At 56.7% G+C, this 56,717-nt stretch carries 59 protein-coding genes (1 of these 59 running past the window's edge); 41 read left to right on the top strand and 18 right to left on the bottom strand.

What is annotated here, in order from left to right:
- Both B5F17_RS12140 and B5F17_RS12135 read left to right on the top strand, forming a co-directional pair.
- On the top strand, positions 1 to 16 hold the 3' end of the coding sequence (locus B5F17_RS12140; RefSeq protein ID WP_087374202.1) for a putative immunity protein. Its footprint begins 506 nt before the window's first position; 16 of the gene's 522 nt are visible here — the last part of the coding sequence; the start codon falls outside the window, past its left edge; it ends in the stop codon at positions 14 to 16.
- Positions 17 to 26: 10 nt separating this feature from the next.
- A complete protein-coding gene (locus B5F17_RS12135) occupies positions 27 to 860 on the top strand; it encodes a GIY-YIG nuclease family protein (RefSeq protein ID WP_087374200.1) in 834 nt (277 codons plus the stop codon).
- A gap of 291 nt (positions 861 to 1,151) precedes the next feature.
- On the opposite strand, the gene B5F17_RS12130 is transcribed toward B5F17_RS12135, so the two are convergent.
- From B5F17_RS12130 to B5F17_RS12115, 4 genes are all read right to left on the bottom strand, one after another.
- Positions 1,152 to 1,379: a hypothetical protein gene (locus tag B5F17_RS12130; protein ID WP_087374199.1), complete on the bottom strand. Its 228-nt coding sequence runs from the start codon at positions 1,377 to 1,379 to the stop codon at positions 1,152 to 1,154.
- Between the two features lies 1 nt (position 1,380).
- Positions 1,381 to 1,617, bottom strand: coding sequence for a preprotein translocase subunit SecG (gene secG / locus B5F17_RS12125; protein WP_016147742.1), 237 nt, complete (start codon positions 1,615 to 1,617; stop codon positions 1,381 to 1,383).
- A gap of 133 nt (positions 1,618 to 1,750) precedes the next feature.
- Positions 1,751 to 2,284 (bottom strand): DUF8052 family protein, encoded by a 534-nt coding sequence (locus tag B5F17_RS12120; protein ID WP_087374197.1) that lies wholly within the window; start codon positions 2,282 to 2,284, stop codon positions 1,751 to 1,753.
- Positions 2,285 to 2,290: 6 nt separating this feature from the next.
- A complete protein-coding gene (locus B5F17_RS12115) occupies positions 2,291 to 3,202 on the bottom strand; it encodes a nucleotidyltransferase family protein (RefSeq protein ID WP_087374195.1) in 912 nt (303 codons plus the stop codon).
- Between the two features lie 291 nt (positions 3,203 to 3,493).
- On the opposite strand from B5F17_RS12115, the gene pyk reads away from it, so the two are divergent.
- Complete coding sequence (gene pyk, locus B5F17_RS12110; protein WP_087374194.1) at positions 3,494 to 4,966, top strand: pyruvate kinase; 1,473 nt, start codon at positions 3,494 to 3,496, stop codon at positions 4,964 to 4,966.
- Position 4,967: 1 nt separating this feature from the next.
- The gene (locus B5F17_RS12105) at positions 4,968 to 5,939 is read left to right on the top strand and encodes an LCP family protein (protein ID WP_087374192.1); all 972 of its coding nucleotides are present in this window, start codon (positions 4,968 to 4,970) and stop codon (positions 5,937 to 5,939) included.
- Positions 5,940 to 6,211: 272 nt separating this feature from the next.
- Here B5F17_RS12105 and B5F17_RS12100 read toward each other — a convergent pair whose 3' ends face one another.
- Together B5F17_RS12100 and B5F17_RS12095 are read right to left on the bottom strand one after the other, a co-directional pair.
- Positions 6,212 to 6,610, bottom strand: coding sequence for a helix-turn-helix domain-containing protein (locus tag B5F17_RS12100; protein ID WP_016147737.1), 399 nt, complete (start codon positions 6,608 to 6,610; stop codon positions 6,212 to 6,214).
- Between the two features lie 128 nt (positions 6,611 to 6,738).
- Positions 6,739 to 7,512, bottom strand: a complete 774-nt coding sequence (locus B5F17_RS12095) for a glycosyltransferase family 2 protein (protein ID WP_078689089.1) — start codon at positions 7,510 to 7,512, stop codon at positions 6,739 to 6,741.
- A gap of 266 nt (positions 7,513 to 7,778) precedes the next feature.
- On the opposite strand from B5F17_RS12095, the gene B5F17_RS12090 reads away from it, so the two are divergent.
- Positions 7,779 to 8,036, top strand: a complete 258-nt coding sequence (locus tag B5F17_RS12090) for an HPr family phosphocarrier protein (protein ID WP_016147735.1) — start codon at positions 7,779 to 7,781, stop codon at positions 8,034 to 8,036.
- 116 nt (positions 8,037 to 8,152) lie between these two features.
- Here the strand turns inward: B5F17_RS12090 and B5F17_RS12085 are convergent, their stop codons facing one another.
- Positions 8,153 to 8,518 carry a LytTR family DNA-binding domain-containing protein gene (locus B5F17_RS12085; RefSeq protein ID WP_016147734.1) on the bottom strand — a complete coding sequence of 122 codons (366 nt, stop codon included), beginning with the start codon at positions 8,516 to 8,518 and terminating at the stop codon, positions 8,153 to 8,155.
- Positions 8,519 to 8,847: 329 nt separating this feature from the next.
- On the opposite strand from B5F17_RS12085, the gene B5F17_RS12080 reads away from it, so the two are divergent.
- From B5F17_RS12080 to xdh, 5 genes are all read left to right on the top strand, one after another.
- Entirely contained in the window at positions 8,848 to 9,441 is a 594-nt protein-coding gene (locus tag B5F17_RS12080) for a TetR/AcrR family transcriptional regulator (protein WP_016147733.1), read from the top strand.
- A 108-nt stretch (positions 9,442 to 9,549) separates the two neighbouring features.
- Positions 9,550 to 10,881 carry a putative aminohydrolase SsnA gene (gene ssnA, locus B5F17_RS12075; protein WP_087374190.1) on the top strand — a complete coding sequence of 444 codons (1,332 nt, stop codon included), beginning with the start codon at positions 9,550 to 9,552 and terminating at the stop codon, positions 10,879 to 10,881.
- A gap of 74 nt (positions 10,882 to 10,955) precedes the next feature.
- Positions 10,956 to 12,566 carry a hypothetical protein gene (locus B5F17_RS12070; RefSeq protein ID WP_087374189.1) on the top strand — a complete coding sequence of 537 codons (1,611 nt, stop codon included), beginning with the start codon at positions 10,956 to 10,958 and terminating at the stop codon, positions 12,564 to 12,566.
- A 15-nt stretch (positions 12,567 to 12,581) separates the two neighbouring features.
- On the top strand, positions 12,582 to 13,946 hold the full coding sequence (hydA, locus tag B5F17_RS12065) for a dihydropyrimidinase (RefSeq protein WP_087374187.1): 1,365 nt from the start codon (positions 12,582 to 12,584) through the stop codon (positions 13,944 to 13,946).
- Between the two features lie 5 nt (positions 13,947 to 13,951).
- The gene (xdh, locus tag B5F17_RS12060) at positions 13,952 to 16,513 is read left to right on the top strand and encodes a selenium-dependent xanthine dehydrogenase (RefSeq protein ID WP_087374185.1); all 2,562 of its coding nucleotides are present in this window, start codon (positions 13,952 to 13,954) and stop codon (positions 16,511 to 16,513) included.
- A 116-nt stretch (positions 16,514 to 16,629) separates the two neighbouring features.
- On the opposite strand, the gene B5F17_RS12055 is transcribed toward xdh, so the two are convergent.
- A complete protein-coding gene (locus tag B5F17_RS12055; RefSeq protein ID WP_087374183.1) occupies positions 16,630 to 17,952 on the bottom strand; it encodes a uracil-xanthine permease family protein in 1,323 nt (440 codons plus the stop codon).
- A gap of 354 nt (positions 17,953 to 18,306) precedes the next feature.
- Between B5F17_RS12055 and B5F17_RS12050 the strand changes: the two genes are divergently transcribed.
- The 12 genes from B5F17_RS12050 to B5F17_RS11995 all read left to right on the top strand — a co-directional run bounded on the left by B5F17_RS12050 (position 18,307) and on the right by B5F17_RS11995 (position 29,975).
- The gene (locus B5F17_RS12050) at positions 18,307 to 21,018 is read left to right on the top strand and encodes an SEL1-like repeat protein (protein ID WP_087374181.1); all 2,712 of its coding nucleotides are present in this window, start codon (positions 18,307 to 18,309) and stop codon (positions 21,016 to 21,018) included.
- 163 nt (positions 21,019 to 21,181) lie between these two features.
- The gene (locus tag B5F17_RS12045; RefSeq protein WP_087374179.1) at positions 21,182 to 22,204 is read left to right on the top strand and encodes a molybdopterin-binding protein; all 1,023 of its coding nucleotides are present in this window, start codon (positions 21,182 to 21,184) and stop codon (positions 22,202 to 22,204) included.
- A gap of 21 nt (positions 22,205 to 22,225) precedes the next feature.
- Complete coding sequence (moaA, locus tag B5F17_RS12040) at positions 22,226 to 23,185, top strand: GTP 3',8-cyclase MoaA (RefSeq protein WP_087374177.1); 960 nt, start codon at positions 22,226 to 22,228, stop codon at positions 23,183 to 23,185.
- A gap of 1 nt (position 23,186) precedes the next feature.
- The gene (locus B5F17_RS12035; protein WP_087374175.1) at positions 23,187 to 24,098 is read left to right on the top strand and encodes an MOSC domain-containing protein; all 912 of its coding nucleotides are present in this window, start codon (positions 23,187 to 23,189) and stop codon (positions 24,096 to 24,098) included.
- An 18-nt stretch (positions 24,099 to 24,116) separates the two neighbouring features.
- On the top strand, positions 24,117 to 24,464 hold the full coding sequence (locus B5F17_RS12030; protein WP_087374173.1) for a winged helix-turn-helix domain-containing protein: 348 nt from the start codon (positions 24,117 to 24,119) through the stop codon (positions 24,462 to 24,464).
- A gap of 4 nt (positions 24,465 to 24,468) precedes the next feature.
- Positions 24,469 to 25,491 carry a selenide, water dikinase SelD gene (gene selD, locus B5F17_RS12025; RefSeq protein ID WP_087374171.1) on the top strand — a complete coding sequence of 341 codons (1,023 nt, stop codon included), beginning with the start codon at positions 24,469 to 24,471 and terminating at the stop codon, positions 25,489 to 25,491.
- Positions 25,492 to 25,536: 45 nt separating this feature from the next.
- Positions 25,537 to 26,184, top strand: a complete 648-nt coding sequence (gene yedF / locus B5F17_RS12020; RefSeq protein WP_087374169.1) for a sulfurtransferase-like selenium metabolism protein YedF — start codon at positions 25,537 to 25,539, stop codon at positions 26,182 to 26,184.
- Positions 26,181 to 27,023, top strand: a complete 843-nt coding sequence (gene yqeB, locus B5F17_RS12015) for a selenium-dependent molybdenum cofactor biosynthesis protein YqeB (protein WP_087374167.1) — start codon at positions 26,181 to 26,183, stop codon at positions 27,021 to 27,023. The genes yedF and yqeB overlap by 4 nt, the downstream gene beginning before the upstream one ends.
- The gene (locus B5F17_RS12010; protein ID WP_087374166.1) at positions 27,010 to 28,146 is read left to right on the top strand and encodes an aminotransferase class V-fold PLP-dependent enzyme; all 1,137 of its coding nucleotides are present in this window, start codon (positions 27,010 to 27,012) and stop codon (positions 28,144 to 28,146) included. The genes yqeB and B5F17_RS12010 overlap by 14 nt, the downstream gene beginning before the upstream one ends.
- Before the next feature lie 12 nt (positions 28,147 to 28,158).
- Positions 28,159 to 28,398, top strand: a complete 240-nt coding sequence (locus tag B5F17_RS12005; RefSeq protein ID WP_087374164.1) for a putative Se/S carrier protein — start codon at positions 28,159 to 28,161, stop codon at positions 28,396 to 28,398.
- A gap of 12 nt (positions 28,399 to 28,410) precedes the next feature.
- Entirely contained in the window at positions 28,411 to 29,412 is a 1,002-nt protein-coding gene (locus B5F17_RS12000) for an XdhC family protein (protein WP_087374162.1), read from the top strand.
- On the top strand, positions 29,409 to 29,975 hold the full coding sequence (locus B5F17_RS11995; protein ID WP_087374160.1) for a nucleotidyltransferase family protein: 567 nt from the start codon (positions 29,409 to 29,411) through the stop codon (positions 29,973 to 29,975). The genes B5F17_RS12000 and B5F17_RS11995 overlap by 4 nt, the downstream gene beginning before the upstream one ends.
- A gap of 215 nt (positions 29,976 to 30,190) precedes the next feature.
- On the opposite strand, the gene yqeC is transcribed toward B5F17_RS11995, so the two are convergent.
- Entirely contained in the window at positions 30,191 to 30,901 is a 711-nt protein-coding gene (gene yqeC / locus B5F17_RS11990) for a selenium cofactor biosynthesis protein YqeC (RefSeq protein ID WP_162608175.1), read from the bottom strand.
- A gap of 172 nt (positions 30,902 to 31,073) precedes the next feature.
- On the opposite strand from yqeC, the gene B5F17_RS11985 reads away from it, so the two are divergent.
- Both B5F17_RS11985 and B5F17_RS11980 read left to right on the top strand, forming a co-directional pair.
- Entirely contained in the window at positions 31,074 to 31,781 is a 708-nt protein-coding gene (locus B5F17_RS11985) for a hypothetical protein (RefSeq protein WP_162608174.1), read from the top strand.
- 28 nt (positions 31,782 to 31,809) lie between these two features.
- On the top strand, positions 31,810 to 32,757 hold the full coding sequence (locus B5F17_RS11980; RefSeq protein ID WP_087374154.1) for a DMT family transporter: 948 nt from the start codon (positions 31,810 to 31,812) through the stop codon (positions 32,755 to 32,757).
- Between the two features lie 38 nt (positions 32,758 to 32,795).
- On the opposite strand, the gene B5F17_RS11975 is transcribed toward B5F17_RS11980, so the two are convergent.
- From B5F17_RS11975 to B5F17_RS11965, 3 genes are all read right to left on the bottom strand, one after another.
- Positions 32,796 to 33,134 (bottom strand): hypothetical protein, encoded by a 339-nt coding sequence (locus B5F17_RS11975; RefSeq protein WP_016147712.1) that lies wholly within the window; start codon positions 33,132 to 33,134, stop codon positions 32,796 to 32,798.
- Positions 33,135 to 33,274: 140 nt separating this feature from the next.
- Complete coding sequence (locus B5F17_RS11970; protein ID WP_242968762.1) at positions 33,275 to 33,478, bottom strand: zinc ribbon domain-containing protein; 204 nt, start codon at positions 33,476 to 33,478, stop codon at positions 33,275 to 33,277.
- A gap of 31 nt (positions 33,479 to 33,509) precedes the next feature.
- Complete coding sequence (locus tag B5F17_RS11965) at positions 33,510 to 33,986, bottom strand: hypothetical protein (protein ID WP_087374150.1); 477 nt, start codon at positions 33,984 to 33,986, stop codon at positions 33,510 to 33,512.
- A gap of 110 nt (positions 33,987 to 34,096) precedes the next feature.
- Here B5F17_RS11965 and B5F17_RS11960 point away from each other — a divergent pair, with 110 nt between their 5' ends.
- The gene (locus tag B5F17_RS11960) at positions 34,097 to 34,603 is read left to right on the top strand and encodes an O-acetyl-ADP-ribose deacetylase (RefSeq protein WP_087374148.1); all 507 of its coding nucleotides are present in this window, start codon (positions 34,097 to 34,099) and stop codon (positions 34,601 to 34,603) included.
- A 59-nt stretch (positions 34,604 to 34,662) separates the two neighbouring features.
- On the opposite strand, the gene B5F17_RS11955 is transcribed toward B5F17_RS11960, so the two are convergent.
- A complete protein-coding gene (locus tag B5F17_RS11955) occupies positions 34,663 to 36,264 on the bottom strand; it encodes a mannitol dehydrogenase family protein (RefSeq protein ID WP_087374146.1) in 1,602 nt (533 codons plus the stop codon).
- Between the two features lie 232 nt (positions 36,265 to 36,496).
- Here B5F17_RS11955 and B5F17_RS11950 point away from each other — a divergent pair, with 232 nt between their 5' ends.
- The gene (locus tag B5F17_RS11950; RefSeq protein ID WP_087374144.1) at positions 36,497 to 38,290 is read left to right on the top strand and encodes an ABC-F family ATP-binding cassette domain-containing protein; all 1,794 of its coding nucleotides are present in this window, start codon (positions 36,497 to 36,499) and stop codon (positions 38,288 to 38,290) included.
- Positions 38,291 to 38,313: 23 nt separating this feature from the next.
- Entirely contained in the window at positions 38,314 to 38,661 is a 348-nt protein-coding gene (locus B5F17_RS11945) for a TIGR04076 family protein (RefSeq protein ID WP_087374142.1), read from the top strand.
- A gap of 70 nt (positions 38,662 to 38,731) precedes the next feature.
- Here the strand turns inward: B5F17_RS11945 and B5F17_RS11940 are convergent, their stop codons facing one another.
- Both B5F17_RS11940 and B5F17_RS11935 read right to left on the bottom strand, forming a co-directional pair.
- Positions 38,732 to 40,219, bottom strand: coding sequence for a DUF1846 domain-containing protein (locus tag B5F17_RS11940; protein ID WP_087374140.1), 1,488 nt, complete (start codon positions 40,217 to 40,219; stop codon positions 38,732 to 38,734).
- Positions 40,220 to 40,423: 204 nt separating this feature from the next.
- Entirely contained in the window at positions 40,424 to 40,855 is a 432-nt protein-coding gene (locus tag B5F17_RS11935) for a hypothetical protein (RefSeq protein WP_087374138.1), read from the bottom strand.
- 151 nt (positions 40,856 to 41,006) lie between these two features.
- Here B5F17_RS11935 and B5F17_RS11930 point away from each other — a divergent pair, with 151 nt between their 5' ends.
- Positions 41,007 to 41,627: an NAD(P)H-hydrate epimerase gene (locus tag B5F17_RS11930; RefSeq protein ID WP_016147703.1), complete on the top strand. Its 621-nt coding sequence runs from the start codon at positions 41,007 to 41,009 to the stop codon at positions 41,625 to 41,627.
- Positions 41,628 to 41,674: 47 nt separating this feature from the next.
- Here B5F17_RS11930 and B5F17_RS11925 read toward each other — a convergent pair whose 3' ends face one another.
- The 3 genes from B5F17_RS11925 to B5F17_RS11915 form a co-directional block, all read right to left on the bottom strand.
- Positions 41,675 to 41,974, bottom strand: coding sequence for a hypothetical protein (locus tag B5F17_RS11925; protein ID WP_016147702.1), 300 nt, complete (start codon positions 41,972 to 41,974; stop codon positions 41,675 to 41,677).
- A 15-nt stretch (positions 41,975 to 41,989) separates the two neighbouring features.
- Positions 41,990 to 42,991 (bottom strand): Gfo/Idh/MocA family protein, encoded by a 1,002-nt coding sequence (locus B5F17_RS11920; protein ID WP_016147701.1) that lies wholly within the window; start codon positions 42,989 to 42,991, stop codon positions 41,990 to 41,992.
- Positions 42,992 to 43,198: 207 nt separating this feature from the next.
- The gene (locus tag B5F17_RS11915) at positions 43,199 to 44,128 is read right to left on the bottom strand and encodes a sugar phosphate isomerase/epimerase family protein (protein ID WP_087374134.1); all 930 of its coding nucleotides are present in this window, start codon (positions 44,126 to 44,128) and stop codon (positions 43,199 to 43,201) included.
- Positions 44,129 to 44,231: 103 nt separating this feature from the next.
- On the opposite strand from B5F17_RS11915, the gene B5F17_RS14730 reads away from it, so the two are divergent.
- The 13 genes from B5F17_RS14730 to B5F17_RS11855 form a co-directional block, all read left to right on the top strand.
- The gene (locus tag B5F17_RS14730) at positions 44,232 to 44,441 is read left to right on the top strand and encodes a hypothetical protein (RefSeq protein WP_143287734.1); all 210 of its coding nucleotides are present in this window, start codon (positions 44,232 to 44,234) and stop codon (positions 44,439 to 44,441) included.
- 203 nt (positions 44,442 to 44,644) lie between these two features.
- Entirely contained in the window at positions 44,645 to 45,673 is a 1,029-nt protein-coding gene (locus B5F17_RS11910; RefSeq protein ID WP_087374132.1) for a sugar ABC transporter substrate-binding protein, read from the top strand.
- Positions 45,674 to 45,895: 222 nt separating this feature from the next.
- Positions 45,896 to 47,401, top strand: a complete 1,506-nt coding sequence (locus B5F17_RS11905) for a sugar ABC transporter ATP-binding protein (RefSeq protein ID WP_087374131.1) — start codon at positions 45,896 to 45,898, stop codon at positions 47,399 to 47,401.
- The gene (locus B5F17_RS11900) at positions 47,394 to 48,392 is read left to right on the top strand and encodes an ABC transporter permease (RefSeq protein ID WP_087374129.1); all 999 of its coding nucleotides are present in this window, start codon (positions 47,394 to 47,396) and stop codon (positions 48,390 to 48,392) included. The genes B5F17_RS11905 and B5F17_RS11900 overlap by 8 nt, the downstream gene beginning before the upstream one ends.
- Before the next feature lie 387 nt (positions 48,393 to 48,779).
- Positions 48,780 to 49,679, top strand: coding sequence for a DUF6017 domain-containing protein (locus B5F17_RS11895; RefSeq protein WP_087374127.1), 900 nt, complete (start codon positions 48,780 to 48,782; stop codon positions 49,677 to 49,679).
- A gap of 6 nt (positions 49,680 to 49,685) precedes the next feature.
- A complete protein-coding gene (locus B5F17_RS11890; protein ID WP_087374125.1) occupies positions 49,686 to 50,174 on the top strand; it encodes a PcfB family protein in 489 nt (162 codons plus the stop codon).
- A complete protein-coding gene (locus tag B5F17_RS11885) occupies positions 50,171 to 52,033 on the top strand; it encodes a VirD4-like conjugal transfer protein, CD1115 family (RefSeq protein WP_087374123.1) in 1,863 nt (620 codons plus the stop codon). The genes B5F17_RS11890 and B5F17_RS11885 overlap by 4 nt, the downstream gene beginning before the upstream one ends.
- A gap of 2 nt (positions 52,034 to 52,035) precedes the next feature.
- Entirely contained in the window at positions 52,036 to 52,257 is a 222-nt protein-coding gene (locus tag B5F17_RS11880; RefSeq protein ID WP_087374121.1) for a Maff2 family mobile element protein, read from the top strand.
- A gap of 79 nt (positions 52,258 to 52,336) precedes the next feature.
- The gene (locus B5F17_RS11875; protein WP_087374118.1) at positions 52,337 to 53,191 is read left to right on the top strand and encodes a VirB6/TrbL-like conjugal transfer protein, CD1112 family; all 855 of its coding nucleotides are present in this window, start codon (positions 52,337 to 52,339) and stop codon (positions 53,189 to 53,191) included.
- A 15-nt stretch (positions 53,192 to 53,206) separates the two neighbouring features.
- Positions 53,207 to 53,593: a PrgI family protein gene (locus tag B5F17_RS11870; RefSeq protein ID WP_059004499.1), complete on the top strand. Its 387-nt coding sequence runs from the start codon at positions 53,207 to 53,209 to the stop codon at positions 53,591 to 53,593.
- Complete coding sequence (locus B5F17_RS11865; RefSeq protein ID WP_087374116.1) at positions 53,559 to 55,961, top strand: VirB4-like conjugal transfer ATPase, CD1110 family; 2,403 nt, start codon at positions 53,559 to 53,561, stop codon at positions 55,959 to 55,961. The genes B5F17_RS11870 and B5F17_RS11865 overlap by 35 nt, the downstream gene beginning before the upstream one ends.
- 4 nt (positions 55,962 to 55,965) lie before the next feature.
- Complete coding sequence (locus tag B5F17_RS11860; protein ID WP_087374114.1) at positions 55,966 to 56,289, top strand: hypothetical protein; 324 nt, start codon at positions 55,966 to 55,968, stop codon at positions 56,287 to 56,289.
- On the top strand, positions 56,282 to 56,717 hold a 436-nt coding region (locus B5F17_RS11855; protein WP_206396734.1), incomplete at its 3' end, for a DNA cytosine methyltransferase. The genes B5F17_RS11860 and B5F17_RS11855, both read left to right, overlap by 8 nt.

Genomic DNA, 56,717 nt, shown 5'->3' with positions numbered 1-56,717 from the left:
AGATTGGAATTGCTGAGGAAATACGCATGGAATACGTATATATATTAGAATGCGCAGACGGTACGCTGTACACCGGCTGGACAAATGACTTGACTGCACGCCTCGCAGCGCACAACAGTGGACGCGGTGCCAAGTACACGCGTGGACGTGCGCCGGTCAAGCTGGCGTTCAGCGAGGTGTTTGATGATCGCTCGGAGGCGCTGGGCTATGAGGCGGCGCTCAAGAAGCTGACGCGGACAGAAAAACTTAACTTGATTGCTGGACGGCGTGCGGCAGACGGCGAGTATTTGACTGTGCTGGACGCGCAGGGACGCGCGTGTGGAGATCAGCCGCGCGCAGTCGTGCATCGTCAGGGACTGCGGCACGCAGTCGTACATCTGTGGGTACTGGAAACCCAAGACGGTGTACCGGGTGTGTGGCTCCAGCGCCGGGCGCTCGACCGTCCGCTGTATCCGGGACGGTACGATCAGGCGGCGACCGGTCACATCGGTGCGGGTGAGCAGCCGTGCGAGGCGATTGTGCGGGAAGCGCGGGAGGAATGTGGTTTGGTGGTCGATCCGGATGATTTGACCATGCTGGACATGCCCTGTCACCAGCGTTACGCGCGGCCGGATGGCGGACTGGATGACGAGATGGCATATGTTTTTCTGTACGACCGCAAGCCGGGACAGGCGTTTGCACCGGGCAGCGAGGTGATCGGCATGCGCTGGGTATCGCTGGCAGCCTTTGGGCACACGCTCGAGACCGGAGAACCGCTTATTTGGCCGGATGGGGAAGCGCTGGACGTAGATGGTCTGGCGTGTTATCATCCTGCGGAGTGGAAAGCGGTCAAGCGATGGCTGACCGGACAGCGCGGATAGATTAGGGCATAAAAATACCCTGTCTGGGTTTCCGGACAGGGTATTTCAGATTGTCGAAAAGTCTTTTCGCGCCGCAGCGCGTTTGCAATGACACAAAAAGTCAGGACATGTGCCTGACTTTTTGTTCAGCAAAATGCCCGGAATCGCTCATTTATGCGCGATTTTGGGCATTCTTCGTCCAGAGTGCTATGCACGGCGGACGCTGGTTCGTCGAAAAACCGCAGTTTTTCGACGAGCTAAAAAAATACCCCGTCTGGCATGCCAGACGGGGTATTTTTTGACTCTTATTCGTTAGCGCAGGGTTGCGCCGATGGCACAGGCAGCAATCAGAAAGACAGCTGCGGCCGCTGCGCTGCACACCGCATAATGGCGGCATTTCTTAGCAGCAGGGGATTCCGTGCCGAGTTTGGCCGTTTCGCTGTTCGGGCCGGTCAGACGGCCGTACTTCATCTGGAAGAAGATGACGAGCAGGGCGCATACGGCGAACGCGGCGAAGAATACGGCAAGAAGCAGCTTCATGTCAGATACAGTTCATAACGACTGCGATGACGACGAAGATGACGCCGATGGCAGTGGTCAGACGGGACAGCGTGCGCTGCATATTGCTTGCCTTGGACTGGCCGAAGAAGGTGTCTGCGCCGCCGGCGATCGAGCCGGACAGACCCTGACGAGCACCCTGCTGGAGCAGGACGACGACGGTCAGGAATACGCAGGCAATGACTTCCACGATGGAAAGGACTAACTTCAGGGTACCCATTTTCATTCCTCCGAAACTATTGCTTTAGATTCTATCTCGAGTCAGGCCCAGGAAAGGGCGCATTTGCATATCTGTCATCATAGCACAAAAATGTATGCTTTGCAAGGGTAAACGGGGAAAAAACGGGGAAAAATCAGGGAAGAGCCGGACGCAGGAGGTTGACGAGCGGAGCGCCCAGACGGTTGGCGTGAATCTTGCCGGAAGAGGCGTCGACGACAGCCAGACGGATGGACGACCAGCCGCTCTCGGGCGCGCGGTAGTTTACCTCGCTGGCATAGCGGCGCAGACGGCGCAGTGCGGCCGGGTCACATTCACGGCAGACCAGAACAACGCTGATGAGCGTGAACAGGTGGTGCGGGTCGGCCTTGACCAGATTTTTCTGGAGGGTCAGCGCGTACTGCCACCAGTCTTCGAGCGTGTCCTTGTCCAGATGGGGGACGGAGAAGAGCAGGCGGTGTTCGTTGCTGTGCAGGGTGGATGCGCCGACCGAGATGAGGCCGAGTACCTTCTGCTCGGCGTAGCTTTCAAACCAAGCGTGCAGAGCGGTCAGGCGACCTTCGACCGATACGTTATGCACCGACTGAAAGGCATCATCCAGACCGTTTTCCATATTATCGCGCAGTTTGGTGAAGTATACGCTGAAATCGACGGGAGTGTTGGTGTTCATAGGCGTTTAGAGATCCTCCGGGTATTGTCCGGCTTCGGTCATCGCGCGCAGCGCCTGCTGTACGGTGGGCTTGTCCTCCTGATAGGTGACGCCGAACCACTTTGCGCTTGTGGTCAGCACCTTGGCAGTCGCCTTGCCCTGACGGATGAGGGTATCGACCGCAGCGGGCAGGTAGAACTCGGCCTTCATGGGATCGGTCAGCAGCTTGCCGGCGAAGAAGTCGCGCAGCTGCGCGTCCAGCTCGCGCAGGAAGGAGGGGGTGAAGCCCCAGAGGTTCATGGAAACCGGGGTGCCGGGAGCGATCTCGCCGCCCTCACCATCGGTGAAGCGGATGACACCGTCAGCTTCGCGGGCAATCTTGGTGCGCTCGATGATGTCGGACAGGAAACCGTCGGCATCGGTGGTGCATACACCGCGGGAAACCGTACCGTTTTCGGTCAGGGTGTTCTCGACGGCGTAACCAACCATGCAGTAGCGGTACTTGTCGTCGTCGGCAGCCTCGGACAGGAAGTTGTACATCTTCTGGAATGCGTCAGCGCCGTAGAAATCATCGGCGTTGATGACAGCAAAGGGAGCGTCAACCGTGTCGCGGATGCAGTAGACCGCGTGACCGGTGCCGAGCGGCTTTTCACGGCCTTCGGGAACGGTTAAATCGTCCGGAATTGCAGACAGCGTTTGATAAACGTAATCGACTTGCATCAAGCGGCGCGCCTTGCTGCCGATGGCCTGCTCAAAGGCCTCGGTCAGCTCGGGTTTGATGATGAAAACCACGCGGCGGAAGCCGGCGCGATAAGCGTCGTAGATGGAATAATCGAGAATGATCTGACCGTTCGGACCGAGCGGATCGATCTGCTTGAGGCCGCCGTAGCGCGAACCCATACCGGCAGCCATAATCACCAAAACAGGGGAGTTGGACATATTTCCGGTCTCCTTTCAGAAATTTATGTCTCAAAATGTAATCAAAAGATATCTTTATTATACCCGAATCGTGCAAAAGTGGCAAGTGCGTAAGGGGCAAAATTCACGAATCGGCCCAGCCAAAGCAGGGGAATTTTCAACAAGGTGGAAAAAATGAAAGTTTGGATGCGTGAACGCTGAGGAATACATTGCAAAGAACGCGGTAAAATGATAAAATGTGTAAGGTTAAAAAATAATTTTATTGTACGGTTTTTGTTGATTTGTTTATAACGAAGTGAGGTAGATGTTTTTATGATGCGCAGAACAAAAATTATCTGTACGCTCGGCCCTGCAACCGACGACAAGCAGGTACTCAAGGATATGATGCTGGCGGGTATGAACGTTGCCCGTATGAACTTCAGCCACGGTTCGCACGAAGAGCACAAGCAGAGAATGGATCTGGTCAAGGAGTGCCGTGCAGAGCTGGGCCTGCCCATCGGTATCATGCTCGACACCAAGGGTCCCGAGATCCGCACCAAGACTTACAAGAACGGCAAGATCGAGATTCAGGACGGCCAGACCTTTACCCTGACCACCCGTGAGGTTGAGGGCGACGAGAGCATCGTTTCCATCACCTACGAGGGTCTGCCGAGAGACGTACAACCCGGCACCCGCATCCTGATCGACGACGGTCTGATCGCGTTCGAGGTTCAGGAGATCAAGGACGGCACCGATATCGTATGTAAGGCGCTCAACGGCGGTCCGCTCTCCAACCGTAAGTCCATCAATGTTCCGGGCATCAAGCTGAACATGCCTTTCGTATCCGAGAAGGATCGCGCAGACATCATCTTCGGTCTGCAGCAGGGCATTGACTTCATCGCAGCTTCCTTCACCCGCACCAAGCAGGACATCCTTGACATCAAGGCAATCCTGAAGGAGTACGGTCAGGAGGATATCCAGATCATCGCGAAGATCGAGAACATGGAAGGCGTCAACAACATCCGTGAGATCCTGTCCGAGTGTGCAGGTCTGATGGTTGCCCGCGGCGACCTGGGTGTTGAGGTACCGTTCTACGAGCTGCCGGAGATTCAGAAGCACCTGATCAAGACCGCAATTGCAAACGGCAAGCGCGTTGTCACTGCAACCCAGATGCTGGATTCCATGTCCAAGAACCCGCGTGCAACCCGCGCCGAGGTTTCCGACGTTGCAAACGCAGTATTCGACGGCACTTCGGCTATCATGCTGTCCGGTGAGACCTCTGTCGGTAAGTATCCGGTTGAGACCGTTCGCACCATGTCCCTGATCGCGTCCAACGCTGAGGCGACCATCCACTATGACCGCCGCCGTGTTACCCGTGACGAGTTCAAGGAAATGAACATGAAGGGCGAGCGCAAGACCAATGCCATCGCACACGCAACCTGCACCACCTCCGCTGACCTGGGCGCAAAGTGCATCGTTGCTGTTACCCAGTCCGGTTCCACTGCTTACGCAGTTTCTTCCTTCCGTCCGGGCACCAGCATCGTTGGTGCAACCTACTGCGAGAAGACCTTCCACCGCATGACCATGTCCTGGGGCGTTACCCCGGTGCTGATCAAGCAGGTCAACTCCGGTACCGAGCTGTACACCCAGGCTGTTCGCGCAGCTGTTGAGGCTTGCAAGGTACAGCAGGGCGACATCATCACCGTTACCGCTGGTATGCCGGTTGGTCACGTTCACTACACCAATACGCTGCGTCTGATCGAGGTCACTCAGGCCTACATCGACATGGCTTTCGAGGATCAGTAAGATGAGTGCGCGGCGGCTGTTCCGGATTATACGACGCTGGCTGACCCTGATTGTCGTGGCCGTAGTGCTGTTTTTCGGCGTGCGGGCAGGCTTTGGGCTTTTGACCGGCATTCAATATAACCGGGACACCGAGTCGCTGCGAGGCGCTGACCTTGCAGTGGGTGACAAGGGCGACAGCAGCGTGACCAATATCGCGCTGTTCGGTGTCGACGCGGATAACGACGGCACCAGACGGTCGGACTGCATGATGGTTCTGTCACTGGACAGCAGCCGCGGCAAGGTCAAGATCACCTCGCTCATGCGCGACTCCAAGGTTGAAATCGATAGACACGGAGAGGCCAAGCTCAACCACTCGTACAGCTACGGTGGACCGGCGCTGGCCATCCGCACGATCAACCAGAACTTTGATTTGGATATTGAGCACTTTGTGCAGGTCGACTTCTCGCAGATGGCCAACCTCATCGGCGCACTGGGCGGCGTTGAGATTGACGTCAAGGAGAATGAGATCAAGGAGCTCAACAAGTTTATCGGTGAGTATTGCCGTGCAGCCGGTGTCCCTGAATGCCCGGTCGAGAAGTCCGGCAAGCAGATGCTCAACGGTATTCAGGCGATGAGCTACGGTCGTATCCGCAAGGGCGGTACGGGCGATGACTGGGCGCGTGTAGAACGTCAGGGCGTCGTACTGGAAGCCATGTTTGACCGTATCCGCGGCCTGTCCGTTCCCGAGCTCATTCAGCTCGCACCCAAAATGCTCAAATACGTAACCTCGGATTTGTCGCTGACCCGGATTACCGGCCTTGCAGTCGGTATGCTCAAACACGGTATGCCGACCATCGAGCACGGACGTGTTCCGGTGGATGGTGCATGGAGTTACGGCGGCAGTCAGGGACAGTATATCGTCTTCGACGTGGAACAGGCTGCCCAGCAGCTGGGCGATTATATCTATAACGATGTTCCGCTGACGAGCAAATAAGGATTATATTGGGTCCGGGCCTGCGGCCCGGCGCGATCCAGCCGCGCAGCCCGTAGGCCACTATCCTTATTCCCGCGCTGTGCGCGGATAAGATGAGTGTGCTGGCCGCCGTCCGCAGACGGCGGAATCCCCAATTGATTCCCGGTCTCCGACCCGGGAATCAACTAAAAGATTGCTTTTCAGACCCGAGCCTAGTGCTCGGGTCTTTTTTTATTTCTTCAACTTTCCTATAAAAACAGAACGCCGCACCAATCGGTGCGGCGTTTTTGTGTTCAGTCGTGTTCGCGGGATTCGCGCAGCCAGCGGTAGAAGGTAGACACCGAGACGTGCAGTCTCTGGGCAGCTTCTTCGGCTGAAATCTGATGCGATTCGTACAGATCACGAATTTTGGAAAAGCGCTTGTCCGAGCACTTCTTGCTCGGCCGACCCAGATTTACCCCTTGTTTCTGAGCCGCAATGCGTCCGGCGCGCTGACGGTTATACAAATCACGCTGCGCAGCGGCCTTCGCCTCTGCAAGCGTGTCTGCAATGAGATCGCAAACGAGCTGACGCAGTGTACCATCGCCGACCGGCTCCTCGAGCGCCTCAGCCGGAATCCCCAAAGCTTCCAGACGCGCTGCGAGCATGCGCTCGATCTTGTCGTGGTCAACTGTTTGATATCCTGGAATCATTGATTGTCCTCCCTTTTCGCCTCAATCAAACACGCCTGCGCGTGTAAGTCTTGAAACTTATCTTATTTTATAACAAAAACTGCCAGAGGACAAGCGGTTCGGACGAAAATTCGCAGAAAAAACAAAATTCAGTTGTCTTTTGCCGAAGCGATGAGATAGCGGTAGATCTGCGGCTTGAACTGTTCGTACAACCCAAGACCGGTATAAAGTGCTCGATAATACTCAAAAAGATTGAGTTTGGTGGTCAAAGTGCGTCCAATTGTGAGCGCACCGGTCAAACTGCCGCCGCGCTTGCGATAATAGTAGATGGGCGTTTGCAGGGCGCAGAAGGTCTGCGCGTAACGAATATACTCCAGATTGAACTGGAAGTCCTCACTCCACTGCAAAGCCTCATTGCAGCGGATATCATGCTCTAAAATGAGGTTACGCCGATAGAGCTTGTTCCACATGACGCCATAGTAAAAGCTGGCCGGTTCGTCGAGCAGATGACGAGCGAACAGACGCTGATCCATGACGCGGGTGGACTGCAAAAATCCATAGACCGAGATTTTGTCATCGACGACCCGGCAGAAGTGGGAGATGACCAGATCTGCGCCGGTCTCCTCGGCGCGTTCGACGAGCAGGCGGGTGGCGTTTGCGTCCAGCCAGTCGTCGCTGTCGACGAATTGCAGGTACTTGCCGCGCGCGCGTTCAATGGCCAGATTGCGCGTTGCGGAAACGCCGCTGTTCTCCTTGTCGATCACGCAGAACCTGGGATCGCGCTGGGCGTACATGCGGCAGATTTGCAGACTCGCGTCGCTCGAGCCGTCGTTGACCAGCAGAACTTCGATATTTTGATAGCGCTGGCGGCGCACACTCTCGATGCAGGTTGCAAGGTCGGGAGCGGCGTTGTAAACCGGGATGATAATGCTGACAAGCGGTGTATCGGTATTCAGGGGGATACATCTCCTTTATCGAATGAAATGGGGTTGAAAACTTTGTGGTACATTTTTGGTATATTTTTATTATAACATAGGATGTGATACAAAAGTTATGGTTTTTTGTAAAATTTTATCGCAGATCGCGCGGAGAAATTGCCTGTCAGCATTGACGGAATGGCCATCAGGCAGTACAATAAGAATACCCCCTAACCTTCGGGGACAGATTCTGAAAGAGAGGTACCAGGAATATGAAGGAGTTTGATTACACGATTCAGGACGCACTGGGCATCCACGCTCGTCCGGCAGGCCAGCTGGTTAAGGTTGTTAAGGGCTTTTCGAGCAAGGTTACCCTGCACAAGGACGGCAAGGCTGTTGACGCAACCCGTCTGATGAGTCTGATGGGTATGGGTGTAAAGCAGGGCGATGCACTGCACATCACCGTCGAGGGCGAGGACGAGGCAGCAGCTTGCGAGGCTCTGCAGAAGTTCTTCACCGAGAACCTGTAATCTTACAATATTACAAAATAAAAAGACAGCCAAAGGGCTGTCTTTTTTTGTGCTGCGAAAACCGGCGATTGAGAAATAGAGACGCTCCGGCCATGAAACCGGAGCCATGCCGGTTATCAGGTGATATCTGCCTTTTGCCAAAAATAATCCGCGCAGATACGCCGAACTTCGGGTCTGCTCCGGATGGAGATGGGGACAGATGCTCCGCCGTCGGTGATCAGCGCGTCCTTTTCAACCGAAGAGACATGGTCGAGGTTGACCAGAAAGCTGCGGTTGCAGCGGATGAACTGTCCGGAAGGGAGACGGTTTTGGATATCCTTGAGCGGCATGTTGGTTTCATGCTGTACGCCTGCGTTGCAATGCACAATACATTTCCAGTCAAAGACCTCGATGAAGTGGATCTCGGAGACCGGGATCTCCAGTCGGGCACGCTTGGAAATGATGCGCAGATGGGGGGGTAGGTTTTCGTTGCTCGGGAGCATATATCCTCACCGCCTTTCTTGTAGGGACAGGAGAAAAAATCCCGACCCTCTCCTTCTGAGGAGTGATATGCTCAGAATATTTTATTGTAACTCTATTCTATCATGTCTGGTACAATAAAGCTAATCTTGCAGGCCATTTTTTTGCTCTGTACCCCTGTTATTTACAAGAAGTATTATCTCTCTCCGTTCAAAATCTGGTGTATTTCCACAAAACCGGTTTTATGATTTGTGCCCCGCCGCTTGACAGAGGCTTGTCAAACAGGTATACTAAAGAAAATATAAGTTTGGTTATCTGACCAAAAATATAGCGCGCAGGGAGACTGAGGCCTATGACAGAAGGCAAATACGCCCGTGAAGAAAACACCGAAGAACGCATACTGGATGCAGCGTTCGACGTCGTGTATGAAAAGACAATCAGCGGCACACGCATGGCACTGATCGCCGAGCGAGCCGGGATGTTCCAATCCAACATCCATTATTATTTTAAATCCAAGCACGAGCTGATGCTCGCCGTGCAAAAGAAGGTCTTTGACCGCTGCGCGGAGTTGCAGGAAGCACTTCTGTCCAGCTGCGGCAGTTCTCTTCCTGAACGCATCGGCGTCTTTTGGGGACAAAAACGTGAGTTCATCGTCAACGAACAGCGATACGACTTCGCAGAGCTCGATTTCTGGGTACAGGCTCGAGTGGACGAGGCGGTCAAGGCGGCGTTTGTTGATTCGTTCCGCGTATGGCGGGGCAAAATTGCAAGTATGCTCAAAGAATTTCAGGTCCCAGATGAGCGGGCGGAAATGCTGGCGGCGGTCATGACCTCCATGATGGAGGGCGCGTCGTTCCAGTACCTGATCGATCCGGCCGCGTTCGATATTGACGCCTATTTCGATTATTGCACGCAAATGGTCATTCGAGAGATTCGAAACGGCTGATTTTTAGAGGACGCGAGCCCGGAAGGGTTTGCGTCCTTTTTGTTTTCGGTAGAAAACGCTAATAAATGGAAGAGTAATTTGTGAGAAACGGAGAAAAGAGGAGGCAATATGAAAAAGCTATTGACAAATGGCACAGTTTTGACCAGGGATGCCGCGCAGCCGATGGTGGAACAGGGTGCAGTATTGTTTGAGGATGGCGTGATTGTGGAAGTCGGTACGGCGGCTGCACTGGAGCAGGCGCATCCCGACGCAGAACGCATCGACGCCAAGGGCGGCATCATCCTGCCCGGCTTCATCAACGCGCACCATCATATCTATTCGGCTTTCGCACGCGGTCTGTCCATTCCGGGCAACTGCGCAACCGATTTCCCCGGCGTGCTTGAGGGTACCTGGTGGAACATCGACCGTCACCTGATGCGTCCCATGACCCGCATGTCCGCGTACATGACCCTCATCGAGGGCATCCGCTCGGGCGTGACCACCATTTTCGATCATCACGCTTCGTTCGGTGAGATCGAAGGCAGCCTGGACGAGATCGCCGAGGCGGCGACCACCCTGGGCGTGCGTGCCTGCCTGTGCTATGAGATTTCCGACCGCGACGGTGCGGAAAAGGCACGCCAGAGCGTTCTGGAAAATGAGCGCTTCGAGAACTACTGCAAGACCGACAAGTCCGGCCTGCTGGCGGCGATGTGCGGCATGCATGCATCGTTCACCATCTCTGAGGAGACCATGGCCTTTGCGCGCGAGCACACCAACGCAGGCTTCCACATCCACGTCTGCGAGGGCGCATACGACCGCGACCATTGCAGCGCAACCTATCACGAGACCGTTGTACATCGTCTGGCACGTCACGGCATTCTGGGCGAGCAGACCATCTGCGGTCACTGCGTCTACCTGACCGACGAAGACCGCCGCATGCTGGCCGAGACCGGCACGGCAGTCGTACACAATCCCCAGTCCAACATGGGCAACGCGGTTGGTGTCACCGATATCCTGAAGCTCTTCGGTGCAGGCGTGACCGTTGGTCTTGGCACCGACGGCTTCACCTCGGATATTTTGGAGTCGGTCAAGACCGCGAACGTACTGGTCAAGCACATGAACCAGCATCCGTCTATCGGCTTCGGCGAGGTCATGGACATGGCCTTTGTCAACAACGCCAAGCTGGCCGACCGCCACTTCGGAGATACCTGCGGTGTCATCCGTCCGGGCGCACGCGCCGACCTGATCGTGTCCGATTACCGTCCGATGACCCGTCTGGGCCCGGACAACATCAACGGTCACATCACCTTCGGCATGAACGGCCACAACGTAACAACCACCATCTGCGGCGGCCGCGTGCTGATGCAGGATCGTGAACTCGTCGGCATCGATGAGGAGAAGATCCAGCACGAATGCCGTGCACAGGCAGATGCGCTGTGGAAGTCGCTCGGCGCACACTAAATTTGTTGTTTGAATGGAAGAGAGCATAGAGAAACCATATCATTGCGATGGAGATTTGAGAAGGAGAGAAAAACATGAGTGACAAGATGAGAGCCATCCCCTTTGCGGAGCTGCTGACCACTTCGCTGCACGACTTCCGTGAGAAAAAAGAGCTGTACCACGTTCCGGTCGCAGACAGTGTACCTGATCTCGGCATAACCATGGCCGGTCGTCCGCTGTCCTGCCCGGTTGGCCCCGCTGCCGGCCCGCACACCCAGCTGGCACAGAACCTGATCGCAGGTTTCGGCGCCGGTGCGCGCGTATTCGAGCTCAAGACTGTGCAGATTCTGTACGGCGAGCAGCTGGGCATCCAGAAGCCCTGCATCTGGACGGGCGATGAGGCGTACAATATCGAGTGGAGCACCGAGCTGACCATCGAGGGCGCACGCGACGAGTATATCCGCGCTTACATTATTCTGCACCTGCTGGCACGTGAGTTTGGTCTGGACGACAAGTTCCAGTTCCACGCAAGCGTGGGCTACAACCTCGAGGGCATCCAGAGCCCGACCGTAGACGGATTCCTCAATGCAATGCGCGACGCATCGGGTACCGATGCTTGGAAGGAAGGCATCGACTGGACGCTTTCGCACCTCGACCTGTTCGAGCATGTAGACGCGGACTTTGTGCGCAGCATTGACCCGTGCGTGACCCAGTTTGTCACCCTGTCCACCATGCATGGCTGCCCGGCAGACGAGATCGAGCGCATCGCGTCCTATCTGCTGACCGAGAAGGGCTTCCATACCTATATTAAGTGCAACCCGACCCTCGTCGGCTACGAGCGCGTTAAGACCCTGCTCGAAGACCTGGGCTACGGCTATATTTCCTTCGACACCACCCACTTTGACCACGACCTCAAGCTGGACGATGCGATTGCAATGCTCGGCCGTCTGCGCGAGAAGGCTGCGGCTTGCGGCCGTGAGTTCGGCGTCAAGCTGACCAACACCTTCCCGGTTCAGATTCGCCGCGGCGAGCTGGCTGGCGATGCAATGTACATGTCGGGCAAGCCACTGTTCCCGCTGGCAATCAACGTTGCCCGCATCCTGAGCGAGGCGTTCGACGGCGAGCTGCCGATCTCTTTCTCGGGCGGTATCGACCTGCACAACATCACCGACGTGGTCGCTTGCGGCATCGCACCGGTCACCGTGGCCACCCTGCTGCTCAAGGCAGGCGGCTACAAGAACCTGACCCGTCTGGCAAAGGCAATGCCCGAGAGCGTTCCGTCCAAGGTAGACGTTGCAAAGCTGACCGCACTGTGTGACGCACTGGTTGCTGATGACTACTACCACAAGAAGGCCGACCGTCCGCGTCCGGCACGTCCGGAATCCTTCCCGGAGGCTTGCTACAAGTGCAGAAACTGCGTGGATGTCTGCCCCAACCGTGCAAACTATCCCATCCCCGAACTCAAGATGGCCATTCATATTGATGCTTACTGCAACGAGTGCGGCAACTGCGCTTGCCTGTGCCCGATCGGCATCATTCCCTATAAGGACAAATTCACCCTGTTCTCCTGCGAGGAGGATTTCAACGATTCGACCAATGACGGCTTCCTTGGCCGCGAGAAGTACCGCTGGCATGGCCAGGTCGGCACCGATTTCGCCCTGCTGCCTGAGGAACTGCGTCGTGCGATCGATGTCGTGCTTGGCTGAGGAGGCGAGCAAACCATGACGACCTGTATTCAAAACGGTACGCTGGTCACGGGCGCGGAGACGCGCCCGGGTGACCTGCTGATCGAAAACGGCATTATTCAGAAGGTAGGCGTTGGCCTGTCGGGCGATCACAACATCGACGCGACCGGCTGCCTGGTATTCCCGGGCTTTATCGACGGACATACCCACATGGATATGCCGGTCTCGGGCACGGTGACTGCCGACGACTTTAAGACCGGCTCGGAAGCTGCGCTGGTAGGCGGTACCACCATGCTTATTGACTTTGCTACCCAGGACAAGGGCGGCACGCTCAAAGACGCGCTGCGCGTATGGCACGAGCGTGCCGACGGCAAGTGTGCTTGTGACTACGGCTTCCATATGGCAGTCACCGACTGGAATGAGCAGACCCGCCGCGAGCTGCACGAGATGGCAGACGCAGGCGTGACTTCGTTCAAGGCATACTACGCTTACGATGCCCTGATGGTAGACGACCGCGAGATGTACGATCTGCTGTGCGAGATGCGCGAGATCGGCGGCATTCTGGGCGTACACTGTGAGAACGGCCCGGTGCTCGACCGCCTGCGCGAGAAGGCAGTCGCAGCCGGACACACCAGCCCGGCATGGCATCCGCGTACCCGTCCGTCCATCGTGGAGGGCGAAGCGGTTTCCCGCTTCCTGCGCATTGCCGATCTGGCAGGCGCACCGGCGTGGATTGTCCATCTGTCCACCGCCGACGGCCTGAGCGAGATTCGCGCGGCACGCGAGCGCGGCCAGCAGGTACTGGTCGAGAGCTGTCCGCAGTACTTCACCCTGACTGAAGAAGTGTACAACAAGCCCGATTTCGAGGGCGCAAAGTATGTCTGCTCGCCGCCGCTGCGTCCGCAGTCCGATCAGGATGCACTCTGGCAGGCACTGGAAAACGGCGAGATCGACATTCTGTCCACCGATCACTGTTCTTTCAACTTCAAGGGGCAGAAGGAGATGGGACGAGACGACTTCACCAAGATTCCCAACGGTATGCCCGGCATCGAGCACCGTCCGACCGTCATGTACACCGCAGCGGTCGCGTCCGGACGCATTCCGGTCACCGCACTGTGCCAGATGCTGGCCGAGAACCCGGCCAAGATGTTCGGCGTGTGGTCGCGCAAGGGCAGTCTGGACGTGGGCAAGGATGCCGACATCGTCATCTATGACCCCAAGGCCGATTTTACCATCTCGGCGGAAAATCAGCATCATAACTGTGATTATACCCCGTTTGAGGGATTCCGCACGGCGGGCTCGGTGCGCGACGTATTTTTGAGCGGCGCACACGCAGTGCAGAACGGCAAACTGGTCGAGACCGGGCGCGGACGGTACATCCCGCGTGATAAAATGAGGTGAAAATCATGTATACGCTGACAATCAACGGCAAGATTTATCAGTCCGAACAGGACAAGCGCCTGATGGATGTGCTGAGAAACGAACTCGGACTTAAGTCGGTCAAGGACGGCTGCTCGGAGGGTGCCTGCGGTACCTGCACCGTGCTCATCGACGGCAAGCCCACCAAGTGCTGTGTACAGAAGCTGTCCCGCGTGGACGGTAAGACCGTGCAGACGGTCGAGGGTCTGACCGACGAGGAAAAGGAACTGTATGTCTACGCGTTCGGCCAGGCCGGCGCGGTACAGTGCGGCTTCTGTATCCCGGGTATGGTCATCTGTGCCAAGGCGCTGCTTGACCAGAATTTGAATCCCACCCGCGACGAGATCGCCTTCGCGCTGCGCAACAACTATTGCCGCTGCACGGGCTACAAGAAGATCATCGACGCGGTAGAACTCGCAGCTGAAATCAAGCGGGGTGGCGGTAAGATTCCCGAAGTTCCGCCCATCACCGGTATCGGTGGACAGCATATCCATCGCATCGACGTGCGCGAGAAGGTACTGGGCACCGGCCTGTACACCGACGACATGGAAATTCCGGGCATGCTGTACGCTTCGGCTGTCCGTGCTGAGTATCCGCGTGCCATCGTGCGCGGCATTGACACGAGCGAAGCCGAAAAGGTACCCGGCATCGTGCGCATCGCGACCGCTGCTGACATCCCGGGCGAAAATAAGATCGGTCACATCAAGCACGACTGGGATACCCTGATTCCGATTCTGGGCTACACCCATTATCTGGGCGACGCCATCGCACTGGTTTGCGGCGAGACGCTGGAAGCAGTCGAGCAGGCCAAGAAGCTGGTCAAGGTTGACTATGAGGTCAAGGAACCGGTCTTTGACCCGCATGAGGCCATGAAGGAGGACGCACCGCTTGTGCATCGCGGCGGCAATGTGCTGGCACATGAGAAGCTCAAGAGAGGTGACCCGGACACGGCGATTGCAAATGCAAAGTACGTCGTGACCCGTCATTACGAGACCCCGTTTACCGAGCATGCGTTTATGGAGCCTGAGTGCGCGATTGCGGACTTTGACCGCAACGAGAACAAGGTGACCATCTGGTCGTCCGACCAAGGTGTGTACACCACGCAGCATGAATGTGCACTGATGCTCGGACTGCCCGCAGAGCATGTACACGTCGTCAACGCATTGGTCGGCGGCGGCTTCGGCGGCAAGGAAGATATGTCGGTACAGCATCACGCAGCGCTCATGGCTTACCTGACCGGCCGTCCGGTTAAGGTCAAGCTGACTCGCGCAGAGTCGCTGCTCATCCATCCCAAGCGTCATCCGATGTCCATTGAGTGCACGACCGCGTGCGATGAGAATGGTATTCTGGTCGGTACCCGCGTCAAGGTTGTCTCGGACACCGGTGCGTACGCATCGCTCGGCGGCCCGGTTCTGCAGCGCGCCTGCACCCATGCGGCTGGCCCGTATAACTACCAGAACATCGACATTGACGGCACGGCTGTCTATACCAATAACCCGCCCGCAGGCGCGTTCCGCGGCTTCGGCGTCACCCAGACCTGCTTTGCCACCGAGTGCAACCTCAATCTGCTGGCAGAGATGGTCGGCATTTCGCCTTGGGAGATTCGCTACCGCAACGCCATCCGTCCGGGACAGGTACTGCCCAACGGACAGATTGCCTTCGAGGGCACCGCACTGGCTGAAACGCTCGAAGCGGTCAAGGATGTCTTTGAGTCCCATCCGCGTGCCGGTATTGCCTGTGCAATGAAGAATGCCGGTGTCGGTGTCGGTCTGGCCGACTGGGGCCGCTGCCGTCTGACCGTAGAGGACGGCAAGATTCACATTCGTTCCGGTGCATCGTGCATCGGTCAGGGTCTGGGCACTGTGCTGACCCAGATTGTCTGCGAGACTACCGGCGAGCCGGCTGAGAACACGGTTTACGTGGCAGCGCAGACCAATACCGCACCCGACTCCGGCGTCACTTCGGGTTCCCGTCAGACGCTGGTTACCGGCGAGGCTTGCCGCCGTGCTTGCCAGCAGCTGGTTGAGGCACGCGGCAATGGTACGCTGGCCGATCTGGAAGGTCAGGAGTTCTATGGCGAGTACCTGGCAAAGACCGACCCGATGGGTGCAGACAAGCCCAACCCGGTTTCCCATGTCGCTTACGGCTATGCAACCCAGGTCGTACTGCTCAACGAGGACGGCACGCTGGAAAAGGTTGTCGCAGCGCATGACGTTGGCCGCGCGATTAACCCCAACGCCTGCGAAGGTCAGATCGAGGGCGGCGTTGTCATGAGTCTGGGCTATGCGCTCACCGAGCGCTTCCCGCTCAAGGACGGCAGACCGACCTTGAAGCTCGGACAACTCGGTCTGTTCCGCGCCAACAAGACCCCGGATGTCGAGGCCATTCTGGTCGAGAAGAACAAGCCTGATCTGGCTTGCGGCGCTGTCGGTATCGGTGAGATTACCTCCATCCCGACCGCTCCCGCTGTACAGGGTGCATATTATAAGCTCGATGGCAAGTTCAGAACTTCGCTGCCGCTCGAGGATACCCCGTATACGCCCAAGTAAAGAAATCGCATAAAGAAAGACCGCTCCCAAGATAGGGAGCGGTCTTTTTGCATTGTTTTTTGGGGATAAAAGAAGTCCCGCTTGTACGAAGCGGGGCTTTGAGAAATCGGTTTTATTTACTTCTTTGCTTCTTCCTTGGGAAGGATCAGGTTGAGCAGGATTGCAACGATGGTCGTAACGACAACCGGAGAGCTGCCGAATACGGTGGTAACCCAAGTCGGGAAACCGCCGAGCGAACCCTGTACCTGGGTGATGCCGACGCCGATGGCGACTGCCAGGCCGACAACAGCGCTCGAGCGCATGGAGAAACCGTCCGAGGTAATCATACGCACGCCGGTCATGGTGATGGTTGCGAAAACCGAGATGGTTGCACCACCGATGACGCACTGCGGAATGGTCGTGAGGATCGAAGAAATTTTGGGTACGAAACCTGCGACTGCCAGAACGATTGCGGCGAAGGCAAAGACTGCGCGGTTGATGACACGGTTTACCGTAACGATACCGACATTCTGGCTGTAGCTTGCAGTGGGCAGACCGCCGAAGATTGCGCCGACGATACTCATAACGCCCTGACCGATGATACCACCGGACAGCTCCTTGTCGGTGGGCATACGGTCCATACCACCCATGGTGGTCGAGCTCAGGTCGCCGATGGTCTGAACTGCGTTGACGATGTAGACAATCGCGAGCGAGACGCATGCGCTGACCTCAAAGGTGATGCCGAAGTGCATGGGAGCGGGCAGGTTGAACCAGCCAGCAGCACCGACTTCAGCGAAGGATACCATGCCCATCGCGTAAGCGACGACGTAGCCGACGATCATACCGAAGAGGATGGCGCCGAGCTTGAGGACACCCTTGCAGAAGTGGCTCAGAACGGTAACAACGAGCAGGGTAAGGATGGCGACGAACCAGTTTTGGGGCGAACCGAAGCCTTCGGTGCCCGCACCGCCTGCCATGTACTTAATTGCGGTGGGATAGAGCGACAGGCCGATGGTAAAGATAACGGTACCGGTGACGAGGGGCGGGAAGAGAACGCGGATCTGCTTGACGAAGATGCCGAACAGGATGGCGACGACGCCGCCGACGATCTCAGCGCCCAGGATGGTGGGCAGGTCGAACTGTCCGCCGATGGCCAGAAGCGTGGGGACATAGGCGAAACTGATACCCATGATGACGGGCAGACGGGAACCGATGCGCCCGAAAATCGGGAACAGCTGGAGCAGGGTAGCGAGTGCGGTGACGAGCAGGGAAACCTGAATGAGCAGGGTGCGATCTGCTCCCTCGATGCCGCAGGTGTTGGCTACCAGGATGGACGGGGTGACGATGCCGACGACAGCCGCGACAACGTGCTGAAGTCCAAGCGGAACGAGCTGATTGGCGGCGGGAATTCCCTCGTACTGGAAGATCGCCGTCGCGTCGTGCGGGGTATGTTTGTTCATAATGGACGCCTCACAATCTTTGGTTTTGACAAAAAAATATTTTTTGCACCGATTTCATTAACATTACTATACAGGAATGCAGGGAAACTTTCAAGTAAAACAAAGCTTGTGACGGCCAAATCGCAAGGCCAAAATTTATGTAAAATGCGAATAGACGAAGGAAACGTTTGAATTCACAGTCAAAAACAAGGGAAACAAATCGCTAAAATGGGAGTAAAATGCAGGAAACCATGAAAGAAAATGCAGGACGGAAAAAAGAGTCTGTGTTTTCTTGTGGAACGGGCAGGCTTGTGGTACAATGAAAGCTAGACAACCAGCGGGTGTGCGCGTCCGCTGTGAGGAGGAACGAAAAGCATGATATGGCCATTTGGTAATTCGGAAGAGAGAAAACAGAAAAAACGTGCAAAACAAGCGCGTGCGTTCTATGAGGACGCACTCGATCAGCTCGAAGCGCAGCAGTACGACAAGGCGCTCGATCTGTTAGAACAGGCCAAGGAGTTTGGTCACAGCGAGGCTGAGGCCAAGATCGCAGAAGTCCGTGCGATGTTTGAGAAGGTGGAAGAGCAGCCGGCAGAGCAGCCCCAGTCCACCCTCAAGATTCCCGAGGAAGAGGCAAACGCACTCTATGAAAAAGGTATCGCAGCACGCGACCGCGGCGATTACAGCACCGCACTGCAGGCGCTGGGCGATGCTGCAAAGGGCGGCATGCCGGCAGCTATCTTTGAGTTCGGCCAGCTGTTCTTCGCCGGTAAGGGCGTAGAGCGCTCGCTCCAGCGCAGCTTTGACTGCGCCATGGCAGCAGCTAAGCTGGGCTATCCGCGCGCCATGCTGTTTATCGGTACGCTGTACGTCAAGGGCCTGGGCTTTGAGCCCAACGGCGAGAAGGCAGTCGAGTGGCTGGGCAAGGCGGCCGATCTGGGCGACGCTTCGGCACAGTTCAACCTTGCACTGCTGTACAGCAAGGGCGATCTGGTAGACCGCAACTTTGATAAGGCCATCCCGCTGGCCAAGGCTGCTGCGGCACAGGGTCACGAGAAGGCACAGCAGCTGCTGGACAACCTGCAGGAGAGCGAGCGCGACGAGTGGATGCGCCAGGGCGTCGAGTCTTATAAGAAGGGCGACTTCCAGAACGCAGCCTTCCTGTTCCGTCAGTCGGCAGGTGCAGGCTCGGCACCGGCAGCGTTCAATCTGGGCCTGTGCTACGAAAATGGTGAGGGCGTGCGTCAGGATTACACCAAGGCGCTGCGCTGGTACACCAAGGCGGCAGAGCTCGGACATGTCCGCGCGCAGTGCTCGGCAGGTGTTCTGTGCGAGAACGGCGGCGAGGGCGAGTTTGAACCCCGTCCCGAGGAAGCATTCTCCTGGTATCTCAAGTCGGCAGAGCAGGGCAACGCCCGTGCACAGCTTCTGTTGGCATCGGCTTACCGCCGCGGCTTCGGCTGTGAGCAGGACCCGGTCGCAGCCGTACACTGGTACACCCGTGCGGCTGAGCAGGATTACGCACAGGCACAGTATGATCTGGGTCTGTGGTATCTGGAGCGCGCCCGCGACCTGAACCCGGAAATGCAGTCCGAAATGCTTGGCCGTGCGCGTAACTGGCTGGAAAAGGCATCGGCACAGGGCTTTGAGAAGGCAAAGAAGATGCTGCCCGATATCATCCGTCTGCAGGGCGGCGGCGGTGACCGCTTTGTCGAGGCAGTCGAGGCTGCCAAGGCAGGCGACCACCAGAAGGCAATGGAACTGTACGAACAGTGCGCCGAGGAAGGTATCGCAGAGGCAACCGCAGCGCTCGGCCAGTACTATGAAAAGGGCGAGGGCGACGTTGCAGCCGATCCCAAGAAGGCGCTCGAGTACTATGCCAAGGCAGCAGAGCAGGGCAGCCCGCGTGGTATGCTGTTTTTGGGCATGGCCAACGAGACCGGCATGTGCACCGAAAAGAACATGCCCAAGGCCATCGAATATTATCGCCGTGCGGCCGAGGCTGGCAACGCACGTGCCATGATCCTGCTGGGCGTTGCTTACGAAGAGGGTAAGACGCTCGAAAAGGACATGAAGACCGCAATGGAGTGGTACCAGAAGGCATACGATCAGGGCGACGACAGCGGCGCAATGTATCTTGGCATGGCATACCGCGACGCCAAGGACGAAGGTCTGTGCGATCTGGACAAGGCGGACAGCCTGCTGCGTCCGCTGGCCGAGAACGGCAACGCAAACGCAATGCGCGAGATGGCGCTGCTCGAGTGGAAGCGCACCCTTGGTGTGCGTGAGCCGGAAAAGGTGCTCGTACTCATGGAAGATGCGTGCGAGTGGGCGAAGAAGTCCAAGGAAGCGGGCGACAAGCGCGCTGAGGGACTGCTCAAGACCCTCGAGACCCGCCGCGACACCGTACGCGGTGCAACCCCGGCAGGCCTGCTGTATACCGGTCTGCGCCTGATCGAGGGCAAGGACATTCAGCAGGACGAGAAGACCGGCCTGCGTATGCTGGAAGTCGCAGCCAATGCGGGCAGCGGCCCGGCAGCTGGTGTGCTCGGTCTGTGCTATGCCAAGGGCGACCATGTCGAGGCAGACAATGACAAGGCACGTCACTGGTTCGAGCGCGGCGCAGAGCTGAAAAACCCGGAATCCATGATGAATCTGGCATTTATGTATCTGAACGGTGTCGGCATCGAGGCTGACCCCGAGAAGGCAGCACACCTGTACGAGCAGGCTGCTGAGGCAGGCTTTGCACCGGCAGGCTTCCACCTGTCCCAGATGTACCGCGAGGGCAAGGGTGTACCCAAGGACAGCGCAAAGGAGTTTGAGTGGGCACTCAAGGCGGCAGAGGCTGGACACGTCCCGGCACAGTATCACGTCGGTGCACTGTACTGGAACGGTGACGGCGTAGGCCGTAACCTGGTCGAGGCCAAGGCTTGGATGAGCAAGGCGGCAGAAGCCGGATTTGCACAGGCCAAGGACATGATGGCACGTCTGGAAAAGTTCGAGCACGAGCTGATAGAGCGCCAGAAGGCTGCACAGGCTGCGGCGCAGGCGCAGCAGGCTGAAAATGCCGACGGCGAGCAGAAATAACCCTGTTAAAAGTTATGAGGAGAGTTGTCCCGAGTGGGCAGCTCTCCTCTTTTTTGTCTCTGGATGGACCGCGCGTTATCCCACGAGGCAAATAACGGTTGCTTTTCATTTGACCGGATGATAAAATGAAGAAAACGAGCATGAGAGGAGCGCGTATTGCACGATGAAGACCATCCGAACCGAGGACGCGGTCGGCCATGTGCTGTGCCACGATCTGACCCAGATTATTCCGGGAGAATATAAGGACGCACGATTCCGCAAGGGACATATTGTAACCGAGGAGGACATTCCGGTTCTGCTCTCGATGGGCAAGGAAAACCTGTTCGTCTGGGAGAAAACACCGGGCATGCTGCACGAAAATGAGGCTGCCGAGCGACTGGCCGACCTGTGCGGCACCGAGCACTTTGTGCGCAGCGCAGTCAAGGAAGGCAAGATTGAGCTGACCGCCGACTGCGACGGCCTGCTCAAGGTGGATACCGCACGCCTCAAGGCGGTCAATGGCGCTGGAGAGGTCATGATTGCCTCGCGTCACGGCAATACGCCGGTCAAAAAGGGCGACAAAATTTTGGGCACCCGCGTCATTCCGCTGGTGATTGCCGAAGAAAAGCTCAAAAAGGCCGAGCAGGCCGCAGGCGACCAGCCGCTGTTCCGCTTGATGCCCTACCGTCTGCGCCGTGCTGCCATCGCGGTGACCGGCAATGAGGTGGAAAAGGGACTGATCGAGGACAAGTTCTCGCCGGTCGTACAGAACAAGCTGGCAGAGTACGGCATGGAGACCGTCGGCGTGCGCCGTGTGGGCGATGACCCGGCACGTCTGACCCAGGCCATTCTGGACTTCATTAAACAGGGCGCCGAACTGGTCGTATGTACGGGCGGTATGAGCGTCGACCCGGACGACAAGACCCCGCTGGGCATTAAGAACACCGGTGCGGACATCGTGAGCTACGGTGCGCCCGTTCTGCCGGGTGCCATGTTCCTGCTGTCCTACTATGGAGAAAACCGTGTGCCGGTCTGCGGCCTGCCCGGCTGCGTCATGTACGCAAAACGCACCATTTTTGATCTGGTTCTGCCCCGACTGGCAGCCTGTGACCCGGTGACCGCTGACGATCTGGCAGCGCTGGGCGAGGGCGGCCTATGCCTGAACTGCCCGGTGTGCACCTACCCGAACTGCGGTTTTGGCAAGTAACAAGAGAGAGGAGGCGGCGCGATGATCGACCGCTTGGGACGAAACATCACCTATGTCCGCGTGTCGGTGACCGACCGCTGCAATCTGCGGTGCCGGTACTGCATGCCCGAGACGGGCGTACCGTTTTTGCCGCATGAGGAAATTTTACGTTTTGAGGAGATCACCGAGGTCGTGCGTGCGCTGGCAAAGCTCGGACTGCGGCAGGTCAAGCTGACCGGCGGCGAACCGCTGTGCCGTCACGATTTGCCCGCGCTCGCCCGTATGCTGGGCGAGATTCCGGGCATTGAAGAGGTCACCCTGACCACGAACGGCCTGCTGCTGCCGGGTCAGGCGCAGGCACTTGCCGATGCGGGAATCAGTCGGGTCAATCTCAGTCTGGACACGCTGCGCCCCGACCGCTACGCCGAAATCACCCGCTGCGGCAAGCTGGAAGACGCACTTTCCGGCCTGCAAGCTGCACAGAAAGCCGGGATGCGGGTCAAACTAAATGTAGTGCCTGTGCGCGGGTTCAACGATGATGAGATCGTCGATCTGGTGCGGTTTGGCCGGGAACACGACTGTCCGGTGCGCTTTATCGAGCTCATGCCGGTTGGACTGGGCGCCAGCCGTCAGGGCTTGTCCAACGCCGAGGTGCTGGACATCATCCAGAAGGCCATGCCGGGATTCACCCCGTTCCGAGGCGGCAAACTGGGCAACGGCCCTGCCGTGTGCTACGGCTGGCAGGACGGCGGTGTGTTTGGCCTCATCGGTGCGGTGCACGACCGTTTTTGCGCTTCGTGCAACCGTGTCCGCCTGACGGCCGACGGCATGCTGCGTCTGTGTCTGGCACAGCCCGACGGGCTGGATCTCAAGCCTTACCTGCGGGACGGCAGAGAGGACATGCAAGCGGCGATCGAGCGGGCGATTTATGGCAAGCCGACCGGTCACCACTTCAGCGAACAGGATACCGCCGACCGCACGATGAATGGAATTGGAGGATAATATGGGAAAGGTCATTGCCGTCTGTACCAGTCCGGCACGCGGCACACAGAAAGAAAATGTTCATAAGGCGACTCTGCGCGTCGATTACGGCGTGGAGGGTGACGCACATGCAGGCAACTGGCACCGTCAGGTGAGCCTGCTGTCTTACGATAAAGTACAGGCGTTCAACGCACGTGGTGCGGCGGTCAAGGACGGTGCATTCGGTGAAAACCTGCTGGTCGACGGCTTTGATTTTGCCCGTCTGCCGGTCGGCACCCGTCTGGGCTGCGGTGAGGTACTGCTCGAGATCACCCAGATCGGCAAACAGTGCCACCACGGCTGCGAGATTTTCCAGCGCATGGGCGACTGCATCATGCCCCGCGAGGGCGTGTTTGCGCGTGTGCTGCACGGCGGCGAGATCGCCGAGGGCGACGAAATGCATCTGGTGTACAAGGTTGGTATCATCACGGCGAGCGATAAAGGCTCGATGGGCGAGCGCGAGGACCTGAGCGGCCCTGCCATCGCCGAGCGCTTGCCGGACGATTATCAGGTGGTGTGCACCGAGATTGTTCCGGATGACCGCGCACAGCTGGCCGAAGCGATGCGCCGCATGTGCGACGAACAGGGCTGCAATCTGGTGCTCACGACCGGCGGCACGGGTTTTGCACCGCGTGACGTGACCCCGGAGGCAACGCAGGACGTAATCGACCGGGCAGTCCCGGGCATTGCCGAGGCCATCCGCGCATACAGTATGCAGTTTACGAGTCGTGCTATGCTCAGCCGGGGAACCAGCGGCATCCGGGGACGGACGCTGATTGTCAACCTGCCCGGAAGTCCCAAGGCGGTGCGTGAGAGCATGGACGCGTTTATCGATGTGATTGGGCACGGTCTGCGGCTGCTGCTCAATACCGACGGCGAGTGCGCCCGCACCTGATCGGAAAGGAGACCCAACATGGCACATCAGATTACAGCCGACGCGACGCTGCGTATTCTGTCGGACGGCGTGAAGGCCTTCGGCCCGGGCATCGCCCAGCTTTTGGAGGGCATCGAGAAGTACGGCTCGCTGCGCCGCAGCGCGGCAGAGATGGGCATGAGCTATAACAAGGCGTGGAATATTGTGAAGGGCAGCGAGGCCTGCCTGGGATGCACGCTCATCGAGCGCCGGATCGGCGGTGCACGCGGCGGCGGTGCGGTGCTGACCCAAGAGGGACGCGACCTGCTGACACGCTACCGCGCGTTTGAAAAGGCAGGCAAGCAAGCGCTGCTAGACCTTGCGGCACAATATTTTGAAGGGGTGTGAGTCTGTGGAGCAGATTCAATTTTGCAGAGGCGGCGGCTGTACGGCAAAGCTCGGGCCTGCGGCACTGGCGAGAGTGCTGGAAAAATTGCCGCGGCCGACCGATCCCAATTTGCTGATCGGTACCGAGTCGAGCGACGACGCGGCGGTCTATCGCCTGACCGACGACCTCGCCATCGTGCAGACGCTGGACTTTTTCCCGCCGATGGTGGAAGACCCGTATATTTTCGGTCAGGTTGCCGCGGCCAACGCACTCAGTGACGTGTACGCCATGGGCGGTACCGTGCGCACCGCGCTCAATATCGTATGTTTCCCCGAGCAGATGGATCTCAATATTTTGGGACGCATCTTGCAGGGTGGCAGTGAGAAGGTCATCGAGGCGGGCGGCTCGCTCGCAGGCGGTCACTCGATTGCCGACAGTGAGGTCAAGTACGGTCTGTCGGTGACCGGTACCATCCACCCTGACCGCATCCGCGCCAACAATACCGGACACGTCGGGGACGCACTCGTCCTGACCAAGCCGCTCGGTGTGGGTCTGACCTGCACGGCGGCGCGCATGGGTGCGGCTTCGGACGAAGCGCTTGCGCTGGCGGTCAAGTCCATGACCACGCTCAATAAGTACGCGTCCGAGATTGCCGACCGTTACCCGGTGCACGCCTGCACCGATGTGACCGGCTTCGGCCTGCTCGGTCATCTGCACGAGATGACCCGTCCTGACCTGACCGCACGTCTGCACATGGCAGGCATTCCGGTCATTCCCGAGGCGCGAGAATACGCCGACGGCTTCTACCTGACCGCTGCTGCCCAGCGCAACCGCAACTTTGCCGAGGGCATAGTCAAGCTGCGCGGCCTGTCCTTCGCAGACGAGGAGATCTTGTTCGATCCCCAGACCTCGGGTGGTCTGCTGTTCGCGCTAGATGCCGACAAGGCAGACGATTTCGTCGCAGAAATCGCTTCCATCGGCCTGCCCTGCGGCAAAATCGGTCAGTTTATCCCGCGTATGGACGCGGAAATCATCGTAGAAGGGTAAAACCCGCATGTGATTCGATATCAAATAAAAAAGGAGTTCATCAGTATGGCAACGATTGTAGACGCACGCGGCAAGGCTTGTCCGCAGCCGGTTATTGACACCAAAAATGCGATCAAGGAACAGGGTACGCCGGTCATCACCATGGTCGATAACGATATCGCCCGTCAGAACGTCGAGAAAATGGCACGTCAGATGGGCCTCAATGCCGAGTCGAGCGAGATCGACGGCGGCTGGCGCATTCTCATTCAGCCGGTCAGCACCGATGTGCTGTCGGCAGTTATGAACGATGCCGGTGAGGCGCTGGCTGGCATGCTGCCCGACCTTGACCCGGTTCCGTGTTGTACGCCTGCTCCTGCAGGCCCGACCGTCGTTGTCCTGTCCTCGTCCTGCATGGGTACCGGAGACGATACGCTGGGCGCTGCACTGATGAAGGGCTTTGTCTACGCGCTGACTCAGCTGGATGAGGCTCCTGCAACCGTCCTGCTCTACAACGGCGGTGCAAAGCTGTCGTGCGAGGGTGCAGACACTGTGGAAGACCTCAAGGTGCTGGCACAGAACGGCACCGAGATTCTGACCTGCGGCACCTGCCTCAACCATTACGGTCTGGCAGACAAGCTGGCGGTCGGCTCGGTGACTAATATGTACGTGATCGCGGAAACCATGGCAAACGCAGGGAAGGTGATTCGTCCGTGACAAATTGTGTCATTGTACGCGGTGCGGGTGACCTCGCGACCGGCACCATTGTGCGACTGGTGAACAGCGGCTTTCGTGTGCTGCTCACCGAGTGCGCGCAGCCGTCGGCCATTCGTCGCCGGGCCGCCCTGTCCGAAGCGGTTTATGATGGCGTGACCACGGTTGAAGGCGTGACCTGCCGCAAGATCGATTCGCTTGACCAGATGGAACATGTCTGGCAGAACGGGGAAGTACCGCTCATCGTGGACGAGACCGGCGAGAGCATCCGCAAATTAAATCCGACCGTCGTGGTCGATGCCATTCTGGCAAAGCGCAATCTGGGCACGACGCGGGACATGGCCTGCATCACGGTCGCGCTCGGCCCTGGCTTTACGGCGGGTGAGGATGTGGACTCGGTCATCGAGACCATGCGCGGTCACAGCCTGGGACGCATTCTGTACACGGGTGCTGCTATCCCGAATACCGGTGTCCCCGGACTCATCGGCGGCTACGCCAAGGAGCGCGTCATTCACGCACCGGCAGACGGTGCGCTCACGCTGGTGACCGATGCACAGGGTCAGACCGTGGACATCGGCAGCGTGGTGCACAAGGACGATGTCATCGCCATGGTCGGCGAGACGCCGGTCTATGCGACGCTGGACGGCGTGCTGCGCGGCCTGATTCGACCGGGTTACGCGGTCACTAAGGGACTCAAAATTGCGGATATCGACCCGCGCATGGAACAGAAAGACAACTGCGACACGATTTCGGACAAGGCGCGCAACATTGCGGGCGGTGTGCTCGAAGCCATCTTGCACCTGTCCATGCAGAAGGGAGTTCGCTGCCTTGATCTATTTTGATTCTGCCGCAACCTCGTTTTTAAAGCCGCCCGCGGTCAAGCAGGCGGTCAATGAAGCCTTTGATACACTGGGTTCACCCGGACGCGGCGGTCATCCGTTGTCGCTTGCGGCCGGACGGTCGGTGTTCCACTGCCGCACCCAGCTGGCCGAGCTGTTCGGTCTGGATGACCCCGCACGGGTGTGCTTTGCCTATAATGCGACCGATGCGCTGAGCACGGCCATCTTTGGTCTGTTTGCACCGGGTGACCACGTCATCACGACCGCGCTTGAGCACAATTCGGTGCTCCGTCCCCTCTTCTTGCTGCAAGATCAGGGACTGGAATTGACTATTTTACCCGCAGACGAGCAGGGACGCATCTGCTACGACGATTTTGCGTCCGCGCTGCGCGAGAATACTCGCGCTGTGGTGTGTACCCATGCCTCTAACGTCACGGGCAACGGATTGGACCTCGCACGCATCGGTGCATTTTGTCAGCAGAACGGTCTACTGTTTGTCGTGGACGCGTCGCAGTCAGCCGGTGTGCTGCCCATCAACATGAAAGAGCAGAACATTTCGGTTCTGTGTTTTACCGGTCACAAGGGACTGTTCGGCCCACAGGGTACGGGCGGACTGTGCGTGGCCGAGGGCGTGGAGATCCGTCCGCTCAAGGTCGGCGGCAGCGGCATCCACAGCTTTGACCGCCATCATCCGGCCGATTATCCCGAGCGGCTGGAAGCCGGTACGATGAACGCAACCGGCATTGCAGGTCTGTCTGCCGGTCTGGATTTTATTGCGCAGACCGGTCTGGATGCCATCCGGGAACGGGAAGAAGCCCTTGCAAGACGCTTTTATCTGGGCATTCGCGACTTGCCCGGCGTGATTGTCTACGGCGATATGGATGTACCGCTGCGCACGGCGGTCGTCGCGATGAACCTCGCAGGCGAGGACGCAGGCGCAGTGGCCGACGCGCTGGCCGAGGATTACGGTATCTGCACCCGAGCGGGTGCGCACTGTGCGCCGCTCATGCATCATGCGCTGGGCACGATAGAACAGGGAATCGTGCGCTTTTCGTTCTCGTACTTTAACACCGAGGACGAGATCGATGCCGCCATCGGCGCCATTCGTGCGCTGATTGGTGCGTGAAGGAGGCCAAGCATGCTCAGAAAAAAATCACCGCGTGTGGTGGTGACCTTCCACACAACGACGGCGGCCATGAAAACCGAGCAAGCAGCCCGTGCGCACGATGTGCCCGGGCGTTTGATTCCAGTGCCGCGCGAGATCACAGCCGGGTGTGGGCTTGCGTGGAGTGCCCCGACCGAAGCAGAGGACGCGCTGCGCACACTGCTGTCGGATATTGGCGTCACCGCACAGGATTTTCACCATCTAACCATCTGAGAGGGATGTTTTATGCAGGAAAATAGCTATCAGCAGCTGGCACAGGCCATTTTGGATGACCATACGGTGTGCCGCATGACCGTTCTGGACGGCGACGACATGGGAAAGAGCCGGAATGTGGTAGACGGGGTGCCGCTTGTAGATGCCGCAGAGGACATTTCCGCGTGCAAGCCGCCGTTTGTCTGTACCGACCGCAAAAGCGGTGCGCGCGTGCTGTGCGAAACGCTGTGCCAGCAGAAAACGCTGCTCGTGTGCGGCGGCGGTCATGTGTCTATGCCCGTGGTCAAGCTGGGCAAGATGCTGGGCTATCGGGTATTGGTGGCCGACGATCGCCCGGAGTTTGCCGAGCCGTCTCGTTTTCCTGAGGCGGACGAAGTGGTCTGCCGGGATTTTACCGACCTGCTCGTCCATCTGGATTGGGAGAGCCTGCCTGACCTGTCGGTTGTCATCGTCACGCGCGGCCATGCTGCCGATACGGTATGTCTGCGTGAGGTGCTGAGGCACACCTGCACCTATGTCGGCATGATTGGCAGCAAGCGCAAAAATAAAGCGGTCTTTGACCTGCTCAGAAGCGAGGGCGTGACCGAGGAACAGCTTTCTCAGGTGCACGCACCCATCGGCCTGTCGATTGGCGCTGAGACACCGGAGGAAATCGCGGTCGCCATCGCGGGTGAACTCATCCAGACCCGGCGCGGCAGCGCCAATGCCGGCCTGTCCGAGGCTATGCTGATCGCATTGGCAGAGGGTCAGACCGGTATCATGGCAACCGTCGTGCGCAAGCAGGGTTCGGCACCGCGTGGCATGGGTGCGCGTATGTTTTTCATGGACAATGGGCATAAACTGGGCACGGTAGGCGGCGGACTCGCGGAATATGAGGTCTGCCAGAAGGCAGAAACGCTCAAACAGGAGCGCAAGCCATGCCTGCTGACTTTCAATATGTCAAACGGCGAAGCTGGAAAGTCGGGTATGATCTGCGGCGGTATGATTGACGTACTGTTCGAGGTGATCGGATGATCGCCGCAGTCGTGCTGGCTGCCGGATTGTCCCGGCGAATGGGACAGGATAAACTCCTGCTCCCGCTGAATGATCGGCCGGTTTTCACTTATCCGGTCAATCTCATTGCAGATTTGCCCTTCGATCAGTGCGTTTTGGTCACCAATACTTCGGAAATCAAAGACTACGCCCAAGAACACGGCTTCGAGGTTGTCCCGTCACCCGATGCCGCGCTCGGTATGGGGCATTCGGTCGCAGCCGGTGCACAGGCTGTGGATGAACGGATGAACGCAGCGATCTTTTTGAACGCCGACCAGCCGTTTTTGACCGCGGAGCTTGTCCACACCCTGTGCAAAACATGTCTGGATACGGACAAAATTACCGTTCCAAGAATTGATGGCCGACCGTCCAGTCCGTGCGCCTTTCCCAAACGCTTTTTGCCAGAACTGATGACGCTGACCGGTGATCAGGGCGGAAAACGGGTGTATCGACAGTACGCCGAGCAAACAGTTTTCGTGGATTGGACGGAAGAAAGAACCCTCGTCGATCTCGATGACCCGGAAACCTATCAAAGGTATCGTTAAACCACCGCACCCCTGATTGAAGCTTTCGCTCAAGCCTTTCTCGAAAGGCTTGCGGGTTCTCAGGGCAGAGCCCTGAGTCGCTGTCCGCAGACAGCGAAATCCCCTTTTGAAACCCGGTGTACGACCCGGGTTTCAACCTGAAAAGAAACAAAAAGCCACTCCGCAGAGTGCGCAATTTCTGGAAAGACCAACGATTCGGTTGGTCTTTTTTGTTTTTATAGGATACTTTCCAGCGACAGGATTTTTGCCAAATCTCCATCCTCCTGCAAACTGCATGTTTTGCATGTTACCCCTTCGGCTTCCAATTCCCGCGCCATAGCCGCAATCTCATCCATCTTTTCCGTTGCTGTGTCTACCTGATTGAGCAGCACGGTCAAATGCGCACGCGGCAGCCCACATGCTTTCACCGCATCGCGTACACAGTCTGCAATGATTGCACCATCTACCAAACGTCCCGGATTCTGCGCCCAATCTTCCCGTAACTGATACCGGTGTATGACCTCGCAGGTCGGCTTGCCCCACGCCGACAAACCTGCTACGACAAAACAGTGTGCCGTTCCCGGCAGAATTACCGGCTCGGTGTTCGAATGCAGCTTGAGCGGCAGACACTTGGCACCGTCGGCCTCGTAGAAAATCCAGTCCGCACTTTGACTTGCAGCTTGCAAAATCTCTTCTGACAACCCCGTCAGTTTGCTGTTTTTTGATGGAACGCCGGCGCAGACGACACCCGGCTGCGCAAGCGCCTGCGTGATTTCCTCAGCGGTCGGCGCGATGCATAACCGATCACACACCAGCGGGGAAAAGGGGAAAATATGGGTGGTTGTGGTCAGCAGAACCCGTTCTGTACGGTGCAGACCGGCCAGTTTGGATAGGGTGGTGGTCTTGCCGCCCGCGCCGATGACGGCGATACGCTTTGCGGAATGCATAGGGATGGCCTCCTTTGAATGGTTGACAAATATAGGACAAACTTCGTATACTGGAACTATGCGAAGGGAGGGGATGCAGATGCCCAGCGCTTCCAAAACCGGAAAAACAACCCGATCAAAGACCGGAACGACTGCGAAAAAGCGGGTATCTAAAGCCCAAAAGAAGCAAATCATGCAGCGCAGACGCATGATACTGGCCGGTGCGGCGGCAGCACTGGTCTTGCTGTGGTTTGCGCGCATGGCGTGGTACCCCATCACAGGCGGTCAGCTGCGCGACTTTGGATGGCAGGGGGATACCTCGTTCGGGGAGGTCTGGCAGCTCAATCATCTGCTGCGCAAGTACAAGATCACATCCCGCCCAAGCCTCACGATGTTCTTTGCGACGGCGGCGAGCGAGAGCGGTAAGGGGCGTCTGACGCTGGAAGAGGGCGGTGAGGACTATTACGCTGCCCATGGATACAGTACAAACGATCGCGGCGCAGGCTATTTGCAGCTCACCCACCGCAGCGAGCAGCTGGCCTTCTTGCAGGCGATGGGGGACGATTTTGACGATGCGGATACCGCATCTTACATCGCTGAACATTATCCGTGGGAATCGGCCTGCTGGGAGTGGAGCGTGGGCAAGACGGCACCCGACCCCAACCCTAATACATACGCCAAGAAGCGTGGCAATACAGTCGAAGTCTTTCTGGCGACGCAGTACGCGATCAACGGCTGGACGATCTCAGACGATGCACTGGGTAAAATCGTCCAGGGTGCAGAGTACACGGTCAGCGCGGACGGAACATCCATCACAGTCGGGGACGAGACCGCACCCGCACCAAAAAACTGGCCCGATCGCCTGGCCTGTTACCAGCAAGCGCTGGAGATCTGGGGTTAAGAATCACAAATAAGGGAGACAAACATTCATGCAATCAAAATCCAAACAGACGGCATTTCTGACGCAGCCGGTCGTGGTCGGACTGCTTGCCATGCTGTGCTGTATGCTGTGGGGAAGCGCGTTCCCGTGCGTTAAGATCGGCTATCGCCTCTTTGGCATCGCGGGAGACCACACGCCCAGCCTGCTGCTGTTCGCCGGACTGCGCTTTACGCTGGCCGGACTGCTCGCACTGTGCATCGGCAGCATCGGTGCACGCCGCTGGCTGATTCCCAAGCCGACATCTTGGCCGATGATCTTAAAACTCGGTCTCGTGCAGACGGTCACGCAGTACATCTTTTTTTATATCGGTGTCGCGCACGCATCAGGCGTCAAGTCGTCGATCATTGTCTCGGCGAACGTCTTTTTCTCTATCCTGATTTCGGCCATCGTCCTGCGTCAGGAGCGCATGACCGCCGCCAAGCTGCTCGGCTGTGTTGCGGGCTTTGCCGGTGTCGTGCTCATCAATACACGCGGCGGAGCACTGGACTTTTCCATGCAGTGGAACGGTGAGGGCTTCGTCCTGATCTCCTCGCTGGCCTACGCGATCTCGTCGGTCATGGTCAAGCAGTACGCAAAACGGGAATCTCCAGTCACGCTGAGCGGCTATCAGTTCGTGTGGGGCGGTCTGGTGCTGATTGCCGTCGGTCTCATCGGCGGTGGACGCATCTATCCGACCTCACCCGCAGCTTTTCTGCTGCTCGGCTATCTCGGCATGCTGTCTGCGGTGGCATACTCGTTGTGGGCGGTGCTGCTCCAGCACAACCCGGTCAGCCGGGTATCGATCTATGGCTTTATGAACCCGGTCTGCGGCGTGTTCCTGTCCGCCTTGCTGCTCGGTGAGCAGGGTGTGTTCGGCCCTGCAGCCGGAATCGCACTCGTTCTGGTCTGCGTCGGCATCTTCCTGGTCAATCGCAGCGTTTCACAAACCGAATTCTAACAGAAAGACCGCCTTTTAGAGCAAAGGCGGTCTTGTTTTTATGTTTCAGGGAGCATCCAGCCGTCGTCCTCATCCCAGTCGAGCGCAGTGTCGCCCTGCGAGACGGTCCAATCTGCATCCTCCAGAATGCGGCGGATATCGGTCAGACAGCACATCCAGTAGTCGCGTGACTCGGCATCCTCTGCGGGCAGGCAGACCGTGCCGGAGAAGATGACTTCGGAAGCGTTGGGGTCGCTGGGGTTCACCGTGAATGCGTCAGCCGCTTCGCGGTACTCGAAATCGGACTGGTACCGTGCGATCACAATATCGATGGCCGCGGCCTCGTCTGCGGACAGGGGCTCATCGCGCAGGGCACGGTAGGACAGTACTATGGACATGGGTTTTGGTGACTCCTTTCATAGATCAAAGAAAAAATAGGGCCGACGTGCCAAAATCAGCGGCGCGACGGGAGCGGAACGATATCCGCATATCAACTCATATTATACAGAGCCTGTGGGAAAATGTCAAAGAGGAAAAATCAGTTTTCAGACAAAAAATCCAGAATATTTTTGCCGCTCTCGGTCTTTTTCAGATAAAATTCGGTGTAACCGCAGTTTGCACAGCTGATGGTGATAAACTCCCCGTTTGGAATGTCAAAAAGTGCAGCCATCGTCCCTTTTGCACCGTAAAACGTGTGGTGTGTGAACTTTTTGCAGCCGCACTTGCAGCAGGTATATGTCATCTTTTGCACAAAATCGCTTCCTTTCCAATGATTAACTTTCCTGCCAGCGCGTGTAATCGGTGTCCGACCAGGACGGCTGGCGTTCGTAAAACAGCAGAAAAACACGTTTGTGATAGGAAAATCCCACGGTTTCCCATCCCTCAAGTTCGGCCTGCATCACGTACGATGTCCCATCCTGCTCGACGATCTTTTGCTCGGGCAGAAAAAATGGGATGAACAACAAGACAGCCGACGCTGCGAGGATGGACAGGCACACGACCGCAGACAGTAAAATAAAGAGCGCTTTGCGTATCACGGTCGTACCACCAATCAGCTTGTGCAGGATATGCAGTATCCCGTTTCCGAACAGCAGCAGCCAGATGAATACAGCAAATAATAAAATCGCCAGTACAGGTGTGCGTACGCCGAGTCCGATTGCGTAAATCCCTGCGTAAACAGCGATAGCCAGAATACCGATCGCACAAAGCAACCGGAAACGCCGTTCGGTGTGCTGGATGATATCGTGCATATTACACCTTCTTTGCAATGTTTTCTCTATCCTACCATACCGATGTGCCTTTGACAAGCAGCACGTGCGCGGCGTATACTGAACATAAAGTACAATGGGAGGTCGGTATGATGCAGACAAGAATCGAGATCGTTCAGGGCGATATCACCAAGATCCAGGCTGACGCGATCGTCAACGCGGCTAACACAAGCCTTTTGGGCGGCGGTGGTGTGGACGGTGCCATCCATCGTGCGGCAGGCCCGGAACTTTTGGCAGAGTGCCGCACGCTGGGCGGCTGCAAAACCGGACAAGCCAAGATCACCGGCGGATACCGACTGCCTGCACGGTACGTCATCCACACACCGGGACCGATCTGGCACGGCGGGCAGAGCGGGGAGGATGACCTGCTTGCGGACTGCTATCGCAACTGCCTTACCCTCGCAGCAGAACACGACTGCCGCACGGTAGCCTTCCCGGCTATCAGCACCGGTGTCTATCACTTTCCGCTCGATCGTGCCGCTGCAATCGCGGTGCGCGAAATCCGAGCCTTCCTGCAAACGCACGCGGTGCCCGAGCGCGTCCTTCTAGTATGCTTTGACGCACGCACTGCACAGGCGTATGAGAACGCCCTGAACTAAAAACGACAGCAAAAAAGACCGCTCGCATCCGAGCGGTCTTTTTGCATTGCCAATAAGATTTAGTTGTCGCCGCAGTATTTGTGCAGGGTCTGACGGACAGCGCCCGGGCCTGCAATCAGTTCGCGGAAATACTCGGTGACCTTTTCAGCCACACCAACCTCGTACAGGTTGACGCCGAAAATGGGCTTGGAGGACAGAATCGGGTAGAGCTGTGCCTCGGTGACCTTCTCGGTACCCAGCTTGATGCCTTCCAGATGCTTCTGCAGCATTTTCAGGTTGGGATCGGGGCTCAGTTCAAATGCTTCACCCTTGTCATCCACACCGATCAGGTAGCGCAGCCAGCCAGCCAGTGCCAGCGGCAGGTACTTGAGCTTGCAGACACGATACTTGGGCAGGGGGGAATCGTAGTAGCCTTGCAGCGTGACACCGAAGCGGGTTGCCAGCTTTTGCGAGGTATCGGTTGCGATACGCTGCGGGGTGTCGGGCATGAAGGGGTTGGGATAGCGCACAGCCAGTGCCTCGTGCAGGTACTCGTGCGGGTCGAGAACGCCGGGGTCGGAAACCATGGGCATTGCCTCGATCTCGCTCATGCGGGTGATGAGGTTAACAAGGTCCTTGTCCTGCATCTCGTCGCTGATCTTGGTGTAGCCCAGCAGACAGCCGTAAACTGCGAGGGTGGTATCGTTGGGGTTGAGGCAGGTGCAGGCCTTCATCATTGCGGTCTTGAGCACGATGTCGCTGCGGGTGAAGATGACGCCGAGCTGCTCAAGCGGCGGATGACCGACCGGGAAGTTGTCCTCGATCAGCAGGTACTGCGGCTGTTCGGTATTGACAAAGGGCGCGTACGTAGTGCCCTTAGCGGTGGCACAGGGAGTCATGCCTTCCAGACCGTCAGCAGCCAGGTGCTCGGCGATCTTGGGATCGGGATGGGGCGTGATCTTGTCGATCATGGTGATCGGGAATGCAATCTGCTCGGACAGGTAGGACAGCTCTGCGTCGTCAATGAGACCTGCTGCCTTCCAAGCATAGGCAATTTCCATCATCGACCAGCGCAGACGCATGCTGTTGTTCTGGCAGTTGTCCATCGATACCAGCGCGATGGGCTTGCCGCAGGTGTGCATACGATGCAGGCACAGCGAGATGACGCGGCCGATCAGGCTCTGGGTGCCCTTGGGGCCGTTCTCCATGTCGTGTGCGACGTCGGGATAGAGGTTCTTATCGTTGTCACGCAGCGGATAAGCCTTCTCGGTGATGGTGAAAGAAACCATCTGTAAGGAAGGAGCGGCAAAGATTTCAGCGACACGGTCGTAGTCGGTGCCGAGGGTTAGCGCCTCAGCAATCGAGCCGACGACTTCCTTCTTCAGGCGGCCGTCTGCGTACAGGGTTACAGCAAGCGACAGGTTGTCGTGTGCGCGATAGCAAGCGTCGATGAGTTCCTCGTCATACGCCTCACAGCAGATGATGCCGGTATCGGTCAGACCAGCGGTCAGCATACGCTGTGCCAGAACGGCCGGAAATGCGCGGAACATGCTGCCAGCGCCAAAATGCAGCCAGGTCGGAGCGGCTTTGGTGCGCGCTGCCATTGCGGGAATGTCGTACTGCGGCATGCGGTAGCTTTCCCAGGCCAGTTTGTTCTCCAAACTCTCCAGATTTAATTTCATATATTTTCACCAATCCTTTTTGCATATATGATTGTCATGGTACATTTATTATAGCAAATATCCCATCTATATGCTAGTGGGTTTTGTGCATTTCGGCAAAAAATTCTGGTTCATCGCAAAAAAACAGATGAACTTTTGGGTAAATTCCGGGACAGAGGCGGGAATGAGGGTTTTGCATTCAAATTTTAACCGGGCTGTGGTATAATGAGCGTGCACGGAAAGGAGTTGTACTATGCTTTTAGCAGCCGAGCATATTGAAAAAAATTACGGGATGAAGCGCCTCATCCGGGACGCTTCCCTTTATCTGGATACCGGGGACAAGGTGGGCATCATTGGCATCAACGGTACAGGAAAATCCACGCTGCTGCGCGTTTTGGCGCGTGCAGAGGAGCCGGACAGCGGTACGGTGCAGGTATTTCCCAATGTACAGGTGTCGTACATGCCGCAGAACCCGGACATGGACGCGAACGCAACCGTGTTAGAGCAGGTGTTTCGCGATCTGCCGAGCGAATACCGCACGGTCGCAGAGTATGAAGCGCGCACCATGCTGACCCGTCTGGGACTGAATGACCACGATCAGAAGATCGGCACGCTGTCCGGTGGTCAGCGCAAACGCGTGGCACTGGCATCCGCACTCATTCACCCGTCCGATCTATTGATCTTGGACGAGCCGACCAACCATCTGGATATGGAGATGGCGGCATGGCTGGAAGATTACCTTATCCGCTTCCACGGCGGTCTGATTCTGATTACCCATGACCGTTACTTCCTCGACCGCGTGGTCAACCGTATTGTCGAGCTGGAAGACGGCGTGCTGTACAGCTATGAGGCCAACTATGCACGTTATCTGGAACTGAAAGCCGAGCGGCTGGAGATGGAGCAGGCAGGCGAGCGCAAGCGGCAGGCCATCTTGCGCCGGGAATACCAGTGGATTATGCGCGGCGCACGCGCACGCGGCACCAAGAGCCGTGACCGCATCGAGCGCTATGAGGCGCTGCGCGATCAGGACGCGCCGGTTGAGCGTGAGCGGGTGCAGATGTCCGCACTTTCCGGGCGGCTGGGACGCAAGACCATCGAGCTTGCTCATGTCACCAAGGCCTATGGCGGCCAGACGGTGATCTCGGACTTTTCCTATATCCTGTCCCGCGATGACCGCATCGGCGTGGTCGGTGTCAACGGTGCGGGCAAGACGACTCTGTTAAACCTCATCGCCGGACGTGTCCAGCCGGACAGCGGTACGGTGGAGACCGGTCAGACCGTCCGTCTGGGTGTCTTCTCGCAGGAGGGACGCGAACTTGACCCGAATGCAAGGGTCATCGACTGGATTCGCGACATCTCCAACCGCATCGAGACCCCAGAAGGCACGTTTACAGCTTCGCAGATGCTGGAAAAGTTCCTGTTTTCGGGCGACTTGCAGCATCAGTTCATCGGTAAACTGTCGGGCGGTGAAAAGCGCCGTCTGTATCTGCTGTCAGTGCTGATGGAAGCGCCCAACGTCCTGCTGCTCGACGAGCCGACCAATGACTTGGACGTAGAAACGCTGACCATTCTGGAAGACTACCTGGAATCCTTCCCGGGCATCGTGCTCGCGGTATCCCATGACCGCTATTTTCTGGATAAGATCGCGCATTCGATTTTCGAGGTCTGCCGCGGCGGCGAAGTGCGCCAGTATACCGGCAACTTCTCCGATTATCTGGACAAGCGCGTCCCGGCGGAAAAAGCCGAGCGGGTCAAGACCGAAAAGACCGAGAAGGCACAGAAACCGGTAAACAAACCGCAAAAGCTCAAATTCTCATTCAACGAGCAGCGAGAGTTCGACCACATCGACGAGGAACTCGAGCAGCTGGCCGCAAAGATCGAGACTTGTGAGCAGCAAATCGCGGGCGCAGCCAACGATTACGTCAAATTGCAAGAATTGCTCGCGCAGAAGGAAGAACTGGAGCGTCAGCAGGAATATAAAATGGAGCGCTGGGTCTATCTGAACGAGCTGGCGGAAAAGATTGCGGCGCAGAACGAAAAGGCGTAAAAGAAAGGGGCGGAGCAAGGTTTATGAAAAAATGGTACGATGAGGAATATGTGTTCACGGTGGAAGTCACAGGCTTTCTGCGTGGCACACAGACCGAGCACTATTGCCGCAACGGCGAGGAAATTGGTGATCGGTATACCTGTACGTATGGCTGTCCGGTCAATGCAGACGGACAGGGAATCTGCTCTAAGACCATGCTGATGCTGTTTCCCTTGATGGAAGCGGTGCGCAGCGGCGGCGATTTGCAGAATGTCGGCGGCGATGGCACGTACAGTAAAACCATTGTATGTCCGGACGGCTGCGTGATCTTTCGTCTGACCGCACAAAAGACTGGAAAGGAAAATTTTTATAAAGGCAAATTTCTAGAATAACCGCCCCATATCAAACAAAAAGCGCTCAGGACACCGGATTCGGTGCTCTGAGCGCTTACTTTTTGTGAAATTACTTGTGATAGAGCTTCTTGGTCTGATGGACGGGCTCACAGGTCAGGTTCATGCCCAGCTTCTTGAAGACGTTGTCGTCTACCTGAGCCAGAATGACCGAGGAGTGTACCTCACAGCCGCGCAGACCGGACAGGTGATCGAGTGCCAGCTTTGCAACCGGGTTGGTGGTTGCCGAGATGGACAGCGCGATCAGCACTTCGTCGGTGTGCAGGCGCGGGTTGTGGTTGCCGAGACCCTGGGTCTTGAGCTGTTGGATGGGCTCGATGATGAGCGCGGGCAGCAGGGGCAGGTTGTCCGGAATGTGTGCCAGGTGCTTAAGTGCGTTGATGAGCGCAGCCGAGGACGCGCCGAGCAGGGACGAGGTCTTGCCGGTCACGATCGTGCCGTCAGGCAGCTCGATGGCAGCAGCCGGATTGCCGTCGGTCTCCTCCGAGCGCTGGAGCGCTGCGGCAACGACCGGACGGTCTTCGATGGAGACCTTTGCCTGCTGCATGAGCAGTTCGAGCTTGTGAATGGCAGTGTCGTCGCTGCGGCCGTCGCGCTTGTCGCACAGCGCCTGATAGTAGCGGCGAATGATCTCCTGGCAGGATGCCTCGCGGCAGGCATCGTCGTCGATGATGCACTTGCCGGCCATGTTGACGCCCATGTCGGTGGGAGAGTGGTAGGGGCTTTCGCCTGCGATCTTCTCAAAGATTGCGTTGACGACCGGGAAGATCTCAACGTCACGGTTGTAGTTGACCGTGGTCACGCCGTAGGTTTCGAGGTGGAAGGGGTCGATCATGTTGACGTCGTTGAGGTCAGCGGTTGCAGCCTCGTAAGCGAGGTTGACCGGATGCTTGAGGGGCAGGTTCCAGATGGGGAAGGTCTCGAACTTCGCGTAGCCAGCCGAGATACCGCGCTTGTACTCGTGGTAGAGCTGGGACAGGCAGGTTGCCATCTTGCCCGAGCCAGGGCCGGGAGCGGTGATGACAACGAGCGGGCGGGAAGTTTCGATGTACTCGTTCTTGCCGTAGCCCTCGTCGGAGACGATGAGCTGTACGTTGCTCGGATAGCCTGCGATGGGGTAGTGGGTGTAGACCTTGACGCCCAGTGCGATCAGACGACGCTTGAATGCGTCGGCAGCAGCCTGACCTGAGTACTGGGTGATGACGACCGAACCGACATACAGACCGATGCCGCGGAATGCGTCGATCAGACGCAGTACATCGACATCATAGGTAATGCCCAGATCCGAGCGGACTTTGTTCTTCTCGATGTCGCCAGCCGAGATGGCGATGACGATTTCGGCCTGATCGGCCATCTGCGCGAGCATGCGCACCTTGCTGTCGGGTGCGAAGCCGGGCAGAACGCGGGAAGCGTGGTAGTCGTCGAACAGCTTGCCGCCGAACTCCAGATAGAGCTTGCCGCCGAACTGTGCGATGCGCTTTTTGATGTGTTCGGACTGCATGGACAGATATTTGTCGTTGTCGAATCCAATTTTGTTCATAATCTAGGCCCTTCCTTCTATATAACGGTTACTCGATCCGATAAATTTACATACATTATAAATTATAAAGACTTTTTCCGGGTTTTACAACGGCTGTCCGGTAAATTTACATGGAAAAATTCAGTCGGAAAAACTGTGCAAAAATCGTGATTGTGCCCGTTGCAGGACATAAAAAGACCGTCCGACAGGCAGACGGTCAAAAAGTTATGCGGCGGCATGCAGACGGGAAAGAGCTGAAAATAACGTATCCGTACCGGATGCGGGAGAAAAACAGACGAAGAATCCCGCACGCAAGGGAAGATAAAGATGTTTGCGATCGACCAAGACGGTAAAAGTTTGGTCATCTTCGTGCCAGAGAGACAGTTCGTATAAGGTTGCGGGCGGTTCGGACGTGATGTGTCTGGTCAGACCACGGAAATGCAGGGTCGTATCGCGAAGCGTCTGTCCTACGTCTGCGGCTTCCTCGGTAGAAAGCTCGATCGGAATGAGGGACGCACCCTGGTTGTGTTCGCGTAGTGTGCAGCCGCTGGGCTGCGTCAGTGTCTGTTCGCTGGTAAACAGGGTAAATGAGCATGGGACAAATATGACAATCAGAACCAGAACGGCCAGTACGATGGTTATGATACGACGTTTCACGTTATCACCCCTTTTGGTACGCAGCATGAGTATATATTTATTATAGGGTATTCCGAATGACTGTCAAGCATAGATGAGCACGCTTGCGCTTTTTTCGCGGGTGCGGTATACTAAACCAAACAGAAACGATGTGATAAGGAGCATTGGAGCTATGACGGTAACAGCAGCCGAGATGAAGGAAATTGAGCGCAAGGCAGCCGAGGGTGGCCTGAGCTATGAACAGATGATGGAGAATGCAGGCCGTGCGGTGGCAGACTTTGTGCAGGAGAAGCAGCCGGTGCTGCGCACGGCAGCGATTTTTGTCGGTAAGGGCAACAACGGCGGCGACGGACTGGTTGCAGCGCGTTATCTGCGCGAGCGCGGTGTGCGTGCAGCAGTCATTCTGGTTGAGGGTGAGCCCAAGAGCGAGCAGGCGCGGGCGAACTTTGCAAAGCTGGACGAAAAGACCCCGATTTGGCCGATCGAGGAGTTGCAAATGGATCAGATCAACTGGATTTTCGACGCAGACGCTGCCATCGATGCGGTGTATGGCACTGGTTTCCACGGAGAACTGTCCGACGTGGCACGTGCGGCGACCACCATGCTGTGCCGTTCGTTCGGCATGGTCTTTGCCATCGACCTGCCCAGCGGTGTCAACGCGGACACCGGTGAACTGGCTGTCGGTGCTGCGATGGCCGATCACACCATCGCGCTGCATGCAGAAAAGCCGGCGCACAGTCTGGCCAAGGCAAACTGCGGCCTGACCCATGTCGCAGACATCGGCATTAAGTAAGCTATAAAGACAAGAAAAAACCGCCCGAATGGGCGGTTTTTTAATGCTTATTCATGCTCGTCCTCATACTGGCGCAGCGTGCCCTCGGTCATGTGGGACAGCGCGGCCAAACGCTCGTTGACCATATCCCACATGCACATCGGCAAGTGATCGCGATGACCACGGTGAATGGTCACGCATTCAAAGCAGTTGCCGTGATGGGGACAGGCTTCCTTGCATGGGCAGTGATCGCCGGATTCGCGTACCTGACGGAGAAATTCCATCTTCATTTCATACGCTTCCTGCTTTTTGCCCTGCTGATCGAGCTCATTCTGCTGGATGGCCAGCGGGTTGTTATCGATCTGCATAAATAATGTGTACGATTAGCGGTACAGCTCGGGCTTCTCGATGGTCTCAACCGGGAGGAATACGCCCTTGCCGCGGGAGTTGTTGAGGGCATCGCCTGCAACACAAGCAACATAGCCATCCCAAGAGGACGGGCCGGTCAGCTTGCCGTTCTCAACGGACTTAACCCACTCGGTCATCTCGATGTCGTAAGCTTCGATGAAGCGATCCTTCCAGTCGGTCAGGATCGGGAAGCTGCGGGTTGCGTTTGCACGCTTAACAACTGCGTACGGATCGGGCAGGTTGATGGTACCCTTCTCGCAGACAACCTGGCACTGGATGTCGTAGCCGTAGCCGTCAGCAACCTGTACCTCAACGTCGATGCGGCAGCCGTTCTGGGTTTCGAGCAGAACGATCTGCGGGTTGTCGTAACCCTTGTTGCTCAGCGAGCTCTGACGAACCTTCAGAACCTGTGCGCTCTTGTACTCGTCGCCCAGCAGCCAGCGGCAGATGTCCAGCTCATGGATTGCAACGTTGGTGATACCCATCTCGGTCTTGAAGCCCGGGCCCTGGGAAACGTTACGATGGCATGCATGGATCATCAGGGGAGCACCCAGCTCGCCAGACTCGATGATGCGCTTCATCTCAGCGTAGCCACGGTCGTAGCGGCGCATGAAGCCTACCTGTACCAGGCGCTTGCCATGCTTGAGCTCAGCCTCAATGATCTTCTCGCAGTCAGCTGCGTTCAGAGCCAGGGGCTTCTCGCAGAAGATGTACTTGCCATGCTTCAGACCCTCGAGGACATAGCCAGCGTGGGAGTCGTCAGAAGAAGTGATCAGGATTGCCTGTACTTCGGGAGCGGCAATCAGCTCTTCGCCAGATGCGTATGCACGAATGCCATACTGTGCTGCAACCTTGTCAGCAGCCTCCTGGAAATAATCCGCGCAAGCGACAACTTCTGCACCCGGTACCAGGTCGTGCAGACGGCGGATGTGATCGCGGCCGATTGCGCCGCAGCCAATAACACCAATATTTAACATGAGATTTCAACGTCCTTTCCAGCGTTTTTTTCCAACTGATACAGTTGGTTGACTCTCTTACTTAATGATACGCAACTTGTGCGCTCGGGTCAATGTTTTTCGTGTAAAATCGGAAGCTTAACCAAAATTCCGGGCGTATTTTTAGGCAAAGGATGGGGTGTAGAACGGCAGAAAAGGCAGCTTAGAGTGTGCAATGTGCAATTTTGTTTAAAGCACAAGTGCCTCACGCAGGGCACGGAGCGAAGCAATGTGGCCGTCGAGCATGGACATGGTCAGATCTTCCATCTCGAGCGCGACCACATCGTCATAACCGCACATGCGAACGACCGAGAAAAATTCCTGCCACCACTGTACGCCGTGACCGGCGCCGACAGCGACATAATTCCACGAACGCTTTGCAAAATCATCGATGCCCTTGGTGTCGAGTACACCGTTCGGGCCGATCAGACGGCGTTCCATGCGAGAGTCCTTGCCGTGGACGTGGTAGAGTGCACCGGCTTCGCCGAGTACACGTGCGGCTTCCATGGGATCGCCGCCCATCCAGAACAAGTGTGAGGGGTCGAGGTTCATACCGATCAGGTCGCTGCCCACTGCTTCGCGCAGACGCAGGCAGGTTTCCGGATTGTACACCAGCTGCATGCCATGGTTCTCCAGTGCGATCTTTTCAATACCGCAGTCGGCAGCCATGCGCACGATGTCGCGCCACATGGGAATAGCGACTTCCTCCCACTGATAGTGCAGAATGTCCTGCGTCTCGGGCGGCCAGGAGGTGGTGACCCAAACCGGGGTGCGGTCACCCGGACAGCCGGCAGGCAGACCGCTCATCATAACAATCTTATGGATACCGAGCTGCTCGGCGAGCTGGAAGGTTTTCTGGGTGACTTCCATATCCTTCTTATATGCAAGGGGATTGCCCGAGCAGTTGAGTGCGCACAGAGACAGGCCGCGCGAGCGCATCGCGTCGTACCATTTTGTGCGTGCAGATTTGTTCGAAACGACCGTGTCGAGATCGATGTGCGGGGCGCTCGACCAGTTGCCTGTGCCGATTTCCAGGCAGGAAATGCGTTCACGCACACAGAAGTCAAGCATTTCTTCGTAGGGCATATCCAGGGTGCAGGTCTTAATACCGAGTTTCATGGTCATATTCCTCATTTCGGTCTGAAGTATTTTGTGCAATTTGTCTTTGTACGAAATGACGTCAGTCAAAGAGTACAAAAAAAATGAAACGTTAATGTGCAACTTGCACAATGAAAATGGTGATTGTTGGGGAAGTGAGGCGAAAAAACGCAGAATTGTGTGTTGTCTTTTTTATTTTAGAGCAGGGGTGACAAAAATGCAAGCAGAAAGGTCACAACAAAAGACACAGAGAACAATACAAAGAACATCAAAATATATTCAAAAATTTATTGAGATTGCCGAGAAGAAAAGAGAAAAGGCACAAGGCACATAAAAAATAAATCGGAATTGTAAATTTCTTAATCGAATTCCACAAAGTCGGAATCGAAAATTAAGCATACTTACAATAGTGCACAATCTCCTTGACAGCGTCCGGTGGAGGACTTAAAATATAGACAATGACCTGTGTATTTCACAGGGGTAAATTTAGCGTTCCGCACAAAAGCGGGGCGCGTGAAGAAAAGAGAGGTTTGCATTATGAAAGTGAAGAAGTTAATGGCAGCAGCGCTGGTCGGTTCTATGGCTCTGTCTCTGGCAGCTTGCGGCGGCACTGAGACCACCCCCGAGGAGAACACCACCGGCGAGTCCACCGCTGAGTCCACTGAGGCTGGAGACGGCAACTACAACATTAGCGTCATCCTGAAGACCACCGCTTCCGAGTACTGGGGTTATGTAAAGGCTGGTGCTGAGGCTTACGGCAAGGATCATCCGAATGTAACCGTTTCTGTTAAGGGCGCTTCCTCTGAGACCGCTTACGAAGAGCAGCTGAACATGATCGACACCGAGCTGAACAACGCTTCCAACGATGGCTTTGTTATCGCTCCGCTGCAGGCTGACATGGTTGCTAACATGATCAAGGGTCAGACCAAGCCGATCGCAGCAGTTGATACCGATATCGATGCTCCCGAAGTCTTCACTTTCGTTGGTACCGGTAACGAAGCAGCTGGTAAGCTGGGCGGCGCTGCTGCAGTAGAAGCTGCAAAGGCTGCTGGCTGGGAAGAGATTAAGGCAATCGAGATTTGCGGTGTACAGGGCGACTCCACCAACGAGGCTCGTAAGGCTGGTTACATGGCTGGTATCGAAGAGGCTGGCGGCGACTTCCTCGAGGAAGAGACCCAGTACGCTGATGCTACCGCTGATAAGGCTGTAAACTGCATGGAAGCAATCATGCAGAAGTTCCCGGACGGCATCGCTATCATCTGCGCAAACAACGATGATATGGCTATGGCAGCTGCTCGTACCGGTAAGGCAAACCCGAACTACGCTAACACCATTTACCTCGGCTTCGACGGCATCCAGGCTGCATGTGAGTCCATCCTGAAGGGTGAGCTGACCATGTCCGTTGCACAGCAGGGCTACGAGATGGGTTACAAGTCTGTTGAGGCTGTTGTCAACAAGCTCGACGGCGCTACCGATATCCCGGACTTCATCGACTCTGGTGCAGACGTTGTAACTCCGGACAACGCTCAGGAGCGCATGGACACCCTGAAGGGCTACCTGGCATAATTTAATCCAGCGTACACACTTTTTCTCGACAGTTAATTAGAGAGAGCACTCCCGCCCTGGGCCTGAGGGCTGGGGCGGGAGTTTTATGTCTGCTTCCTGAAAAACTTCTATGGACGGAGCGACAGCCGTGTCCAGTAAAGGGTACGGTTAAGATCGCGCCGAGAGCGATTTTCGAGAATTTGCTCCGCACCCCCATCTCGGAGAAGAACAGGTGATGAATCGATGAGTGAATATGTAGTAGAATTGAAAAATGCGGTGAAGCTTTTCCCTGGCGTCGTCGCACTGAAAAACATGCACCTCAACGTCAAGCCCGGCGAGATTCTGGGTCTGATCGGTGAGAATGGCGCGGGTAAATCCACGCTGATCAAGGTGCTCACTGGTGTACACCAGCCTGATGAAGGCGAAATCTATGTAGAAGGCCAGCTCAAGAAGTTCAAGGACCCCAATGAGTCCGCTGCTGCAGGTATCGCTTGCGTATACCAGGAGCTGAACATCGAGCCCCTTCTGAGCATTACTGACAACATTTTTATCAACAAGTGGATCAAAAAGGGTGGTCTGCTTGACTATGCGACCATGCATAAGAAGGCAAAGGAAGTCATGGCTTCTCTGGGCCAGGACATCGATCCGCACAAGCCGGCGGGTACCTTCGGTATGGGCGTTCAGCAGATGATCGAGATCGCAAAGGCGGTTCTGATCGATGCGAAGATGATTATCATGGACGAGCCTACTTCGTCCCTCGGCGAGAAGGAAGTCGAACAGCTGATGAAGACCTGCCGTGACCTGAAGGCACGCGGCATCGGCATCGTGTTCGTTTCTCATAAGCTGGAAGAGCTGTTCGAGCTGTGTGACCGCGTTACCGTTATCCGTGACGGTGAGTTCATCGAAACCCGAGACATCAAGGATTGGGACAATGACTCGCTGATTACCGCAATGGTAGGCCGCAGCCTGGACAATCAGTTCCCCAAGGAGTTCGGTCAGAAGAGTGCCGAGCCTGTTCTGAAGGTTGAGAACCTGCAGGAGGGCGGCGTGCTCTTTGGTGTCGACTTTGAGGCATACGGCGGACAGATTCTGGGCTTTGCCGGCCTGGTTGGTGCCGGCCGTACCGAGACCATGCGCGCGATCTTCGGTGCAGATCCGATCGATGGCGGCAAGGTTTACATCCATGGCAAGGAAGTCAGCATTAAGAATCCGCGTCAGGCCATCAACAATGGTATTGCGTTCCTCACCGAGGACCGTAAGGGCCAGGGTCTGGTTCTGGCACAGACCATTCGTACCAACCTGATCCTTGCAAACATGAAGCGTTTTTGTAATGGTCCCTTCCTGAACGAGAAGAAGATCCTGGAGTCTGGTCAGGAACACATCAAGTCCCTGCGCATTAAGACCCCGTCGATCGACGAGATCGTTGGCCAGCTGTCTGGTGGTAACCAGCAGAAGGTCGTTATCGGTAAGTGGCTGAACGCGGACGCAGACATCTTTATCTTTGACGAGCCGACTCGTGGTATTGACGTCGGTGCAAAGGTCGAAGTATATAACGTCATGAACAGCCTGGTCAAGGCCGGCAAGTGCGTCATTATGATCTCTTCGGAAATGCCCGAGATCCTGGGCATGAGCGACCGCGTTGTCGTTATGCGCGGCGGTAAGGTTATGGCGACGGTTGACCGCGACAGCAAACATTTCAATCAGGAAGACATCATGAAGGCTGCATGGGGAGGAACATTAGATGGCTAAGACGATGACAAAGAAGAAAAGCGCCAACGGAGTATCGCTTGGTACCCTGGCTGCATTGGTAGTTCTGTGTGTGCTGCTTGCAATCGCATCGCCGAACTTCTTAACTTTTAACAATATCATGAGCGTATTCAAGCAGACCGCGTTTAACGCATTCGTATCTGTTGGTATGCTGCTCTGTCTGATCACCGCCGGCATTGAGCTTTCGGTTGGTGCAAACGCAATCTTCTGCTCGTGCCTGATGGGTATGATGGTACAGAAGGGTGTGACCAGCGGTATTGCAATGGTTATCGTTGCACTGGTTGCTGGTACTGCAATCGGCCTAATCAACGGCCTGCTGCTCACTCGCCTGCATCTGCCTCATCCCTTCGTTTCCACTCTGGGTATGAAGAACGTTCTGTGGGGCGCTGCTCTGCTGGTTACCGGTTCTCAGATGGTTTCCGGTTTCCCGGAGGGTGCAACCTGGTTCGGTAGTGCAACTGTCGGTGGTTTCCCGATCAGCTTCATCTGCGTTATCATTCTGTACGTTGGCATGCACATTTTCCTGACCAAGACGACTCTGGGTCGTTCGATCTACTGTGTCGGCGGTAACCCGGAAGCAGCTCGTCTGTCCGGTATCAACTCCGCAAACGTCCTGACCTTCTGCTACACCTTCTCCGGCCTGATGGCAGCAATCGCTGGTATCGTAACCACCGGTCGTTCTGGTATCTGTAACGGTACCATGGCAATCCAGCCGTACGATACCGACGCAATCGCAGCCTGCATCATCGGCGGCGCATCCTTCATGGGCGGCAAGGGCACCATGGCAGGTACTATGGTCGGCGTTCTGATCATCGGTGTTCTGCGTAACGGCTTCACCCTGCTGGCATTCGACTCCGCGCTCCAGAACCTGGTACTCGGCCTGGTTATCATCCTGGCAGTCCTGATGGACGTTACCCGTGAGCGTATGGAGGCTAAGGCTCGTCGTATGGCAGCTGCAAACTCCGCAAAGTAAGTTCATACTTGCAAATAAAAAAAGAAGCGCTTCCCCCGCCTCCTAATAAGAAAACATGAGATAGTCCAGTAAAATCAATGTTTTCAGAGGCAAGGAACACGATGTGAAGTCAAAAAATCAAATACTGGCAGGACAAAGGGTGCTGATGTGAAATATCAGCACCCTTTTCCTGTCCCAAACGCCATAGGAAATCCTATGGCGTTTTTTACTTTCCATCAAGTACACGGAAAACTGTATTGAAAGGGGTGAGAAATCGAAGGTATTTCTTCATGTAGGAAATGCAAATCAAGTGTCCATAGGTTTTCCCACATGGAGAAGCAAGTGGGCACAGAATTGAATTTTTCCGAAAACGAACACTTTTCCAGACCGCCGGAGGGAGGTGAGATTATGGCGGTATTTCGCATTGAGAAAACCCGCGACTACACGGTGATGGCAAACCATCATCTGCGGAACACGGCACTGTCGCTGAAAGCGAAGGGGCTGCTGTCCCTTATGCTGTCCTTGCCGGAGGATTGGGACTACACCACCAAAGGCCTTGCCCGGATATGCCGGGATGGAGTGGACAGCATTTGTGCTACGGTCCGGGAGCTGGAGGATGCGGGGTACATTATCCGTGAAAGAGTCCGTAACGCCAACGGGCGGCTTGGCAGCATCGAGTACACGATCCTGGAGCAGCCCAGACCGCCGGAACCTAAACCGGGAAAACCTGAACGGGAAAATCCAGTTCAGGTAAAACCAGTCTTGGATTCTCCTGTCTTGGGAAAACCTGAACAGGAAAACCCCGCACAATTAAATACTAAAGGATCAAGTAACCAAATATCAAATACTGATTTATCAAGTATGGAAGGATCAAATCCTATCCAATCAAGCCCCCAAAACCCCGCAGAGGCCAAACGGACCGGACGGGACTGGATGCGGGAGCGAGAGAACTATCGGGAACTGATTTTGGAGAATATCGAGTATGACTATCTATGCCGGGATGACCGGCTGGATCGGGATATGCTGAATGAGTTGGTGGAGCTCATGGTGGATACCGTCTGTTCCCGCAGGGAGACGATCCGCATTGCCGGGGACGACTATCCGGCGGAGGTGGTCAAATCCCGGTTCCTGAAGCTGAACAGTTCTCACATCGAGTATGTGTTGGACCGTATGCGGGAGAACACCACCTATGTCCGCAACATCAAGAAATATCTGCTGGCTGCCCTGTATAACGCCCCGGCCACCATCGACAGCTACTATGCGTCCCTGGTGAACCACGACCTGTACGGCAGCGGAGAAAGGAGGTAATCACTCATGCAGGAAGAAGTCACCCAGCGCACCGTTGCCCTCTGCGTGGAGGCTACAAAGCTCTCCGCCGGGATGCTGCAACAGGCCATGAAAAAAGTGCTGGACGAGATGCAGAAAGGCGTGACCGGCCACAAGACCAAGCTGCACCACGGAAAACAGACCCTCCGGCAGCTGATGAAGCACAACACCGGCGTTTCAAACATCGAGATCACCGACCAGAACATCCGGGCCTTTTCCGCCACCGCCAAGAAGTACGGCATTGACTTCGCGCTGAAAAAGGACACCAGCGGCGATATACCCCGCTACCTGGTGTTCTTCAAGGGCCGGGGTGCCGACGTTATCACGGCAGCCTTTCGGGAGTTCTCCGCAAAGAACCTGGAGAAAGAGAAAAAGCCCTCCATCCGCAAGGAGCTGGAGCAGGCGAAACAGCAGTCCAAAGCCCAGCACCGCCAGCGGGAGAAGGTCAAGACCAAAGACCGGGGTGTGGAATTATGACGGTTGACTGGAAGAAGGTTCTCATCCTCAACCTCCCGTATCTGCTGTTCGTGTATCTCTTTGATAAGCTCTGCCAGGCGATGCGCCTCGCGCCCGGCCTTGACGCCTCTGAAAAGTTCCTGCATTTGAGCCAGGGCTTTACGGAGGCGTTTTCTTCTGCGGCGCCCAGCCTGCATCCGCTGGACCTGCTGGCAGGTATCGCCGGGGCGATCATTGTTCGGCTGGCGGTGTACGCCAAAGGGAAAAACGCCCGCAAATACCGTAAGGGCATTGAGTACGGCAGCGCCCGGTGGGGCACGGCGGCGGATATTGCCCCCTATGTCGATCCGGTCCCCGACTGGAACATCCCTCTGACCCAGACGGAAAAGCTCACCATGTCCAGCCGCCCGAAAAATCCCAAGTACGCCCGGAACAAAAACATCTTGGTCATCGGCGGCAGCGGCAGCGGCAAGACCCGATTCTTCGTCAAACCCTCCCTCATGCAGATGCACAGCAGCTATGTGGTCACCGATCCCAAAGGACAGCTTTTGTCCGAGGTGGGGACCATGCTGCGGCGGGGCGCCCCCAAGCTGGACGAGAACGGAAAGCCCATGCGGGATGCCCACGGAAAGGTCATCTATGAGCCGTACCGCATCAAGGTCCTCAACACCATCAACTTCAAAAAGAGCATGAAATACAACCCCTTCGCCTATATCCGGTCGGAGAAAGACATCCTCAAATTGGTCAATGTCATCATTGCCAACACCAAAGGCGACGGAGAAAAATCCTCCGAGGATTTTTGGGTCAAGGCCGAGCGGCTTTTGTACTGCGCCCTGATCGGGTACATCTGGTACGAGGCCGAGCCGGAAGAAAAGAACTTCCTCACGCTGCTGGAGCTTATCAACGCATCCGAGGCAAGAGAGGACGATGAGGAATTTCAAAGCCCCGTTGACTTGCTCTTTACCAAGCTGGAGAAGGAACACCCGGACCACTTCGCTGTGAAGCAGTACCGCAAATTCAAGTTGGCTGCCGGCAAGACCTTGAAATCCATCCTGATTAGCTGCGGCGCCCGCCTTGCCCCCTTCGATATTGCGGAGCTGCGGGAGATCATGTCGGACGACGAACTGGAGCTGGATACCCTGGGCGACCGGAAAACGGCGCTGTTCCTCATTATGAGCGACACGGACACCACCTTCAACTTCGTTATCGCCATGCTGCAAAGCCAGTTGTTCAATCTCCTTTGCGACAAGGCGGACGACGTGTACGGCGGCAGGCTGCCCGTCCATGTGCGGTGCCTTCTGGACGAGTTCGCCAATATCGGGCAGATACCGAACTTCGACAAGCTGATCGCCACCATCCGGAGCCGGGAAATCTCGGCTTCTATTATTTTGCAGTCCCAAAGCCAGTTAAAGACCATCTACAAGGATGCCGCGGATACCATTGTGGGCAACTGCGACACCACCTTGTTTTTGGGAGGCAAGGAGAAATCCACCCTGAAAGAAATCTCGGAGCTGCTGGGCAAGGAGACCATCGACAGTTTCAATCAATCCGAGAACCGGGGCAGCCAGGTTTCTCACGGCCTCAACTATCAGAAATTAGGAAAGGAGCTGATGACTCAGGACGAGATCGCGGTGATGGACGGAGGCAAGTGTATCTTGCAGCTTCGAGGGGTGCGGCCGTTTTTCAGCGACAAGTTTGATATAACGAAGCATCCCCGCTACAAGTACCTTGCCGACGCCGACAAGAAAAATACCTTTGACATTGAACGGTACATGAAACGCAGACCGGCCATTGTGAAGCCGGACGAGCCTTTCGATCTGTACGAATTGAAAGCCACCGACCTTCAACCCGACAATTCAACTGAACGAAAGGAACTGTGAATATGAGCTTTTTTACTAACGCTATCGACGTTTTGCAGACTCTGGTCATCGCCCTGGGCGGCGGCCTGTGCGTGTGGGGCGGCATCAACCTTCTGGAAGGTTACGGCCAGGACAACCCCGCCTCCAAGAGCCAGGGCATCAAGCAGCTCATGGCGGGCGGCGGCGTTGCCCTCATCGGCATCACCCTGATCCCCCTGCTGTCCGGTCTGCTGTCCACCACCTGATTTTGCCCCAAACCCGGCGGGGGCTTTCGTTTCACAGCGGGAGCCCCCGCAAAGGAGGTGATCTCCCTTGATATTGGATATGATCCAGGAGTGGTTCAAGGAACTGCTCATTGACGGTATCATTTCAAACCTGACCGGGATGTTTGATACCCTGAACACAAAGGTGGGCGAGATCGCCGGGGAGGTCGGCATGACGCCCACCGCCTGGAACAGCAGCATCTTCAACATGATCCGAAACCTCTCGGAGACGGTGATCGTCCCTATCGCGGGCATCATCCTCACCTTCGTCATGTGCTACGAACTGATCCAGCTCATCATCGAGAAAAACGACCTCCACGACTTCGACACCTGGATTTTCTTCAAGTGGATTTTCAAGACCTTCTGTGCGGTGCTGATCGTCACCAACACCTGGAACATCGTCATGGCGGTGTTCGATGTGGCGCAGAATGTGGTCAGCCAGTCGGCGGGGGTCATCATTTCGGACGCGGGCATTGACATTTCCGGCGTGGTGGGCGATCTGGAGACCCAGCTAGCCGACTGGAGTGTGGGCGCCCTGCTGGGGCTGTGGTTCCAGAGCGTGTTCGTGGGGCTGTGTACGCAGATTCTTTCCATCTGCATCTTCCTGGTGATCTACGGCAGAATGATTGAGGTGTATCTGGTGACCTCCATAGGACCGATTCCCTTTGCCACGATGGTCAACCGGGAGTGGGGCTCCACGGGGCAGAATTACCTTCGCTCCCTGCTGGCCCTGGGCTTCCAGGCCTTCCTCATTATGATTTGTGTGGGCATCTATGCCGTGCTGGTGGAGGGCATCTCTACATCCGGCGACAACATATCCGCGGCAATCTGGGGGTGCATGGGCTATACGGTCCTGCTGTGCTACACCCTGTTCAAGACCGGCAGCCTTGCAAAATCCCTGTTTGGCGCCCACTAAAGGAGGTGTGAAACATTGGCTTATGTAACGATCCCGAAGGACCTGAGCCGGATACAGAGCAAGGTCCTGTTCGGGCTGACCAAACGACAAGTGATCTGTTTCGGAGCGGCGGCGCTGGTAGGCGTGCCGCTTTTCTTTTTGGCAAAAGCGAGCCTGGGAACCACCACGGCGGCGCTGTGCATGATCCTGGTGATGCTGCCCTTTTTCCTGTTCGCCATGTACGAGAAGAACGGGCAGCCGCTGGAAGTGTTCCTGGGCCATCTGATTCAGAACAAATTCATCCGGCCGAAGGTACGCATCTACCAGACCAACAATCTCTATTCCGCCCTGGTGCGGCAATCCCAACTGGAACAGGAGGTGAAGCGGATTGCGAGAAAAGGCAGAAAGACCGGCAAAGCGTAAACTCACCCGTGCCGAGCGCAGGCAGATCGAGGCGGTGATCCGGCAGGCAAAGGGCGACGGGAAAAACCATACGGTGCAGGACAGCATCCCCTTTCAGAATATGTTCCCCGACGGCCTGTGCAGGCTGGAGGGTGGCACCTTCTCCAAAACCATCGCCTTTGAGGATGTGAATTACCGCCTGGCGGGGCCGGAGGACCAGCGGAGCATCTTTGAAAGCCTCTGCGACTTCTACAACGGCTACGACCCCTCCATCGGCGTTCAGGTTACTTTGGACAGCCGCAGCGGAGGTAGCGCCGCCGATGAAATGTTTGGCATCACCAGACAGGGCAACGACCTGGACCCCATCCGGGACGAGGCGGTGGACATTCTGCGGATGCAGTACAAACGGGGCAACAACGGCTATGTGAAAACCAAGTATGTGACCCTGACCATCGAGGCGGAGAACCTTCCCGCGGCGAGGGCCCGGTTTGCCCGCATTGAGACCGATACCCTCAACCGCTTCAAGGTCATGGGGGCAGCGGCTCATGTGCTGGACGGAAAGGAACGGCTGGAGCTGCTTTACAACATCCTCCACCCGGAGGGCGGACAGTTCGCCTTTGAATGGGACTGGCTCCCGGCCAGCGGCCTTTCGGTGAAGGACTTCATTTCTCCGTCCTCCTTCCACTTTGGGGAGACCCGCACCTTCCGCATCGGCAAACGGTACGGGGCGGTGTCCTTCCTGCAAATTCTGGCGCCGGAGATGCACGACCGTATCCTCACCGACTTCATGGAGGCGGACGGAAATATCATGGTCACCATGCACATCCGGGGCATCAACCAGAACGAGGCCATCAAAATGGTCAAGCGGAAAATTACCGACCTGGACGCCATGAAGATACAGGAGCAGAAACGGGCGGTGCGCAGCGGCTATGATATGGACATACTCCCCAGCGACTTGTCTACTTATGGCGGCGCGGCAAAGAACCTTCTCACCGACCTGCAATCCCGCAACGAGAGAATGTTCAACATGACCTTCCTGGTGCTGCACACGGCGGAGACCCGGCAAAAGCTGGAGATCGCCGTATCCCAGGCGGCCAGCGTCGCCCAGACCTACAACTGCCTTCTGACCCGGCTGGACTTCCAGCAGGAAGATGGGCTGATGTCCTCTTTGCCCCTGGGCCTCAACCGTATCAAGATCGAACGGAGCCTGACCACATCGGCCCTGGCGGTGTTCGTCCCCTTTGTCACCCAGGAGGTGTTTATGGGCGGCGACGCCATGTACTACGGCCTCAACGCTCTCTCCAACAACATGATCCTGCTGGACCGCAAGCAGTCCCGCTGTCCCAATGGTCTTGTGTTCGGCACGCCCGGCAGCGGCAAATCCATGAGCTGCAAGCGGGAGATCACCTTTATCATGCTGATGACCCAGGACAACATTATCATCTGCGACCCGGAGGACGAGTATTCGCCCCTGGTAAAGCGGCTGGGCGGTCAGGTGATCCGGCTGTCCCCATCCAGCACCGACTATGTAAACCCCCTGGACATCAACCTCAACTACTCCGAGGAGGAAAACCCGCTGGCGCTGAAATCCGACTTCGTACTGTCCTTCTGCGAGCTCATCATGGGCAGCAAGACGGGATTGGAGGCTATTGAGAAAACGGTCATCGACCGGGCGGTGCAGATGATCTACCAGCCCTACTTTGCCGATCCCCGGCCGGAGAATATGCCGATTTTGGGCGACCTGATGAACGCCCTGCTGTCCCAGCACATCCCGGAGGCCGACCGGGTGGCCCAGGCATTGGACCTCTATGTGAACGGTTCTCTGAACTTCTTCAACCACCGCACCACCGTGGACATCTCTAACCGCCTGGTCTGCTTTGACATCAAGGGCCTGGGCAAGAACCTGAAAAAGCCGGGGATGCTCATTGTCCAGGACGCGGTGTGGAACACCGTCACTATCAACCGGGCGATTGGACGGTCTACCTGGTATTTCGTGGACGAGTTCCATCTTCTGCTGAAGGAGGAACAGACCGCAGCATACAGCGCCGAGATTTGGAAACGCTTCCGTAAGTGGGGCGGCATCCCCACCGGGGCGACCCAGAACCCCAAAGACCTGCTTTCCTCCCCAGAAATCGAAAACATCCTGGAGAACAGCGACTTCATTTATATGCTCAACCAAGCGGCGGGCGACCGGAAGATACTGGCGGAGCGGCTGAATATTTCGTCGGAGCAGCTTGCCTATGTGACCAACTCCGAGCCGGGCCACGGGCTGCTGTTTTTCAACAATGTCATCCTGCCCTTTGCGGATGACTTCCCGAAAGATACCGAGCTCTATAAATTGCTCACCACCAAGCCCAGCGAGGTGGAACATGAGGAAAGGATGGGATAAGGATATGGAACAGGAAAAGCTGTATGTCATTGAGGAAAAGACCTACGAAGCCCACATCGACGAGAAAGTGCATCTCTATGGGCTGCTCCACCAGCTTGCCTTCCTTGCAGGGAAAATCAAGGACCGGCGGGACATGGAGAACCTGATCGATACTGCCCGGCGGTACGGCGAGATTGCCGACCAGATGTTTGACCGCTGGAGCATCCCCGGCCGCTACCTGGTGTTCGGCGACAAGGCCGACCTCGCCCGGCTGAAGGCCCTGGAGCTGTGCGAGCTGGACGCCTTCTATGTGGACTGCGGGGATGATGAGGACCAGCCCCATGCCTGACCGCCTCACCCACGTCAGCCTCTTTTCCGGCATCGGCGGGCTGGATCTTGCGGCAGAGGCGGCGGGCTTTGAAACGGTCTGTCAATGCGAGTGGGCGGACTATCCCTATTCCATCTTGGAAAAGCATTGGCCGGATGTGCCGAAGTTTCGGGACATCACCACATTCACGAAGGAGGCGTTTTTTGAGAAAACAGGACTTGAAACCGTCACCATCCTCTCCGGCGGATTCCCGTGCCAGCCCTTTTCCTCTGTCGGACGGAGAAAGGGCTTTGCGGATGAACGCTACCTGTGGCCGGAGATGTGCCGCGTTATTGCCGAGCTGCGGCCCCGTTGGGTGCTTGGGGAAAATGTTGCTGGCTTCATCAATATGGGGCTCGACAAAACGATTTTTGACCTGGCAAAAGCGGGATACGCTGTTCTCCCATTCG

The sequence above is a fragment of the Butyricicoccus pullicaecorum genome, assembly GCF_002160355.1.
In the GTDB taxonomy this organism is placed as follows: domain Bacteria; phylum Bacillota; class Clostridia; order Oscillospirales; family Butyricicoccaceae; genus Butyricicoccus; species Butyricicoccus pullicaecorum.
This window is presented reverse-complemented; position numbering and strand designations above follow the sequence as displayed.

Coding starts and splice junctions, on each gene's coding strand:
- B5F17_RS12135 (WP_087374200.1), top strand. CDS start 27: ATGGAATACGTATATATATTAGAATGCGCAGACGGTACGCTGTACACC.
- B5F17_RS12130 (WP_087374199.1), bottom strand. CDS start 1,379: ATGAAGCTGCTTCTTGCCGTATTCTTCGCCGCGTTCGCCGTATGCGCC.
- secG (WP_016147742.1), bottom strand. CDS start 1,617: ATGGGTACCCTGAAGTTAGTCCTTTCCATCGTGGAAGTCATTGCCTGC.
- B5F17_RS12120 (WP_087374197.1), bottom strand. CDS start 2,284: ATGAACACCAACACTCCCGTCGATTTCAGCGTATACTTCACCAAACTG.
- B5F17_RS12115 (WP_087374195.1), bottom strand. CDS start 3,202: ATGTCCAACTCCCCTGTTTTGGTGATTATGGCTGCCGGTATGGGTTCG.
- pyk (WP_087374194.1), top strand. CDS start 3,494: ATGATGCGCAGAACAAAAATTATCTGTACGCTCGGCCCTGCAACCGAC.
- B5F17_RS12105 (WP_087374192.1), top strand. CDS start 4,968: ATGAGTGCGCGGCGGCTGTTCCGGATTATACGACGCTGGCTGACCCTG.
- B5F17_RS12100 (WP_016147737.1), bottom strand. CDS start 6,610: ATGATTCCAGGATATCAAACAGTTGACCACGACAAGATCGAGCGCATG.
- B5F17_RS12090 (WP_016147735.1), top strand. CDS start 7,779: ATGAAGGAGTTTGATTACACGATTCAGGACGCACTGGGCATCCACGCT.
- B5F17_RS12085 (WP_016147734.1), bottom strand. CDS start 8,518: ATGCTCCCGAGCAACGAAAACCTACCCCCCCATCTGCGCATCATTTCC.
- B5F17_RS12080 (WP_016147733.1), top strand. CDS start 8,848: ATGACAGAAGGCAAATACGCCCGTGAAGAAAACACCGAAGAACGCATA.
- ssnA (WP_087374190.1), top strand. CDS start 9,550: ATGAAAAAGCTATTGACAAATGGCACAGTTTTGACCAGGGATGCCGCG.
- B5F17_RS12070 (WP_087374189.1), top strand. CDS start 10,956: ATGAGTGACAAGATGAGAGCCATCCCCTTTGCGGAGCTGCTGACCACT.
- hydA (WP_087374187.1), top strand. CDS start 12,582: ATGACGACCTGTATTCAAAACGGTACGCTGGTCACGGGCGCGGAGACG.
- xdh (WP_087374185.1), top strand. CDS start 13,952: ATGTATACGCTGACAATCAACGGCAAGATTTATCAGTCCGAACAGGAC.
- B5F17_RS12055 (WP_087374183.1), bottom strand. CDS start 17,952: ATGAACAAACATACCCCGCACGACGCGACGGCGATCTTCCAGTACGAG.
- B5F17_RS12050 (WP_087374181.1), top strand. CDS start 18,307: ATGATATGGCCATTTGGTAATTCGGAAGAGAGAAAACAGAAAAAACGT.
- B5F17_RS12045 (WP_087374179.1), top strand. CDS start 21,182: ATGAAGACCATCCGAACCGAGGACGCGGTCGGCCATGTGCTGTGCCAC.
- moaA (WP_087374177.1), top strand. CDS start 22,226: ATGATCGACCGCTTGGGACGAAACATCACCTATGTCCGCGTGTCGGTG.
- B5F17_RS12035 (WP_087374175.1), top strand. CDS start 23,187: ATGGGAAAGGTCATTGCCGTCTGTACCAGTCCGGCACGCGGCACACAG.
- B5F17_RS12030 (WP_087374173.1), top strand. CDS start 24,117: ATGGCACATCAGATTACAGCCGACGCGACGCTGCGTATTCTGTCGGAC.
- yedF (WP_087374169.1), top strand. CDS start 25,537: ATGGCAACGATTGTAGACGCACGCGGCAAGGCTTGTCCGCAGCCGGTT.
- B5F17_RS12005 (WP_087374164.1), top strand. CDS start 28,159: ATGCTCAGAAAAAAATCACCGCGTGTGGTGGTGACCTTCCACACAACG.
- B5F17_RS12000 (WP_087374162.1), top strand. CDS start 28,411: ATGCAGGAAAATAGCTATCAGCAGCTGGCACAGGCCATTTTGGATGAC.
- B5F17_RS11995 (WP_087374160.1), top strand. CDS start 29,409: ATGATCGCCGCAGTCGTGCTGGCTGCCGGATTGTCCCGGCGAATGGGA.
- yqeC (WP_162608175.1), bottom strand. CDS start 30,901: ATGCATTCCGCAAAGCGTATCGCCGTCATCGGCGCGGGCGGCAAGACC.
- B5F17_RS11985 (WP_162608174.1), top strand. CDS start 31,074: ATGCAGCGCAGACGCATGATACTGGCCGGTGCGGCGGCAGCACTGGTC.
- B5F17_RS11980 (WP_087374154.1), top strand. CDS start 31,810: ATGCAATCAAAATCCAAACAGACGGCATTTCTGACGCAGCCGGTCGTG.
- B5F17_RS11975 (WP_016147712.1), bottom strand. CDS start 33,134: ATGTCCATAGTACTGTCCTACCGTGCCCTGCGCGATGAGCCCCTGTCC.
- B5F17_RS11970 (WP_242968762.1), bottom strand. CDS start 33,478: ATGACATATACCTGCTGCAAGTGCGGCTGCAAAAAGTTCACACACCAC.
- B5F17_RS11965 (WP_087374150.1), bottom strand. CDS start 33,986: ATGCACGATATCATCCAGCACACCGAACGGCGTTTCCGGTTGCTTTGT.
- B5F17_RS11960 (WP_087374148.1), top strand. CDS start 34,097: ATGCAGACAAGAATCGAGATCGTTCAGGGCGATATCACCAAGATCCAG.
- B5F17_RS11955 (WP_087374146.1), bottom strand. CDS start 36,264: ATGAAATTAAATCTGGAGAGTTTGGAGAACAAACTGGCCTGGGAAAGC.
- B5F17_RS11950 (WP_087374144.1), top strand. CDS start 36,497: ATGCTTTTAGCAGCCGAGCATATTGAAAAAAATTACGGGATGAAGCGC.
- B5F17_RS11945 (WP_087374142.1), top strand. CDS start 38,314: ATGAAAAAATGGTACGATGAGGAATATGTGTTCACGGTGGAAGTCACA.
- B5F17_RS11940 (WP_087374140.1), bottom strand. CDS start 40,219: ATGAACAAAATTGGATTCGACAACGACAAATATCTGTCCATGCAGTCC.
- B5F17_RS11930 (WP_016147703.1), top strand. CDS start 41,007: ATGACGGTAACAGCAGCCGAGATGAAGGAAATTGAGCGCAAGGCAGCC.
- B5F17_RS11925 (WP_016147702.1), bottom strand. CDS start 41,974: ATGCAGATCGATAACAACCCGCTGGCCATCCAGCAGAATGAGCTCGAT.
- B5F17_RS11920 (WP_016147701.1), bottom strand. CDS start 42,991: ATGTTAAATATTGGTGTTATTGGCTGCGGCGCAATCGGCCGCGATCAC.
- B5F17_RS11915 (WP_087374134.1), bottom strand. CDS start 44,128: ATGAAACTCGGTATTAAGACCTGCACCCTGGATATGCCCTACGAAGAA.
- B5F17_RS11910 (WP_087374132.1), top strand. CDS start 44,645: ATGAAAGTGAAGAAGTTAATGGCAGCAGCGCTGGTCGGTTCTATGGCT.
- B5F17_RS11905 (WP_087374131.1), top strand. CDS start 45,896: ATGAGTGAATATGTAGTAGAATTGAAAAATGCGGTGAAGCTTTTCCCT.
- B5F17_RS11900 (WP_087374129.1), top strand. CDS start 47,394: ATGGCTAAGACGATGACAAAGAAGAAAAGCGCCAACGGAGTATCGCTT.
- B5F17_RS11895 (WP_087374127.1), top strand. CDS start 48,780: ATGGCGGTATTTCGCATTGAGAAAACCCGCGACTACACGGTGATGGCA.
- B5F17_RS11890 (WP_087374125.1), top strand. CDS start 49,686: ATGCAGGAAGAAGTCACCCAGCGCACCGTTGCCCTCTGCGTGGAGGCT.
- B5F17_RS11885 (WP_087374123.1), top strand. CDS start 50,171: ATGACGGTTGACTGGAAGAAGGTTCTCATCCTCAACCTCCCGTATCTG.
- B5F17_RS11880 (WP_087374121.1), top strand. CDS start 52,036: ATGAGCTTTTTTACTAACGCTATCGACGTTTTGCAGACTCTGGTCATC.
- B5F17_RS11875 (WP_087374118.1), top strand. CDS start 52,337: ATGATCCAGGAGTGGTTCAAGGAACTGCTCATTGACGGTATCATTTCA.
- B5F17_RS11860 (WP_087374114.1), top strand. CDS start 55,966: ATGGAACAGGAAAAGCTGTATGTCATTGAGGAAAAGACCTACGAAGCC.